Source organism: Alcanivorax sp. S6407, from assembly GCF_023016115.1.
Classification (GTDB): Bacteria; Pseudomonadota; Gammaproteobacteria; order Pseudomonadales; family Alcanivoracaceae; genus Alcanivorax.
The window spans coordinates 1,144,904-1,202,574 of sequence record NZ_JALKBH010000002.1 but is presented as its reverse complement, the minus strand read 5'-3'; the positions used below and the strand labels follow the sequence as shown (position 1 = coordinate 1,202,574).

Genomic DNA, 57,671 nt, shown 5'->3' with positions numbered 1-57,671 from the left:
GCCTATCCTTCCCTACAAATGCCCCACCTTCACATAAATCAACGCCCCATCTTCCTTTGTAAACGGCGTGTGTTGGCTCAGGTGGGGGCTGCGGAGCCAGGTGCCTTTGGGGTAGCTTCCGTGCTCGTCGTAAAAGGTGCCTTCCAGTACGAAGATCTCTTCTCCGCCCCAATGCTGGTGTGGCTGGAATTGGGTATTAGGGGCCCATTTGACCAGCGCCACGTGCTCACCTTCGAAATCGTGCAGGGGCATCACCGTCAGCCCTTCGACAAGCCCTTGCCGCCAGGGCTGGGAGTGCGTGTCGATGACTTTTTGCTCGGTGTCGTCCTGGCTGAATTGATGTAGCTTGACCAGTATCGTGGCGCCTTCCTTGCCTATTCTCGGGGTGTGAGAGGTGCCGATGGGGTTGCGCACATAGCTCCCTGCCGGGTAGTGCTGATGCTCATCCGAAAACACCCCTTCCAGGACCAGGAATTCTTCTCCGCCATCATGGGTGTGGGATGAGAATTCGCTGTGCGGCGCATAGCGCACGATCGAGGTGGCTCGGGCCACTTCGTCGCCGATACGGTCCAGCATCATGCGTTCAACCCCCGGCATGGGAGAGGCGACCCAGCGATAATCGCTGGGCCGAATAACGATACGTTGCTCAAAATCAGCGTTGAGTAATGTGGCCATAGTCATCTCTGGATAAATGCCATTCTGGCGGGTGGTGGTTGCCTGAATCCATCGGTGAAGTACCGGCTTAGTAAACGATGTTATCTGTAGAAAAAGAGTGAAGCGAGCAAGGGATGGCGGTTATTGCTAGTGACATCCTGAAACCGCAAGTGGTAACCGCCTCAGCGTCAGTGGTTGGGGCGAGCGACAAGATGACAAAAAGGTTCATCGCAGGTTTGCGGGAATCCGCTGCTGCGCTTTGCTCCACCCTGAGTGAAATTGATGCCATGGGGCAGCTTGCGGAACGAAGGGGGGATGATCCTGGATTTTGTTCGCCCCTCCAATGGGGCTCCTAAAACAAGAACAGCAACACGTCGCAATTCGCCCTCAGTAAACTCTGTGACCTCTGTGGTAAATCTGATTTTGATCTTTGCGTGATGCATGAAGCGTGCTGCGGCCGCAGAGCGGCAAAAAAAACCGCCTGGAAGGCGGTTTTTTTATTTCAAACGCAGACTCAGGATCGGTTGCGACGCAAGCCGAGCAGGCCCAGCAGGGAGAGCCACAGCCAGGACGCTGATCCGCCACCGCCGCCACTGCTGATAATGGGCATAGTCGCGGGTGCGGTTTCCGTAATCACGGCTTTGCCGGTAAAGACACGGCTCATCACCGGGTCGCCATTGTCGCTCACGATCACCGTGACCAGGAAGGTGCCCGGGGTTGTCGGCGTGCCACTGATGATGCCGGTTTCCTTGTTGGCGCCCATGCCGGGCGGTAGCCCTGTGATCTGGCCAATGGTCAGATCATCGCCATCGGCATCGGTAATAAAGTCAAAGAGCTGGATGTCGGGAATCGGCACATTCACCACGCCGGATACTTCGCTGCCAATGTTGATGGCAAGTTCCGGTGGCGTGTTGGTGTTGTATTCCACCGCGCCGATGTCGGATTCGGCATCCGTGTTGAGGGCGCCACGTTGATCCCGGTTACCATTGGGCCGGGTACCGGTGGCAGCCAATGCCACGGTATTGCTGGTATCACTGAGCGGGGCGTGGGTGAGCGTATAGCCCCCGTTGTCGGCCAGCGGTGCCAGGCCGGGATCAAGTTCTGTCAGGCCGGTGGTGTTGTCCGCCGAGGCGGCCACCAGATCAATGCCGTTCTGGATGATGTTGTTGCTGCCTTCCAGATTGAGCGCATCGGTGCCGCTGGGGAAATAGGCGCTGCCCCCCACGAGAATGTCACGGCTGTTGGTTGATGCCATTGCAGTGAAGCTCATGCTCATCGCTTCTGCGCCAGACTCATAACTGGCTGGCGCGTGTATCTGGACAGAGTTTTCACTGTCGCCGCTGTTATTCACGAAGGTGGAGTGCGTTATTGCCGTATCGGTAAATGGCCCAAAGATAATGCCGGCTGTGGCGTTACTGGCTGTGTTGTTCGAGAAAGTGGAATTCTCAACCAGTACTGAGAGATCGGCAGAGTACTCACCTGCGTCGAAGATGATGGCGGCTTTGTCCGCACCCTGGTTATCACTGAATGTAGAGTCGCTTACGCTTAGCGTTGTGTCGAGTTTGCTGAGATCAAAGTGAATGGCGGGGCCGGCAGTTCCCACGTTTTGGGAAAACGTGGTGTCATCAAACAGAATGCTGGACTCTGGAGACGCATCATAAACCGTGACGGCTCCAGCGGTAGAAGCGTTGCCCTCGCCAGTGTTAGCGATGAACCGTGATCGCATCACGGTGAGATTACCCCCGGAGACATTCAGGAAGGCTCCGCCTGAATCTTTTGCACTGTTCTGGCTGATTTCAGTGCCCATAACGGTGACCGCGGGTGATGACAAACTGACCCCGCCGCCATAGCCGGCAGCGGTGTTTCCCGAGATCAGCGAATCGGAAATAGAGACGCTGCCGCCGGTGGCTTCAATGCCGCCGCCTTCGTATCCGCCCAGGTTATCCGGATCGGCTGCGTTGTTGGTGATTTGACTGAAATTGATGGCGAAAGCGCTTTGGCTGGATCGGATGCCGCCGCCCCGGCTGGCAGAGGTATTCTGGCTCACGGTAGAGCCGGTAAGCTCCATGGTGCTGTCATTTTCAAGGTTGATGGCGCCACCGCTGCCCATGCTGGCGGTGTTCTTGTTCAGCGTACTATTGGTGACGATCAGGTTGCTGAGGTTGGCACTGATAGCACCGCCATGCTGATCGGTGACGGTATTGTTGGTGAAGGTGGAGCCGGTAATGGAGGCCTCGTTGACACCAGTCAGTTTGAGCACGCCAGCACCGTAGCCGGAATTGTTATCAAAGCGGCTGTTTTCCACCACCAGATCGGCACCGTTCACCAGGATGGGCTGACTCTCTGTGCTGTTGTCCGTGAACTGGGTGTTGCTTAGCGTCAGGCCATTGCTGCCCTGGTTTTGATGGATGATAGCGCTGTTGCTGAACATGGTGATGTTATGCAGCTTGCTGTTTTCAATGGTCAGGTCTGCACCTTCAGTGAGAAAGATAAGATCGGGAAAGGATGTGCTGCTGTCCCTGATGGTGACGTTATCAAGCGTCACATCTGTACCGGCATCGGCATGTAAGACCCCATTGTCGGCATTGGTAATAGTGAGTCCGGAGAGAGACAAACTGTTGGCAAGGTTGGTGCCGAACAGTGTGCCCTCTGCACCGCCTTCGCCGGCGTCAATGATCAAACTGTCCTGGCCTGGCCCGATGATGCTGAGATCTTCCTTGATTCTGGGAAGATATGAGCTGTTCGTGTAGAGGGTGCCGGTTACCGAAAAGGTGATGGTGTCAGCCCCGGGGTTGTTATTGGCAGCAATAATCTGGGCTGACAGGCTGCCTTCACTAAGGCTGGCATCGAGGTTGGTCACGATAAACTCGTCGGCGCGGGCTGCGCTGACCGTGAAGCTGATCGCTGCGGCCAGCGCCGTGCGTGAAAATGAAGGTGGCAGGAGTGCGTTCATAATATGATCCCTTTTATGGTTATACGGATTCCTGCGGTCATCCCCCACAAGAGCGCCTGGGCCGCTGACAAAAAGCGCGACGTTCGTCGACGCTAGCAAAGTTGCTTTTCCTGCTCTATGCATCCGGGCGAAATTCATACTAATGAGGGAGGGGAGGGGCCAGCCTGGATGTTATTAATGGGTTCATTGCGGATTTCACCTAGTGGTTGATGCGGTGAAAGCAGGTCCCTGCGGCCTGAGAAATGCTTGCCGAAATCGCCAAGGGCGTCTTTTTGAGCGTCGGGCATCCGGCGTCTGGCAGCGTTGGGGGCCTGCAAGGAGTTATTCTGAGGCGCTTTAATACCTTTTAGCGGTCATGACGAACCGTGTTATCTGACTGGAGAAAAGCATGGGGAGCACTTCCGGCGATCCATCGTCAATTCAGGGGCGATGGCATTTCGGTATACCGATTTACGACAAGCATCTGCCGGCATTTTCCGAACATCAGGCTGCGCTGATCACCTGTTTGCACCGCCTTCGTGAGGAAGATCGTGGCAGTGTGCGCAGTAACCAAGGCGGCTGGCATTCCAGTGATGATCTGCATCTCAAGGAAGAGCCGTTGCTCAACGGCATCATGGTCAGCCTGCTGCAGGTGGCCAGTGCCTGTATCAAGGATTTCGAAGCGGAGCGTGAGTTCAAGGACATCCGCATGGTGGCGGCGTGGGCCAATATGAATGAGAAAGGGGACTGGAATGCCCCCCATGAACACATGCCTTGCACCTGGTCCGGGGTGTTTTATGTGGATGCCGGGGATGCGGCCAGATCCGACAAGGGCGATCTGGGTGGTCAGATCCTGTTTTTCGATCCCCTGCCCATGGGGAAGGAATGGAAGCGGCCCCCCAACGTGTCGTACCAGCCAGTGACCGGAACCCTGCTGTTGTTCCCCTCCTTCCTGACCCACATGGTGGCGCCTTACAAGGGCGAGCGCCCGCGCATTTCCATTGCTTTCAATCTGGTGGTGGATCGTTAAGGAGCCTCTGAATAACTCCTTGCGTACTCAGCGTGGCCTGGAGCGTGCAACTGTTGTGTCTTGTCTCGATGGTCAGGGTGGTGCCCTTTCCGAGAGGCAAGGCGCAGCAGATGGGCGCTCCAGGCCACGCCCTCCGGGTCTTTCAGGCTGATCCACACTCGTTGTTGCACTTTCTCGACAGGCAACCAGCATGCCTTCAAAAGTGCGCCTAGATTGTGAATCAGCCTGAAAGACTGAGCATGCAAGGAGTTATTCAGAGGCTCCTTAATCACTCGGCACGCAGCAACGCCAGTGAGTAGCGCATCAGGCTTTTGGGGCCAATGCATGTGACGCCTTGGTGATTCAAGGTGTTATCCAACCCGACAATTGGCTCCTCGCGACCTGTTTTCGCAGGCGCAGATAGCGAGACTGGAGTCTGATCCCGATTGCGTTGCCAGAGGAACAAACATGAAAGCAGTGGTCTGTCATCACGGTGAGTTTGAAGTGCAGGATGTGGCCGAGCCGCAGCCTGAGAAAGGGCAGATACTGCTGAACGTGTTGCGTTGCGGGATTTGTGGATCGGATCTGCATGCCCGTCATCATGCCGATGAACTGGCGGAAGCTACCGAACGTGTCGGTTATCCGCATATCATGCGCAGCCATGAGCATGTGGTGCTGGGCCATGAGTTTGTGGGCGAAATTGCCGACTACGGGCCGCGCACGCATCGCCGCTGGAAGCCCGGCAAGCGGGTGGTGGCCATGCCCATGCGCCGTAACAACGGGGTGGCGCACCTGACCGGCTTGTCGACCCAGGCGCCGGGGGCTTATGCCGAGCGCGTGCTGGTGGAAGAGTCGCTGGCGTTCCCGGTCACCAACGGCATTTCCGATGATCATGCGGCGCTGACCGAGCCCATGGCGGTGTCGCTCCATGCGGTAAATCGCTCCGGCATCAGTCGCCGTGACACCGCCATCGTGATTGGCTGTGGCCCCATTGGTCTGGGGGTGATCGCCATGCTCAAGGCCAAGGGCGTGAAGCATATCGTGGCCAGTGATTTTTCTCCGACACGCCGCAAGCTGGCCAAGGCCATGGGCGCCCATGTGGTGGTGGACCCGACCCAGGGCAGCCCCTATGACGGGCTGGAAAAGCGGGGCTTTGTGGTGAACGCTCCGCAGCTGTTCGAGATGGCGCTGGACGGCATGGCCATGCTGCGCATGACGCCACTGCCCTGGGAGCCGTTGTGGCGGGCCGCCGAAGTGGCGGGGGTGACCAATCCCAAACGCCCGGTAATTTTTGAGTGTGTAGGTGTGCCGGGGATGATCGACAGCATCATCGCCGAAGCGCCGCTGCGCTCCTGTATCGTGGTGGCCGGGGTGTGCATGAAACAGGATCAGATCTACCCGGTGAATGCCATCAACAAGGAAATCGATTTGCGCTTCACGCTGGGCTACATGCCCATCGAGTTCCGCGATGCGTTACACATGATTGCCGAAGGCAAGGTGAACGTGGATCCGTTGATTACCGGCACGGTGGGGTTGTCCGGTGTGGACGATGCCTTTGCCGCACTGGGGAATCCCGAGCAGCACGCCAAGATTCTGATTGATCCGGGCAAGGCCTGAAGGTTGAGCAGGGGAGGTCCGGCCTCCTCTGCGCTTCTTCTTTGATTAGCCTTGCTGTCGATTGATGACTTCTCTGGCCGCGCGGATGCCTGACTGCAGCGCCCCATCCAGATAGCCGCACCATTCGGTGGCGGTTTCCGTTCCTGCCCAATGAATGCGGCCACAGGGTTCTCGCAAGGTATCTCCAAACGAGGTGATGACGCCGGGCGCGGTGTGGGCCACATAGCAACCGCGGCTCCACGGCTCCGCCGTCCAGTCCTGTTCCACGTAGGCAATGGGATTGGCTGCTTCCGGACCGAAGTAATGAACCAGATCGGTGATCGCCTGCTGACGACGGGTGGCTTCATCCTTGCCGCTCATGGCGATTGCGTGGTCTGCATCCATAAAGCCCACCAGCACGCCCATGCCGTCATCATCCAGTGACTGGTCAAAGACGACATTGAATGCCCGGTCGTTGCTGACCACGGCGCCGTTGAGGCCGCGATGTCGCCAGAAGGGTTTCTCGTAGGCCATATGGATCTTGATCACCGAGCCCATGGGCATGCGCTCCAGCAATGCGCTGCGTTTGCTGGGCAGTGGTTGGTTGAACTGGATCTTGGCTGCCAGTACGGGGGGCACGGCCATGATCAGGTGGTAGGCGTGATAGCGCACGCCGTTGCTGATCACGGTCACGCTGTCGTGGTGTTGCTCCACGGCCTGAACCGGGGAATTGAGAAGAACCGCATCGCCGAGTTGTTCTGCCATGCGTTGCGGGATCTGCCAAGCCCCGCCCACGAATTTGTCCTGCTGTGCACCGCCTTCGGTGGCGATCAATGTTTCCAGGCTCTTTCCCTGACGCAGGTATTCGAGAAAGCACAAGTAGGAGACCTGACGGGGTTCGGCGCAGAGCACGGCGCGGGTGATGGTGCGGGCGAACTCCCGGGCTCCACGGGTATGCACGTGGCTGAGGATCCAGCTTTCCAGAGTCTGTGAATCCCACTGTTCTGCCTTGGCGGCCAGCCAGGGCTCTGCCGTAGTGGGCAGGCTCTGCATTTCCTTGTTCCAGCGCCGTTCCAGCAGGGCCAGCTCCATGAGCGACAGGAACGGCAGCTTGGGGATGTCGGAAGTGTAGGTGCTGCGTTTGCCATCCATGGACAGGATGCTGGCTCCGGCGGTGTACTGCGGCATGGTTTTCACCCCAAGGGTGGCTGCCTGCTCCAGCAACAGGGTTTGTTGCGGTCCCACCCACTGGCCACCCAGATCAATGGTTTGCCCGGCAATCTCGCCTGGCATGGAGCGCCCGCCGACGCGGTCGCGGGCTTCCAGTACGAGCACCCGTTTGCCGGACTTTTGGAGCTCAAGGGCAGCTTTCAGCCCGGCCAGGCCGGCGCCAACAATAATGACATCTTGCTCCAGATCGGTATGGTTCATGGTGTTCTCGCACATTGCTGTTTGATTTGTGAGGTGCAGGACATATAATTTAGTAAACGCGTTCACTAAAAGTCAAGCCATGATCTCAAACCCGTCCAAACCGACTCGTCGGGGCCGCCCGCCCCGCAGCCAGAAACAGGCGGCCGACAGCCGCGAAAGGATTATCAATGCAGCGCGTACCTTGTTTGCCGAGGAGGGCTATCACGGCGTATCCATGCGCAAGATTGCGGCGTTGGCGGACTGCTCGCCGGCAGCGCTGTACAAGTTGTTTCCCGGCAAGCGGCAGCTGCTACTGCATATCTGGGGGGAGATCTTTGCCGAGTTGATCGCGGGTCTGCAGCATTGCGCCGATAGCACCGAACCGGCTGATCGTCTGGAGGCCATGTGTCTGACTTATCTGGATTTCTGGTTGTCACGTCCCGACGATTACCGCGCTATTTTCCTGATTGAGGATCAGCCCCAGTCAGAGGACGAAAGCTACTTCGTGGACAGCTCCGGTATTCAGGAAGGCTTTCAGGTATTACGGCAGGCGGTGGTGGATGCACAGGCGCTGGGTGTACTTGGCGATGGTGATCCGGATGAAAAACAGAGTGTACTGATGTGCGGCATGCAGGGAGTGGCGATGAATCTGATCACCATTCCCGAGTATCCCTGGGGAGACCCGGAAATGATCAAGCGGGCTACGGTGCGGGCTCTGATTGCGGGTTTGTAGTGCCTCTTCAGGGCCCGGGTTCGTGTATTGGGTGGTCCGGAGGCGTCTCAGTAACTTAATGCCATTGAAGCCAGTGGGATCGTCAGACTGCACTGACAGCCGATAGTGCGTTTCCGGCTCCATTCCACAGTAGCGCCTATTTCCTCTGCCCGATGACGGATGTTAGCCAGGCCCATGCCGCGCTGTTCCACGTCTTCCGGGAGCCCGGGGCCTTCGTCACTGATGACCAGGCTGAGAGTGTTGTTCGCAATTTCGCAGCGCAGTCGTGCCTGCCCTGTACCGGCATGCTTGATGATGTTGGAGGTCAGCTCGCGAAGAATACGGCTGAGGTGATAGGCCTTGGCGGGATCTGCGGGTGTATCGGGGATATCGTCACAAGTGTCGTACTGGAAAGCGATTCCGGCATGGCTCAGCCGGTTCTCGGTTTCGGTGACGGCGTTGGCGATCAGCTCATTGAGCGGAATGATATCCCGTTTGCTCTGATTCACGGTTTCCCGTAGCGAGGACAGCGCCTCCCTGGCGAGCAGGGATTTTTCATCCGGGGCACGGGAATGGAGGATGGAGAGCAGCTTGGCGCCCACGTCATCGTGCAGGTCCCGGTAGACTTTCTGGCGTTCCTGCTGGGCGTGGTTGAAGAGGGCCAGGGCATGGTTTTCCGCATAGCTTTGTTCCAGTGATGCGGAAATTTCGGCGACACGCGTTTCCAGCTGGCTGTTGAGGGTTTCGCTGTGATTCAGGGCGCGTACAAAGGTGCGAACCAGGTGGGCGAATATCAGTATCAGCAATACGGCAAACCCGTACTGCATATAGGTACCTTCCGGTAATCGGCCAGGTTGTTGTGCCGCAACCTGAAAGGCGTAGATGTCGTGCAGCACCAGCAGGGCGATCATCAGGAACCCGGGGATCAACAGCATTAATTCCTTACTGCGCTTGCGCAGGGCGATGCGCGTGCCAATGACCAGCAGATAAACCACCAGCGCCAGATGCAGGCCATGTACCAGGGTGATGATCAGGGTATGAAGGTGCATGGGCATGATGGCCAGGATTACACCGGAAAGCATAATGGTGGCGATGGCGGTGTTTCTCAGTAATGGCCTGTCCAGTGCCATCAGCTTGTACAGGAACATGAAAAGAAAAAAGCCGGACAGATCCACGCAGTAGAAGACAAAACGTAACCATGTTCCGTGATCGATGGGGGCAAACGGAACGGCCAGGTAGAACATTACTATCGACCAGCTGAAGCAGAGCAGGGAGAAGTACAGATACAGCCTGTCGCTACGTCTCAGCACCCAGATGAACAGGGTGAAGCTGCCCATGACCAGGCAGGTGATCATGCTCCATTCGGCGATGCTGATTTTCTGTAACACCGCCCGTTGATAGTGGGACAGCAGCACGTCCTGATCGCCGATGATCAGCGGTGATAACACGGCATTGGGTTCGCCGCTGCGAATCCGGATGACCAGTTCATTGCCGGAGTCCTGCCAGTGGGCTGCGGGCAATCGGGTGTAGAAGGGGTGATTCCAGCCGGTGGACTCCCTGCCATCGAGGCGCTGGGTATCGCCGGAGGGATGGCCGTTCAGAAAAATACTGATATCAAAGACGTGATTACTGACGAAAAGACTGTCTCGATGCTCTTCGGGCAGCGAATCAAGCTGGAATCGAAACCAGAAAGTGCCCTTTGTCTGGGAGTAGGAGCCCGAGAACGGCAGTGTGGTGTTTTGCCAATTGCCATCAGGTATCTGGGTGGTTGAATGTTCGGTATAGAGAAACTGTGCCTGAGTGATGCGGGTAAAGGCGGTTTCAGCAGCAGCTTGTCCGGAACAGGGAAGGGCGAAAAGAAAGATCCACAGCCAGATTATGCGCATTGATGTTGTTCAGTTGTCGTCCATGATGCTGCAAATTTAGCACGCTTGTGCGTGAGGAAGGGATAAATAATGGTGCGTCGCGGATTTAGGGAAAGGGCCGTTGGGGTGAGGGTTGGTATCTGGGTTCACATGGAGATTGCTGGACGCCAGAAACCCAACGCCTGACGTTGAAGAAGCAATAACCCTCTGACGGCTTGGCTGGTAAATGGGTATCCAGATGTCGTTCTGTTGGCGGATACGGAAAATCTGTTGGCTCAAAAGAAAGCAGGCTCCCCCATGGGCGAGCCTGCTCAGGCCTTGCGGGTATGATCAGGGCGTTCCCTGGATATGGTCCATCACAAAGTCATAGGCAAGTGCGCCAATCTCGTGGCCGATGGCCTGCCCGGCAGGCACGGCATCCGGGAAATGCACACCGCCCCATACCCGTGACTCACCGCAATCCTGTTCAAACTCGGTCCAGGTATTGAAGACGATTTCGGTGTCGGCGGCCGGGGTGAGGCCTGGCTCCACCACCGAATGGCCAGCGGGAATCGGGATATGCCAGAGCAGGTTGTCGTTGCCCAGAAACTCGCGGGCGGCCAGCGCATGGGCGGCACAGAAGCTGGCGGAAGCGGACGGGTATTCCGGGTGGTCGGCCACGTTCATGTAGCTCTTCCACTGGTTGGCGGGCATGTCGTTGACGGTGCCCATGCCCGGGCCGCCCCAGCTGGTGACGGGACTGTCGCCCCAGATATGCGCGATGGCGCTGAACGGGCGCACCGCATCATGGCGGTATTTTTCCTGCCAGATGGCGATGGCGGTATCAAAAGCGGCCAGGTTGACGAGAAAGTCCAGATGCACAAAGTCCATCAGTGACAGCTGGTTGACGCCGGCGGCCTGCAAGGCGGAGAAGCCCAGGCTGCGAAACTTGTTATCGAAAAATTCCGCTTTCAGTTTTTGTTGCTCAGTGAGATTGGCAGAGGCATCCAGCACTGCCTGGGCCTGCCCCACGTAACCGCCCCAGTTCTGCACGAAGCTGTTCCAGGGTTTCGGTGCATGGAACTTCTGCGGGTTGTTATAGGAGTAGGGGGTGACGTTTTTCAGCTGCGGCGTCACAAACTGCTGCACCTTGAACAGGCCGTTGCCGCTGGACACGATGGCCGGTTGCCAGCGGCTCGGGTGTTTCAGGTCGTAGGCTGTGTTCTTGGGCTTGTAGCCGGTGTAGTCCCGGTAGGGCACCCGGTGATAGGTGGCGGTGGATCCATCTGCGGCAATATTGCCGAGCTGGTTCATGCCGTCGTTTTCCCGATTCATGACTACGTTCATGCCAGCCAGATTGCCGAGGCCCACGGGGGTGTTCGGGTCGGTGCTGTTATCTGCGGGGTCGAGTCCCACGCTGTTCATCATGGCATCCCAGGTGGCCATGCGGTTGGGGTGCAGGCTCTTCATGACCTGGTAGCTGGCATAGAAGATGGCGGTGTTCTTCTCGCTGTCGGTGGGTTCGCTGAGGCGGTGAGCATGTTGGGTGTACACCCCGACAGCGGTGGGGTGGTAGGGCGCGATGGCATCAAACCAGGCGTTGGTCACCAGGGTGGTATTGCGTAGGACCAGGGTGGCATCGCTGGCACCCGGGGAAACGTCTTCGAGGATCACCGGGATGATGGTGGGGATGATGACTTCTGCCGGTGCGTTACCGGTATCGAAATCAAAGCTGTGGGCCTGGCCCATGGCAAGAGTGCTGACCAGGGCGATAGCGGCCTGTCTGGTCCGACGGAGGATGTGCATATTGGTCCCTCAATATTCTGTTGTGATATCCGTTCATGGATGCATAGCCCGTCAGGGCAGAGGGAGTGTAGGTGAGTGTCGGGCGAAATCCGGGATGCGGTTTGCACAATGAAAAGCCTGTGGCCCGGGCGGGATGGCGTCGATGCAGAAAGGGAAAAGCGGTTAGGGAGATGCGGTGAGTGACTTGATACTTTCGGGCGGGTTTGTCGGTAAGGTGCCTCTCCTCTGGCTGACGTAGCGATGAACTGGCCGAATCGCCAAGGCTTGCCTGGCCGTTGATCGGCTAGGCGTGACAGTCTTGTTGTGAGACAAAAGAATAAATGTGTATCATTGATTCCTTTGGGTTGAGGGCTGGAGGCCGTAATGTTCATTATGTCGTGGTTGCCACAGGGACGCACACCCCGAACGGGTGGCGCATTTTTCCTTTCTTTGGGGTTCAAGTCTTACCTGGCCGGTTTCCTGTTGCTGCTCGGGGCCGAAGGGCTGGCGCAGTCGGTGATGAGCGATGAGGTCAAGGCGGGTGAGAAGCTGTTCTGGGACCGCTGTCATCAATGCCATGAATCCGGGCTGCGCAATGCACCCCTGATCGGCAACAAGAAGATGTGGAAGCCCCGTATCGCCAAAGGAGAAGAGGTGCTGTTACAGCACGCCATTGATGGCTTCAACAAGATGCCGCCACGGGGTAACAACCCGGATCTCAGCGATGAGGATCTGCACAATATCATCCGCTATATGATCTTTGTGGTGGAAGACGCGTAGGCGCCGATGCATAAAAACCGCCGAGCAGGCGGTTTTCTTTTGGCCGCTCTGCGGCTGCAACATGCTTCATGCATCACGCAACACGCAAAGATAAAAAGCGGATTTACCACAGAGGCCACAGAGTTCACTGAGCGCGAATTGCTGAGTGCTGCTGTTCTTGTTGTTCTTGTTTTAGGAGCCCCACTGGAGGGGCGAACAAAACCCGGGATCCCCCCCTCTGCTGTCCCACAGTTTGATTTAGCGAAGTCCGAAACCCGCCAGGCTGGCAAGCCGGCGGGTTTCTCTGGTTAGGGAAACAGGATTTCACCGGCGCATTTTGACACTCGCAGATGCCTGTCTCGTGGGAGCCTGCTTGCAGGCGAATGTTGGTGCGGAAAGGACTATTCGCTTGCAAGCAAGCTCCCACAGGAGAAGGCGCCTCCATTTCCTCAGGATCTTCATGAAACTGTGGGACAGCAGTGGGATCCCCGCTCTTTCGTTGCCCCATGGCATCAATCTCACTCGGGGCGGAGTAAAGCGCTGGAGCAGCAGATTCCCGCAAACCCGCGATGAACCTTTCTTTTTTCATGCAGACGGCAGGCTAGCTGTCCTGGCCCAGCATCAGAAAAGGCACCAGGGTGACCAGCAGCAGCCCCGTTACCGCGATCAATACGGCCAGGGAGCGCAACGGTTGCTCAGCGATGCGTTGTATTAAGGTGGGGGCGGTGCCGTCGCGCTGCTCCTGCTGGTAGCGTTGCCGCTCCTGAAGGGCTAGTTCCTCCTGATAATCAGCCAACAGTGTCTTGGCTCTTTCCTTGTCATCCGGGTTGCTCAGCCAGATGCCGCCGAATGAAATGCCCCACAGGCTTGGCTCGGTCTCATAGAAGGGGATCTGGTGTTCATCCAGCAGGGCGCGAACCTCTTCCGCTTCATCATCAGGCACCTGGCGCAGATTGAGCAGTAATGTGGTCATGAGGCTTCCAGGATCATCCAGAGTTCAAGGTGGTGGCATTATGCCATTTGTGGGTGAGGCATGTTTGCTGCTGTGCGGCGAACGTTGCCGCCCGGTGCGACGTTATTCACGCTTCTTGCATTTTTTACCCTTTACACACTCCTGATGGGGTTACGTGCAGAAACATTAATCTTGCCATTGTGGACGGTGGCAGCCGCGCTTGCTGTGCTAGGCTGCTGACAACACCCCTCCGACAGGTGTGGCCAGGGAGAGAATAATGAAAAAGCGCATCAACGTAGAACGGGAAATTGCACGGCTGGATCCGCAGAAGGATTGTCAGCGGATTGCCTTTCTCACCTCTTATCTGGAATTCCCCTGGGACATGACCCGGGCACTGGAGCTGGCCCTGTTTCGTACCTTTGCGGTACCGAGCATTGCCGAGCTGCTGGACAAGACCGGGGAATTCACCGTTGCTACCCAGCGCCGCTATGACGACACCGCGGTGATCGTTAACGAGATTCTTGAGAACGGCCACGAATCCGAGCGTGGCGAGACGTTCATCAAGCGCATGAATCGTATCCACGGCAACTACAACATCAGCAACGACGATTTTCTCTATACGCTTTCCACCTTTATCTATGAGCCGGTGCGCTGGCTGGACAAGTTCGGTTGGCGCAAGCTGTATCCCAACGAGCGGCTGGGACTGTTCTATTTCTGGCGTGCGGTGGGCGAGCGCATGCGGATCGAGAATATTCCGGAAACCTATGAGGCGTTTGAAGCCTGGAGTCTGGAGTATGAGGAAAAGACCTTCGCCAATACCGATGCCACGGTGCGGGTGGCCAATTCCACCCGGGATTTGCTGCTGAGTTTTTATCTGCCCAGGCCGCTATGGAAAAGCGCCGAGCCGCTGGTGTATGCGCTGATGGATACGCCGCTATTGAAGGCGATGAATTATCCGTTGCCCAGTGAGCGTATGCGCAGTGTGGTGGAAACTATCATGCGCCTTCGAGCCCGAGTGATGCGTATGCTGCCGCATCGCAAGACGCCGAAGCTGCTCACTCTGGAAGAGTTTCCAAGTCACCCGGGTGGCTATAGCGTGGACGATATCGGGCCGAAAACATTGCGGGAAAAATGGTCCCGCTAGCCGCCTGTGTCATGCTGCGGAAGTGCCATTTCTTGCGTTTAGGCTGTCCGCCACACCTGGGATCTTAAAGGGATTATAGGAATTAAATCTAAGAATATGTTGTTAAAGTCTTTTTGGTATAAGCATGAGTTGGTCGCATAAAATCAAAGGGTTACCCGGCTATGCGTTTTATCTTGAAGCATTTATTCACCTTTTGTCGAGGTTGGCCTGAGGCAATATAAGGCGCACATTATTAGGAACTGAAAACGGGTTTGTCCCGGCTTGCTCCCAAGGAAGGGGAGGTTATGAGTACGTTATCGCTGGACTCCGTCACGCATTCTCTGGGCGTCAGTTACGAGCGCATGGTGGAGATGGCTGATGAAGGTATCTGGGCACTGGATCATGTGGCCCGGATCCAGTTTGTGAATCCCCGTCTGGCCGCCATGCTCGGCCATACCCAGGAAGCAATGCTTGGCCGTTCGGCCATGGATTTCCTTGATCCTCGAGAGTCCCGGGCACTGGCCCATATCACCCTGACTAACCGCAAGCGTCAGAATGACGAGCACCAGGAGCTCAGGTTCTGTCACAAGGACGGTCGCAGCTTGCTGGTGAAAGTGGGCAGTACGCCGCTGTTCGACAAAGGGGGTAACTACACCGGTTCGTTGGGCGTGCTGACTGACATGACCCGGCGCGCGCAGATCGAGGTACGTGAAGCGGCTCGTGCCCGGGCGCTGTATCTGATCGCCACCGGTGCGGATATTCATGCGGTGCTGGATGCCATTGTGCTGGGGGTTGAAGCCCAGCACCCCGAGGCCCTGTGCAGTATTCTGCTGCTGGATGATTCCGGCGAGCATGTCCTGCTGGGCTCTGCTCCCCATCTACCGTCTTTCTACAATGATGCGATTCATGGCGCGCCCATCGGGCCCAAGGCGGGCTCCTGCGGCACCGCAGCCTACACTGGCAAGCGAGTGATCGTGGAAGACATCATGTCCGACCCCCTGTGGGAGGATTATCGGCCGCTGGCGGCCCAGGCGGAGCTGGGCTCATGTTGGTCGGAGCCCATCCGCGACAGTCATGGCAAGGTGCTGGGTACCTTTGCCATTTATCATCGCAAGGCCCATCGCCCGGATGATGTGGATATCGAAACCATTTCGGCGTCTGCCAGCCTGGCAGCGATTGCTCTTGAGCGGAATCGTGACCAGAAAAGTGTGCTCGAATCGAATATGGATCTGGAGCAGAAGGTCCGCTTGCGCACCCTGGAGCTGAACCGGGAGAAGGAAAGGGCGGAGGCTGCGAGCCTGGCCAAGAGCGAATTTGTGTCCAACATCAGCCATGAAATTCGCACGCCCATGCACAGTATCCAGGGATTGCTGGAGTTGCTGGGGAATACGGCAGTGGATGCGACCCAGCAGGACTATCTGGGCAAGATAGATCTGGCGGTGCAACATCTGCTGGGCATCATCAACAGCGTGCTGGATTTTTCCCGCATTGAAACCGGGAAATTCCAGCTGGATCGCCAGCACTACTCCCTGCGGGCCGTGCTCAACAATGTGGAAAGCCAGCTGGCCAACAGTGCTACCAGCAAGGGGCTCAAGTTGAGTTTTAGTGTGGCGGATGATGTGCCGGATAACCTCTACGGCGACCCGTTGAGGTTGGGCCAGGTACTTATCAACTACATCGGTAATGCCATCAAGTTCAGTGACCATGGCGAAATCCGGGTGACGGCAAAACTGATCAGCCGGGATGGTCGCACCTGCAAGTTGCGGTTTCTGGTGCGGGATCAGGGCATCGGCATTCGCCAGGATGTGCAAAAGAAACTCTTTCAACCCTTTGAGCAGGCGGACAGTTCCACCACCCGGGCTTATGGTGGCACGGGGCTGGGGCTGGCGATCTGTCGCAAGATTGTGGAAGAAACCGGTGGCCAGGTGGGTGTCGAGAGCGAGCCCGGCAAGGGCAGCGAGTTCTGGTTTACCACCCGGATGGGCATCACCGACGGCAAGGCAAAAGTTCAAAAGGATCAACTGGATCCGGAGGAAGCCGAACAGCTCAAGGGCCGACATGTGTTGCTGGTAGAAGACAACGAAGTGAACCAGATGGTGGCGAAGGAGTTGCTGTCCCGCGTCGGGGTCGATGTGTCGGTGGCCAGCAATGGCCGGCAGGCGTTGCAGATGCTGGCGGATCAGCGTTTCGATGTGGTGCTGATGGATGTGCAGATGCCGATCATGGATGGTTACGAAGCCACTCGGCAGATTCGGGAAAATCCCGGGCTCAAGGACAATGTGGTCATCGCCATGACCGCCAATGCGGGCCGGGAAGACAAGCAAGCGGCCTTCGCCGCCGGGGTGGATGACTTCGTCAGCAAACCAATTAGGGCGGTGCGTCTGTATCAGGCGCTGTTGAAGAATATGAAGGCTGCCGGACGCCCGACGCCAGGCGCCTGATGCCAACATCCTTTGATCGCGATGATGTCTGCTGAGGGTTAGACAAGGACAGATCGCGAGTTTCGAGTAGCGAGTTGCGAATATCAAAAGCGTTAAAGAAAACCTTTAGCTTTTTAGCGGAGCAGGCTTTTCTTTTCGAAACTCGAAACTCGAAACTCGAAACTCGAAACTCGAAACTCGAAACTCGAAACTCGCCGCTTGCGTCAGGCATCCGGCATCTGGCGTTCAGCGTCTTCTTTTATCCATCGATCCATCAGCTTCGCTGCCACCAGGTCGCCGGTCACGTTGATGGCGGTGCGGCTCATGTCGAGGATGCGATCCACGCCCATGATCAGGGCCACCCCAGTGGCCGGCACGCCGATGGTAGCCAGGGTGGTGGCCAGAATCACGATGCCGACACCCGGGGTACCCGGTGAACCAATCGACGCGCCCACTGCCATGATGACCACCAGCGCCATGCCTCCCAAACCAATATCGATGTTGAACACCTGGGCAAGGAATACGGCGGCAATGGCCTGGTAAAGGGCGGTGCCGTTCATGTTGATGGTGGCGCCCAGCGGGATGACAAACTGGGAAATCGCCGGCCTCACATGCAATTTGTCTTCCGCTGTCTTGATCGACAGGGGCATCACTGCCGCAGAGCTGGAAGTGGAGAACGCCAGCAGCATCACTTCGCGGATCGATGCCATGAACGGGCCGATGCGGATCTTGCCCAGTACCGCCACCAGCACCAGATAGCTGATCAACAAGAGAAGTAGCCCGGCCAGTACCGTGGCCACATAGATGGCCATACCAATCAGGGCATCCAGGCCGGTCTGGCTGGTCAGTCTGGCCATCAGACCAAACACGGCCAGCGGCGCCAGCCGCATGGCCCAGCGCACCACCGTCATGCACACCTGCTGCAGGGAACCGAGCAAATCCAGCATGGGACGGGCCTGTTGTTGCGTCATGGAGATCAGTGCCACGCCCACCATGACGGCAAAAATCACTACCTGCAGCATCTGCCCTTCCACCATGGATTCCAGCGGATTCCCCGGCAGGATGCCGAGCAGGTGATCCGGGATGGATGACAGGGACGGTTTTTCCAGAGTGGTGACGGCGTCGGGCAGGGCATCAGTACTGGCGGTGATCTGGCTGGGGTCGAGAAAGCGGCCGGGCTTGATCAGGTTGGCAATCCAGAGCCCGATGCCAGCGGCAAACAGGGTGGTGGCCACGAAGTAACCCACCACCAGCAGGCCCATGCGACGCAACTGTTCGAGATTTTCCCCGGCCGCCAGCCCGCGAATAATGGAAGCGAAGACCAGCGGGATCACGATCATCTGGATCACCGCGAGGAACAGGTGCCCCGGGAAAGCCAGCCAGCTACCGATCACCGCGCCGGTTTCCGGAGTAAACCAGCCCACCGAGGGGCCGAGCAACATGCCGGTGCCCATGCCCGCCACCATGGCAATGACCACCTTCAGCCACAGATGGCTCTGCACCAGTTTGTACAGGTTGTCGCTCAGTTGCTTGAGGGGGCGATTGGTCCGGGCCATGACCGGAAACAGGCGCGTCTTTTCTTCCATGAATTCACCGCAGGCAAGGCAATGGGAACGGGCTGAATGCAGGGGCCAGTATAGTCAGATACAGGCCATCGGTCTGCCGGCCTGGCAGGACAAACGCAAGGGATGGTGCGACTGATGTACTTGCCTGGCGACGAGTTCCCGACAACACTGTGCCATCGTATAACAATGCCGGGCCGGTGCAGGCCGGGCCAGTGAGTGTTCTGCTAGTGCAGGAAGCACTGCCGCAGAATGCTGCCATGAAATGGGGTGTGTGGTGTTGAATCTGTTCCGGGCCGCCAGCGCGGCTGAAGGGTTGTCCTTTCTCGTTATTCTGAGTGTGTCACTGGGGATCATCAGTCGCGATTACGTGTTCATGATCGGCATGACCCATGGTGTTCTGTTCCTGGTTTATATGGTGCTGTCCCTCTGGGTGAGCAACAGCCGCAACTGGTCAGTACTGGTATGGCTGATGATTTTCCTGGCGGCGGTGGTGCCCTTTGCGTTTATAGCCGTGGAAATGTTCCTGCGCCGCGATGAGCAGAAAGCGGAAGCCCGGACGGAACCTGCCTGACTGTGATGCGGGTCGGTGGCACGACCGTCTAAGATTTTAGTATGATGGGGCTGCTTCCCGATCCATATCGGCTGGAGTACTCTGCAAAAAACGGCCTTGTTCAAGGGTCTTAAAAAAAACAGCAACAGCAGGCATCGGCAAGCAGCATGAATTCTGTCGACATCATCTATCGCATCAAGTTGGGGCCGGACAGGCTGGAAACCTTCAATTTCCGCCTTGATGAGGAAAGCTTTGACCTGATTGGCGATGAGGTGCCGGATCCGCCTCGCTGGACGGAGCTGGAGTACAGCCAGTGCGCCCACTGTCCGCTGTCCTCTGAAGAGCACAGTCATTGTCCGCTGGCGCTGCAGATGCACAGCATCGTCGATCGCTTTCATGACACCCGCTCCATTGATGAGGTGGTGGTGGAGGTGGTCACTGAAGAACGCCGGGTACGCCAGAAAACCGGCTTGCAGCGGGTGGTGGCCTCCATGCTGGATCTGATCTATCCGATCTGTGGCTGCCCCAAGACGGCGTTCATGAAGCCGCTGGCCCGTTTCCATCTGCCGCTGTGCTCGGAAGAAGAAACCATCTTCCGGGTCACCGGCATGTATCTGCTGGCGCAATACTTTCTCAGCCGTACTGCTACCGGCAAGGGCCGCATCGAGTTTGATGGCCTGACCGAAATCTATAACGAACTGCATACTCTCAACACGGCGGTGGCCCGGCGTCTGCAGTCTGCCACCAGCTCCGATTCCACCAAGAACGCCATCACCCTGATGGATATGTATTCCACTCTGGTGCCGTTGCTGCTGGAAGATGAGCTGGTGGAGATGCGCGGGTTCTTTCAGGCCTACCTGCCGGAAAGCGATGAAAAGCCGCAGGCCGTCACCAACTATCTGGAAAAAGCCAAGGCCTTCTCGCTGGACCTGGACAAGGTCGGGCTGACCCCCACGGAAGAAGAAAAGCGTCAGGATGATCTTCCCGAATGGCTCAAGGAAGCCAAGGGCATCATGGGGCCCTATCTGCCTGAGGATCTGGAGAAACAGGCAGAGGCCGCAGGGCCAGGTGAAGCGAAGAAACCGGCCGCCTTTGTGACCTCGGATGGGCTCAAACTGGAACTCACACCGATGGATGAAGACAAGGACAAACCCTCCTCCTGAGCCTCCCCTTTTGCAGACAGCGATGGTCTGCGCGCTCTACCTGAAACCGTTTCTCCCGTGAGGGGGAGGGTTTCTGACCCCGCTTTTACCGTTCCTGCCGCGTTTGCTACCGCTTGTCGGCGATCTTGCGCCGTTTGTTGGTGCTGTGTAACCGAGTCATTCGAGTTCACATTAATCTTGTGACAGGGGTCACATTGGTTGGCAAGGGTCTGATTAAAAAGCGGTTTTGTACCGGAAAACAAAGGACTGACAGATTTGCCGCGTCGAATCATGAAACGGATAGCGCTCCGGGGGAACACAATGACATCGCATACACACCGCCTGATCTGGTCCAGCGTGGCCAGAATTCGGGGTTCTTTTCGTGAGCGCCACAGTCTCTTGGGGCTGGGGTTGCTGGTCGTAGCGGGGACGGCTCCTGCGGCGGTTACACCTATTGATCTGACCGGGCCGGTGTCCAGCTGGGACATCATCATGCAGGGCACCGCCTTTGACCCGGGCAACGATCAGCAGGCCAGCTCCAACCCCGGGGTGGATATCGTAGGTACGGATCTCGATGCCACCATGCTCACCATCTACGATGACAAGGGTACTCCCGGTGATACCAGTGATGATGAACTGGCGTTTCGGGTTCGTGTCGGTGGCGCCAATTCCCAGGGAGGATTCGGGGGTAATCTGTGGATCGGTATGGATGTGGATCTGGATGGTGATCTGGATGCGTTCATCGGCATGGATGGCGATGGCAAGACCGGTGCTTCCTTTGATGGTCAGGTGCGCGTCTATGAGGCGGGGAATGATCTTAACACCTCGCCCAGCACCAGCTCTGCCATCAACCCGGTGTGGGTGGCAGACTTGCTCGATAACGGCACCAACTTCTCTTTCGATACCGTTGATAACATCACCGATCCGCTGCGCAGTACCGACGATATCAATCTGGACGGCAACACCGATCGATTCATCAGCTTCAAGATCAACTGGGATGCGCTCAAGGCAGTGTTGAATGCCAAGCCACTGACTGACCCGTCCGGCAATCTGATTGGCAGCCTGAACGGCGGGCTGGGTGTCACCAAGGACACCGCCATCGCTTACACATTGTCCACCTCCACCAACAGCAACAACGTCAATGCGGACGTGGGCGGTTACGACAACAAGAACGACGACATGTCGGTCAGCTTTGAGGATCAGGATGCGTTTTCCCCGCCGCTGAGTGCCTCCAACATTTTTCCGGTAATCAACAGCGATGGTGGTGGCGATACGGCCACCATTCATATCTATGAAGGCGCCACATCGGTCACCACCGTGGCGGCATCCGATGCCAATGGTGATACCGTCATCTATGCCATTACCGGTGGTGCCGACGCCGGGCTGTTTGTCCTCAATGGCGATCAACTGTCCTTCATCAGCGCGCCGGTATTTGGTGTGGACAATGAATATCTGGTGATTGTCACGGCCGATGACCAGCGTGGCGGCACCGACAGCCAGATCCTCACTGTGATCGTGGATGAGGTGACGGGCGATGTGGTCGCTCCCACCGTCACCAGCATTATGCGCAGCAACCCGGCCAGTGAGCTGACCAATGCCGATAGTGTCACGTTCGCCGTGACCTTTGATGAACCCGTGCAGAACGTCAGTGCGGATGACTTTGTTGTCAGCGGCACGGTGGCGGGTGGCAGTGTGTCCGGTGTGCTGGATCTGGGTGGCGGCAGTTATGGTGTGACAGTGACCGGTATCGCCGCGGCTAACGGTACCCTGGGACTGGCCTTTGCGCCGACTCAGGACATTGCTGATGCCAGCGGGAATGCACTCGGCAATACAGCGCCTTCTGGCGCCAGTGAAACTTATACCCTCGACAATCAGGCGCCGACGCTGTCCAGCGCTGAAGTGATCGGCAATACACTGACGCTGACCTACGATGAAACCCTGGATGGCACTTCAGTGCCGTCCATCGCGGATTTTGCTGTGCAGTTGAATGGCGGCGCCAGCGTCACGATTTCAGCTGTTGCTGTGACTGGCAATACGGTGGTGTTGACGCTTTCTGCCACCGTTGCAGATACCGACACAGTGACCGTTAGCTACACGGGCGCTGGCTCGCCGATTCAGGATGCGGCGGCTAATCCGGTAGCCGATCTGAGTGGTGCAGCCGTTCTGAACAACACCAACGATACCCTGGCGCCCTCTGTGGTCAGTGTGGTGCGACTGAACCCGCTTACTGAACTGACCAACGCGGACAGCGTCACTTTCCAGGTGGTTTTCAGTGAGCAGGTGGACAACGTGAGTGCGGACGACTTTGTCGCCTCCGGCGCGGCGGCAGGCACCGCCATGATCAGCGCCGTGTCTGCCCAATCACTCAATACCTTCGCAGTGACCGTCACCGGCATCAGCGATGCCAATGGCATCCTTTCGCTGGGTTTTGCTGGCGGTCAAAACATTACCGATACCAGTGCCAACCCGTTGAGCAATACCAGCCCCAGTGGCGCCAACGAAAGCTACACTCTGGATAACCTGGCGCCCGGCGATGCACTGGTTACCGCCATCAGTGGCGACTCCGGTGTGAGCAGCAGCGACGGGGTCACCAACGACCAGACCCTGATCATCTCCGGTAGCGCCGATGCCGGTGCCACCGTCGAAGTGTTGCTCAACGGCAGCGTGATCGGCAGCATCATTGCCAATGGCAGTGGTGAATGGACCCTGGATTACACTGGCGCCGTGCTGGCGGAAGGCGCTTACACGCTCAAGGCGCAGGCCTCCGACGCGGCGGGTAACACCGGTACGGTGGCGGCGCCGTTCTTCAATGTGCTGGTGGATATCACTGACCCGCAGATGGCGACTTTCGCTGAAGATGGCGACACCCTGGTGGACAGTACCCCGACACTCAGCGGTACCGCTGAGCCCAATGTGGCCGTGGTGGTGAGTATCGATGGCCAGCAGTACAGCACCAGTGCAGACGGTGCCGGTAACTGGTCTGTCACCGTCACTAATACCCTGGCAGACAGCAGCTATGCAGTGCTGGTCACCAGCACGGATCTGGCCGGGAATAGTTCGCAGACGAATGGCTCCGTCACCATCGACAGCACTCTGGATTCCGACAATGACGGCATTCCCGATGCGGTGGAAGGCACGGTCGATACCGACGATGACAATACCCCCGACTACCTGGATACCGACAGCGACAACGATGGTATCCCGGATAGCGTGGAAGGTGTGGTGGATACCGATAACGACACGACTCCCAACTACCGTGATCTGGACAGTGACAATGACGGCAAACCGGATGCGGATGAAGGCACCGGGGATGTGGACGGCGATGGTATTGCCAACTACATCGATGCCGATGACACGGACGGCCCCAATGGCGATCCGGACGGCGATGGCCTGACCAACCAGCAGGAAGACGATCTCGGCTCCAACGGGAATGAGCAGGACACCGACGGTGACGGCAAGAACGACGGTGATGAAGTCGGTGGCGATACCGGCAATCCAAATGATACCGACGGTGATGGCATCCCCGACTATGTGGATCCGGATGACGTATCCGACGATGCCAATGGCAATGACAGCGACAACGATGGCATTGCCGATGACATCGAGTGTCCGGATTATTCCGCCGGTTGCCCGGATAGCGACAACGATGGCCTGCCGGACTACCTGGACGATGACGACGACAACGACGGCATTCCCACTGCTACCGAAGGGGCCACTCGCGACACTGACGGCAATGGCATTCCGGACTATCTGGATGAAGATGACGACGGCGATGGCCTGCTGACCCGTAACGAAGACAGCAACAGCGACATGGATGACGACGCCTCCACCAATCCGGGGCCGGATGCAGACAGCGATGGCATTCCTGCCTATCTGGATCCCAACGACGGCATTGCCGGCGTGGGGGATGCGGATGGCGATGGTCTCACCGATGATCAGGAGTGTGGTTCCCTTCCCTGTCAGGACAGCGATGACGATGGCGTACCGGACTACATGGATGCGGATGATGACAACGATGGCATCAATACCGCTGACGAAGATGTCAATGGTAATGGTGATCCTCGCGATGACGACACCGATGGTGACGGTACCCCGGACTATCTCGACACCGATGATGACGGTGACGGTACTGACACCAGTGCGGAGAGCCCGGCTAACGATGATGACGGCGACAACATTCCCAATCATCTCGACAAGGACAGCAACAACAGCGCCGGTACCGCCGACAACAGCGGTGACTCCGACGGCGATGGCCTGAGCGATGCCGAGGAGTGCCCCACCGGTGTTCCCTGTCAGGACAGCGACAATGACGGCACCCCGGACTACATGGACGAGGATGATGACGGCGACGGCATCAACACCCGTGATGAAGACCTGGACGGCAACGGTGATCCCACCGATGACGACAGCGACAACGATGGAACCCCGGACTATCTCGACAGTGACGATGACGACGACGGTGTCGACACCAGCAACGAAGGTGGTCCGGAAACCGATACCGATGGTGATGGCATTCCCGACTACCTGGATCCGGATACCGGCGACAGTGATGGCGACGGTCTGGGTGATGGTATCGAATGCCCGGATGGTGTGCCGTGCCCGGACAGCGATGGCGATGGTTTCAGCGACTTTATCGACCCCGATGATGACAACGATGGCATCAACACTGCCGACGAAGACATCAACGGCAACGGTGATCCCCGTGATGATGACACCGACGGTGACGGCACCCCGGATTACCTGGATACCGACGACGATAACGATGGCGTGCCAAGCAAGGATGAAGGCTCCGGCGATGACGACGGTGACGGCATCCCCAATTATGTGGATCCGGACAGTGACGACAGCGATGGCAATGACAGCGACAACGATGGATTGACGGACAGTGAAGAATGTCCTGACTTTACCGGCGCCGGTTGCCCGGACACGGATGGTGATGGCATTCCGGATTACCTGGATCCCTTGGCCAGCAAGGCCGCGTCCACTAATCGTGGTGCCATTGGTACCGGCCTGAACGGAGCCGGCAGCACGCCGCTGCTGTCAGTGCTGATGCTGTTGCTGGCGGGGCTGGTGCGTGCGCGCAACAAGGGGGCTCGTACCGTGTTGGCGCTGGCATCCCTGTTGCCGGGGCTGGCGTTGGCAGGGCAAGCCTACCTGGGCGCGGGCGCAGGCATGTCCTGGCTGCAGCCGGATGCCGATGAGGCGGGTTACCACCTTGATGACAAGAACGATCTCAGCCTGCTGGTGTTGGGTGGCTACCAGTGGCACCCCCACTGGGCGGCCGAAGCCCTGTATGTGGATCTGGGCGATGCCGGCCTGGAAGCGCGTCAGGCGGTGACTCCGGCATCACTGGATGTGGCCTATCGTTTTGCTGGTGTGTCTGCCATGTATTTTCTGAAAGGGCTTGAGCCTGGTGAGAAAGGTTGGGACTTCTTCGCCCGCCTGGGCGGTGGTGAACTGGAAGGCAATGCCGGCAGCACGGAAGAGGATGCCGAGCACAGCAGCCAGATCTACTTCGGCGCCGGTGCCGAGCATCGCTGGAGTAGTGGCTGGGCGCTACGTGCCGAGGCACAAAGTTTTGATACCGATGCCAGTCTGGTTTCTCTGGCAGTGCTGAAGCGATTTGGTGGCAGCGGTGCGGCAGAGCCTGAGCATGCAGAAGAACCGGTGCCGGCAGACGATACCATGGCTGTGGTCAGTGCGCCGCAGGACAGCGACAGTGACGGCGTGGTGGATGGGGATGATCAGTGTCCCGACTCCCAGGCCAATGTTGCTGTGGATGCTGCCGGTTGCGAAATATCACAGGAAGCCGTTCCCCTTGATAGTGACGGCGATGGGGTCAGTGACGACAAGGATGCCTGCCCGGGCAGTGAGCAGGGCGAGCCGGTGGATGCGTTGGGCTGCAGCAAAAGCTTTGCTCTTGATACCCGCAATATTCTTTTTGCCAGTGGTTCTGCTGCTCTCACCGAGAAGGGCAAGCAGGCGGTGGCAAATCTGGCTGCCGCTTTGGGTGACAGCAGCGTGGCGATTGAAGTGCTGGCCTACACCGACAGCGTCGGTCCAGCGGCAGCCAACCTTGCCTTGTCTGAAAAGCGCGCCGCCACGGTGGTGGAAGAACTGGTCACGCTGGGCGTGGATCGTCAACGACTTACTGCTGTGGGTAAAGGTGAAACCGATCCGGTCGCCGACAACGCTACTGCAGAAGGGCGCGAAGCCAACCGCCGGGTGGAGTTCAAACTCGGAGACGCTTCACTGTAAGGAATTTGCCGAAAGGCATCACGATCACGGTGGCCTGCAACCCCTGCAACCACCGTCTTACCCCCGGCCCTTTATGGGCCGTTTTTTTTGCCGCTCTGCGGCTGTATCACGCAACACGCAATAGCGAAGAGCAAAGACGAAGCCTTCCCTCTGTGGGAGCGTGCTTGCACGCGAAATGGTTTTGGTCGAGGCTGGGCAAAGCTTCGTTTGCAAGCAAATTATTCGCTTCGCTCACCCTTCAGGCTTCAGGCCGCACTCTGTGCGTTACTCCGCTACGCTACGTTCCCACATCAAGATGGAAAATTGCCTTCGGCTTCTCAGCGAAGCTGCTGTGGGAGCCTGCCTGCAGGCGATCCGAGCCTGAGCGAGGTAAGGATTCCAGAAGCGCTGTTCGTATCGCAGGAGAGCCAACAGGTTGGCTCTCCTGCGGTGCTCCCGGTTTTGCGTGCCGCGTGATGCGTGGAGCATGTTGCAGCCGCGAAGCGGCCAAAAAAAACGCCCCCGCACTTTCGTACGGGGGCGTTCGGGGTAGTGCCTATGCTTAAACGTCGAAGCGGTCGGCGTTCATCACCTTGGTCCAGGCCGCCACGAAGTCGTTGGCGAACTTTTCCTGGTTGTCGTCCTGGGCGTATACCTCGGCGTAGGCGCGCAGGATGGAGTTGGAACCGAACACCAGGTCAACCCGGGTGGCGGTCCACTTCACCTTGCCGCTGCTGCGATCGACGATTTCATACTTGTTGCCTGCCGGCTTCCAGCTGTTGCTCATGTCGGTCAGGTTGACGAAGAAATCGTTGCTCAGCTGGCCTTCGCGGTCGGTGAAGACACCGTCCTTGCTGCCACCATGGTTGGTGCCGAGCACGCGCATGCCACCGACCAGCGCGGTCATCTCCGGTGCTGTCAGGCCCATGAGCTGGGCGCGATCCACCATCAGTTTTTCCGCCGGTACCGAGTAATCCTTCTTCAGCCAGTTGCGGAACGCATCATGGATGGGCTCCAGCGGCTCGAAGGATTCCGCATCGGTTTGCTCGTCCGTGGCGTCACCACGACCCGGGGTGAACGGTACGCTGATGTTCAGGCCGGCGGCTTTGGCTGCCTGCTCCACGCCTACGTTACCTGCCAGCACAATCATGTCGGCCACACTGGCGCCCACTTCACCGGCAATGCCTTCGAGTACGCCCAGTACCTTGCTGAGGCGGGCTGGCTCATTACCTTCCCAGTCCTTCTGTGGTGCCAGGCGAATGCGCGCCCCGTTGGCGCCACCGCGCATGTCAGAGCCGCGGTAGGTGCGGGCACTGTCCCAGGCGGTGCTGACCATCTCGCTGATACTCAGGCCGCTGGCCGCAATCTTCGCCTTGGCTGCATCCACATCGTAGCTGCTGTTGCCGGCGGGCACCGGGTCCTGCCAGATCAGATCTTCACTGGGCACTTCCGGGCCGATATAACGGGCTTTCGGTCCCATGTCACGGTGCGTCAGCTTGAACCAGGCGCGGGCAAATACGTCATCGAAGTAGGCCGGGTCCTGATGGAATTTTTCGGAAATCTTGCGGTATTCCGGATCCACCTTCATGGCCATGTCGGCGTCAGTCATGATCGGGTTGTGGCGTACTGACGGATCTTCCGCGTCCACCGGCTTGTGTTCGTCCGGCATGTCCACCGGTTCCCACTGCCAGGCGCCGGCGGGGCTCTTCTTCAGTTCCCACTCGTAGTTGAGCAGCAAGTCGAAGTAGCCGTGATCCCACTGGGTCGGGTTGGTGGTCCAGGCACCTTCAAGGCCACTGGTTACCGCCTGGTTGCCCACCCCGCGAGTGGCGGTGATGTTCCAGCCCAGGCCCTGCTCGTGCACATCGGCCGCTTCCGGTTCCGGGCCCACGTTGTCGGCATTGCCGTTACCGTGGGCTTTACCCACGGTGTGGCCACCGGCCGTCAATGCCACGGTTTCTTCATCATCCATGGCCATGCGCTTGAAGGTTTCGCGCACGTCATGGGCGGTCTTGAGCGGATCCGGGTTACCGTCCACGCCTTCCGGGTTCACGTAAATCAAACCCATCATTACCGCGGCCAGCGGGTTTTCCAGATCACGATCCCCGGAGTAGCGGCTCTTGTCGTTATCGCTGGTGGCCAGCCACTCATCTTCCGCACCCCAGTAGATGTCTTCTTCCGGTGCCCAGATGTCTTCACGGCCAAAACCGAAGCCGAAGGTCTTGAAGCCCATGGACTCGTAGGCCACGTTGCCGGCGAGGATAATCAGGTCGGCCCAGCTGATCTTGTTGCCGTATTTTTTCTTGATCGGCCACAGCAGACGACGGGCCTTGTCCAGGTTGCCGTTGTCCGGCCAGGAGTTCAGTGGCGCAAAGCGCTGGTTGCCGGTGCCGGCACCGCCACGGCCGTCGGCCATGCGGTAGGAGCCGGCCGCGTGCCAGGCCATGCGGATCATCAGGCCGCCATAGTGACCCCAGTCTGCCGGCCACCAGTCCTGGCTGTCAGTCATCAGAGCGGTGAGGTCGCGCTTGAGGGCGGCGGTGTCGAGTTTTTTCAGTTCTTCACGATAGTTGAAACCGGCTGACATGGGGTCGGTCTTGCTGTCGTGCTGGTGAAGGATGTTGAGGTTCAGTGCCTGCGGCCACCACTTGGTCGCCTCACTCCCTGCTGAAGTATTGGCGCCGTGCATGACCGGGCATTTCCCTGCGTTTGCATTACCCATTGGTTACTCTCCCTTGGATCAAGTCATGAATGTTATGGACTCAATCTAAAGAGAAAAATGGGCCCCGGCTAGCGCTGGGAGCGATAAACAGGGGTTTTCTTTTCTATGAAAAGGATAGGTTATTTCAATGGGTTTCGGGAGGAAGAACTACGGCACTCAATGCATCGCAGATTGCGCTGCGCACCGTCTGCGATTCAGACGATGCGCACCAGGTTTAACGCCGGGGTTTTTGATGGCTCTCGGACTTCGCCTGAGCGTCGTCATTCTCTTCGTTTGCCGATGCCCGTGCCCGCACTTTTGCAGACACATAATTTTCAGGCGGCTGTTCGTAAACGCTTTGATAACTGAAGTTCACGATGGATTCAGACGTCTTCGGCAGCAGGTAATACATGCCCAGGGCGCCCTTGCCGAAGATGCCCAGCTTGCGTTTGTTCTGAGTGATGATCACATCCAGCATCCACTTCACCGCCCTGTCCACGGACATGACCGGCATGTACTTGTAGATTTTTGTTGGCGCGATCATGGGAGTGCGCACCAGCGGATAGTTCAGCGATGAAAAGCGGATGTTGGTGTGTGCAAACTCATTGGCGGCCACCCAGGTCCAGCCTTCCAGCGCCCACTTGGAACCCAGGTAAGCGGAGAAGCGGGCGGGATTTGCCTGCACCCCAACAGTGGAGACATTGATAATGTGCCCTTCGTTTCTGGCTTCCATGCCGGGCAGTACATTCATGGCCATGCGGATGGATGCCAGATAGTTGAGCTGCATGGTGCGCTCGTAATCATGGAAGCGGTCGTAGGTGAACTTGATGGAGCGGCGAATGGAGCGGCCGGCGTTGTTGATCAGAATGTCCACCCGGCCATGCTCCTGTTCGATGGCCCGGCAGACACGATCACACTCGTCGAAATTGGTCAGGTCCGCCGGATAGACGAATGCCTTGCCGCCCTGTTCCTGAATGCTGCTGGCAAGGTCATCCAGCTTGTCCCGGTTACGTGCTATCAGTGCCAGGGTGGCGCCTGCCCGGGCCAGTTCAGTGGCCACCTCGGCACCGATACCCGAGCTGGCGCCGGTGAGGATGATCACCTTGCCATTCACCCGTTGACGCAGCGCATCGCCGGGGGCCAGCAGGCTTTTTACGTTCCAGCGCCAGTGCTGGCCGAAGCGGGTGACGTAGGGAAGGACTTTGGGGATACGGAATTTCAGTTCACTGGACACGGAAGCTCAAACCTTTTCGGAGAACGAATGCATAAAGTCTAATCTGAGTATATGCTCGGAAAAACTCGGATTTCAGGATCGCTCACAGGACCCCGTCGATGGCTACGGAAAAGCTTCAACCCGCTGATTTTAAAATGAAAAAAGAGCCCAGGCAGGTCAGGTCGAGGGCGACGGTTCAGGCCATGGTGGAAGCCTGCGCTCGGATTCTGGAGGAGAGGGGGTATGCCGGGCTGACCACCAATGCGGTGGCGGAGGTCGCTGGAGTGAGTATCGGCTCTGTCTATGAATTCTTTCCCGGCAAGGAAGCGATTGTGGCACGGGTGGCGGATACCTTGCTGGCGGATGTGTCGAGCACCCTCAATGCCAGGCTTGAACGTACCGACCGACGACAGGACGTGCATCGGGCGATGCGTCATCTGATCGGCGCGCTGTACGCCCTGATGTTTCAGCATCGACGATTACTTCAGGTGCTGATATTCCAGGTGCCCTTTGTGCAGCAGCTGCCGTCGGCTCGGCAGTTGCAGCAGGAATTGCTGCAGGTGGTGGTCAATGGGCTGCAGAAATCCCGTGAGCATTATCAGCTGACAGTGCCGCCGAGCACCCTCTACCTGATGGCGACTTCCACGGCGGGCAGTCTGCTGCACCTGGTGTTGATGAAGCCGCCCGGGCTGGACACCGACACGGTGCTGGATGATCTGGCTACGCGAATGGCTGACTGGCTGGAGCAGGGGTAGGGCTACGAGCTACAAGCTACAAGCTACAAGCTACAAGCTACAAGCTACAAGCTACAAGCTACAAGCTACAAGCTACAAGCTACACTCGATTTGATGAGAAGACCCGGAAAAGTTCCCGGGTTTTTCAGGCTATCTACGGAGCCGCTGTAGGAGCTTGCCTGCAAGCGATCCGAGCCTCGGCGAGGTAAGGATCCCAGAAGCGAGTTTCGAGTACCGAGTTTCGAAAACCAAAAAAAAGGCAGGTAGTTACGGGGGTTGGGGTTTTGCCCTTCGAAACTCGGTACTCGAAACTATTACCTCGCTTAGGCTCGGATCGCTTGCAGGCAAGCTCCTACAGCAGCCACTAGTTAGTGTTTACCGACGCAAAAAGGCCCGCCCGGTTACGGGCGGGCCTTTTTGCGTCAGGCGTCAGGCGTCATGCGTCCTACTCCATCATTTCCTCACGCAATTTTTCCACTTCTTCGGTGAGGGATTCCGACAGTTCCTGCCACTGCTTCTTCTGCTTCTCCAGGGCTTCGTTGTCCAGCTTCTCCAGACTGCTGCGGATCTCTGCCAGCGCCTTGCTGTTCTCCAGTGCGGACTGGATGGAGTCAGGGTCAATGGACTCCAGACGTTGTTCCAGTTCGCTGGCGGCATCCTCGAGCGCCTCTATGTCAGCCTCGCTGAGGCGGCTGGATTGTTCCTGCAGGGTTTGCTGGATGGATTCATCCATGCTTTTCAGGGATTGCTGCAGTTGCGCGCTATAGGTTTGTAGTGCCTGGTCGGCCTGGCGGGTGAAGGCTTCCTGATTGGCTTCCAGTTCGTTGAGGAGCTTGTCGAGCTTGCGGTTGGCTTCATCGGCGGACTGATTGAGGCTCTCTTCCAGGTCCCGCCCCAAATTCGTCATGCGATTGAACAGGTCGCCAAACACGCCGCCGCGAACGCTGCGTTGGGTGCGTTCATAATCGACCTTCCACTCTTGATCCCGTTGTACCAGCCAGGTGATCACCTCTCGGTCGCTGCCGTCGGGTTTGCTGAGGACGGTGTCAATCTGGGCCTTGTTGCCCTCTACGACCAGTTTGCCCAGCTCGACCTGGTAGCCATTCCAGTTCTTGTCGAAGCCATCGAAGCGGGCCGGATCGGTAAGGGTCGAAGTATCGACTGCAGCATCGGCATCATTGTCGATGACCGCGCTCCAGAATTCTGCCGTGACCTCTTCCGGCGTTTCCGGTCCGAAGCAGCCGGCAAGCAGGGTGGCAAGCAACAAGGGGAGCAAGGCCGTAAAGCGGCGGAGTGAGCAGCGAAAAGTGCGGTTGAGCCTGCGGTTGAAAATGTTGGACGTCATGGGCATGTCGTTCTCTTTATTCATCTCGGTGATCGGTTTTTCCTGCATGCCTGCATAATAGTGCAGCAGGACGGGCTGGCAAGGAACCGGTACGAGCAATCTCCTCCCAGCCGCTGATAAAGTGACCTGTTGCCGGGAATTATGTGGGCAATGACCTATCATGTCCTCTGATGCAGCCGCGATAATCAAGGAGAAGAAAATGTGGCGATATGTGCGTTTCCCTTTTTTGCTTGCCGTATTAATGCTGTCTGCTGGTCAGACTTTTGCCCTGTGTAACTGCTATCTTCCGGACAAACCGGCCATCCCTGATGGCGAGACCGCGACTAACGAGCAGATCCAGTTTGCCCGCAACAACCTGGTGACCTATCAGGGCAAGATGCAGAGCTACAAGCAGTGTCTGGAGCAGTGTATTGCCGATGCGGCGGATACTGAAAACGAGGTAGTGGATAAGTGGAACCGGACCGTGGAATCTTTTAACGCCCGGATGGTCAATCCCTGAACCGGACTGAATAGCAGGACAGTACAATGAAAGAACTGGAACAGGCAGAAGACGACTTCGCCTTTGCGCGGCTTGTGGAAGCGATTGAGAACCAGATTGCCGATGGTCACCCCCGTGAAGCCGGGCTGGTGATGATGGCGCTGACCGCCAAGGGAGAAGAGCACGATATGGTGCTGGAAAAAATGGCCGATGTGCTGGCCGAGCACGTGGCAATCAGCGCGGAAAAAAACGAGCCCTTCGATGTGAATGCCTACGCGGCAGGTTTGCTGAAACTGGCCGGGGAATGATTACCAGGGGATGGGTTTGCCGTCCCAGGCAATAAAGCGACCATGCTGTGCTTCGCCGGCATGATCAATGATTTCTGCCAGCTGTCGGGCCGCCCGCTGCGGCGAAAACAGTTTTCCCTCCGGTACATTGCGTTGAAACGGCGCTGACAGCGGCGTGTCTGTGGTGCCGGGGTGCAATGCCAGCACGCACAGTTGCGGATAGCGTCGACGGGTTTCAACCGACAATGTACGCAGCAGCTGGTTCTGCGCAGCCTTGCTGGCCCGGTAGCTGTACCAGCCGCCCAGATGATTGTCTTCAATGCTCCCTACCCTTGCGCTGATGCTGGCAAAGATGCCGGGTTGTCGTCGCGGCATCAGGGGTAACAACGCCCGGGCAAGCAGTATCGGTGCGAAGGTGTTGATGGCGAAACTTTGCTGCAGGCGTTGCAGGTTGATGTCCTCCAGGCGTTTTTCTGGTGCCTGGCCGGTTGTCGCATCATGCAGCAGGCCGACGCAATTGATGATCTGTTGAGGCGCGGCTTCCCATTCCTTTAAGCGTTTTGTCAGCGCTTCCAGTTGATCAGGGTCTGCAATATCTGTGTCGATGCAGCGCAGCGGTAATCCTTTCTGCTGCAGGCTTTGCAGTGTTTCGCATTGGCTGGCATGCCGTGACACAGCAATGACCGGGTGCTGGCGTGACAGCCAGTATTCCACCAGCGCCAGTCCGATTCCCGAACTGGCGCCGGTGATCAGTCGGGTGGTCGGGGTTAGGTCATCACGAAGCATTGGGCCCCCCGGTTGAGGAAATGGAGCAGCATGCGGTAACTGTCCAGATCAAAGAATCCGTCCCCGAGATCGATCAGGTCGTCAGTGGATGGTGGATGGGGCAGGGTGGCGAGGTGGCACCATTGCCGAATCAGGTGAAAGTCTTCCCGGCCTTCCCCGGGTTCGTGAATTACCAGGATGCCGTCGTAAGGCCAGGCCTGAATCTGATGCTCCTGAAGGGCTTCCAGCAACCGCTGGTTATGCATGTGGGCCGATTCTTCCCCGCAGCAGGCTCCCTGACAGCGGCCCAGTTGAAAGGAGAAGCAGGGCCCTTTTCCGCCTTCCAGAGCACACACTTTCGGGCACAACCCATGGGCCTTTACCCAATGCTCCATGGCCTGTTGTGCCTGACGTGGGCTGCGGAACAGGCCATAACAGTCCTGCTGCCAGAGCGGGCTTTCAGGGTTCGGCTGGTATCGTGTGGGAGTGAGTAAACCGTTGCTGTCTGTGGATAGCGTCCAGGTCTGCAATTGCCGGTAACGCCGCTGGCGCCGGTTGAAGATCGGTTGGCGTTGCTTGATCTCCCGGTTCTCCAACAGCAGGGCGCCCAGTTCACCGGCGGTTTCGCTGAACTCGATACGGCGGGTCTGTTGGCACATGCGGCGTGCACGGGGTGCCGTGTTCTGAAAGTGGCTTCGCACCCGCTGGCGGATATTGATGCTCTTGCCGATATACAGCAGCGACTCTCCTTCACCCCAGAAGCGATAGATGCCCGGGCTGGCAGGCAGGGCGGCGATGTCGGTGTCGAGGGACGCGGCAATGGCAGAAGTCATTGCCTGATAATGCGTTCAGACAGGTCTACAGCGGGTGAAGGTGAGGTGTGCCAGATGCCGGAAGCCTGACGCATCACGCGGATCAGGCGTCAGTCAAATTGTACGGGCGCCACGCCGACGGTGACGGCGCCGATGGCCTGGCCGTTCCTGTCGGTGATGGTGCGACTGACCTGGATCTGGAAGCTGCCGGTAGAGTCGTCCTGCTTCATTTCGCCCACGTGCTCAGCTCCTGGCCCGAGCTGGAAGGTCTGTTGCCATTTGGCTTCATCCCCTTGCCAGTAGTCACTGGTAATGCTGCTCTGGGCCACATTGAGGCCGCGATTATCCATGATGATGATTTCGGTGATCAGTTCGTTGCTGCTCAGCTGCATCGTGCGCAGGGCATCGGACAGCGGATTGTTGGTCAGCCGATGAATCAATGGGGAGTCGGAACTGCCAAATTCCTGCTGCCAACGGCTGTCCAGCAACGCGATGTCATCCTCGGACAACATGGCGCTGATCTGATTCTGAATTTCAACCTGTGCAATCACATCCGCCCGGGCGGCGATATGGGCTGCCTGGGTGCGACCGAAGTTGACCAGCTCATTGCTGGCGTCATCAGCCTGGGCTGAGCCACACATGCACAGGGCAAGCACTGCTGTCCTGATCCATTTCAAGGTGTTCGGGTCCCTTTGCCTTTTCTGGTTATCTTCCGCGCCGGCGATAGCGGCGGGGCAAGAGCCGGGTGGCGCCATTCTAGGACAAGCGAGGAGCGGGTGGCATGACCCGTTTGGCTAAGTGTGACACTTCTGTGTTATGCGTCAGGAAGGCAGGGGAGTGGGGCGTAAGGGCGCGATGAGGGGGGCTGGCGCCCCGTGTGCAGGGGCGCCAGGCAGGCGGGGCTCAGCCGGTTTCACCCAGCCAGCGCTGTTTGGCCTTTTCCACCAGGTCACGGGCATCATGATCCCAGGGATGGAAGCTGGGTTTGTAGAAGCTGAAGTAGCCCGGCAGCAACTTGCGGAACACGCCGGGTTTGCCCCACATGTAGTTGAGGGTTTCCCGCCAGGCTTTCCAGTTACCCAGCTGGCCTTCATCGCGCACCAGTTGGTAAAGATGCATGGAGGTGAAGAACGGGAACAGCACGCTGACCAGCATCATTTCAGTAATGCGGGTGAACTCGCTGCCGCCGATGGCCTTGTAGACATCGAAGGCCACTGCCTTGTGCTCGGATTCCTCAATGGCGTGCCAGGCCCAGACCTTTGCCATGCGCGGGTCCATTTCATCCAGGGCGTCGAACTTGAGGAGAAACTCTTCGGCCATCAGCGCGGTGAAGTGCTCTACGGCCACGGTGTGGGCCAGCTGGCGCTCCGGGCTGAGGTTGCGGCGCATCCAGTTCATGAAGCCGAGGATTTCCTTCTCCAGCCGAGCGAGGTCTACGCCTTGCTCTTGCAGATAGCCGTTGAGGGCATCGTGCTCGCGGGAGTGGTGGGCTTCCTGGCCGATGAAGCCCTTGATCGCCTTCTTCAGCTCCGGATCGGTAATCTGCCCCTCGAAGTGTCGCACCGAGTCGATAAAGAAGCGCTCACCGGGCGGGAAACCTGAGGACATGGCGGCCAGCAGCAGGGTCTTTACCGGGTTGTCGCCCCACCAGTAGCGCGGCACGTCGCCTTCCTTGAAGGCAAAGTCAGGGCGGCGGACTTTGGGGATCATGCCTTTCGGGGTCTTGCTCAGGGTTTTCAGTGTGCCACTGACACGCTGGCGCAGCTTGCCGGGCTTGATCGGTACGATGGCGTTCATTGTTGTGCTCCTGATCGGGCTCATCGGGCCAATAGGCTTAACATGGGTTTAATGTACTGGTGTCAGGTCAAGGAGCGTGAGACGCTGCGAGGACATAATAATTATCATTGGTGGCCAAATGTCTGCAGCGTCTATCCTCGCGCAAATGACAGCAAAGCGCGACTCCCTGCCGGGCTGGGTGCACCAGCCCAGCCAGGCGGTGACTTATCCGCGGGCCTTTATGGACGTGGCACAGGCGCGCGGGGTCGAGCGCGAAGCACTGTTGTCACTGGCCGGGCTGCCGGCCCGGGCGCTGGAAGACCCCTCTGGCAAGCTGTCGTTATTTGAGGTTGCCCAGGTGGTGGCTGCGGCCCATCAGTTGACCGGCGATGAGTGTCTGGGCTTCTCCACCGGCGACCGCATGCTGCTGACTGCCCACGGGAATCTCGGTTATGCGCTGATGTGTGCGCCCACCGTGCGTGAGGCCATCGTCATTCTGGAGCGTTACTGGCATCTGCGCGGTCGCGGGGTGCAGTTACAGGTGCACAGCGAAGAGGATGCGCTGTTCCTGGAGCTGAGTGTGGAAATTTCGCTGTCGCCCACCCTGACCCGATTGATGCTCAGTTCCATCCTGACCAGCATGTTGAGGGGGATCGAGTTTCTGGTGCCGGTATTGCCGGGTGGGCTGGAGATGTGGCTGCCCGGCGAGCGCCCGGAGGGATTCGAAACCTGGCAAGACCGCTTGCCGCCGGTGCGCTTTGCCCAGCATCGCGTTGGCCTGTCCCTGTGGGGAGATATGGCGCTGCTCGACCAGCCCTTGCCCACCGCCAATCCGGAGGCGCTGGGTAGTGCACTGGAGCAATGTGAACGTGAGAGCATGCTCACCGAGAGGGATGATGACATCGTGCGGCAGGTGCGCGCGGCGTTGGTCCCGGGTAGTGACGGCTACCCTTCACCGGAACAGCTTGCTGACACCCTGCACCTGACGCCGCGGACACTGCGGCGGCGATTACAGGAGCGCGGTTGTCACTATCAGAAATTGCTGGAAGAGGCGCGCCTGCGTGACAGCCGACGGCTGTTGCAGCAGAAAGATCTGGAGATCCGACGGATCGGGGAAATGCTGGGCTATCTGAACCCGGCCAATTTTACCCGGGCCTTCAAAAACTGGACCGGCATGACGCCGCGGGAATGGCGTCAACAGCAGGGCTAGGGAAAGCTAGCGCCTCGCGACCTTGCCCAGCAAGGTGCCTTCCAGATAATCCGCCCAGTCCTGCAGCATTTCCCGGCGCTTTTCCGCGTAGCCTTCCCGGTCGGGTTGTTCGGCATCCTGATCCAGTAGCTGTGCCTGAATCTGCTCTGCCTGATAGCCCAGCTCGCCCAGGGCGGTGGCGGCCAGAGTGCGCAGGTTGTCGGTGTTGACCAGGTCGCCGCGGGTGACCTTTTTCAGGGTCTTGCTGATGCTGCTGGAACCAAGGTGTTTGTGCCTGTCATTGCTGCCGGGGAATACGTATTCCTGGCGCCCGGTGAGCGGCTCCAGTTCGCGCAACAGTTCCACCGCCTGGCGAGGCAGGGGCACAGTGATGATGCGTTCCTCTCCCGTGTCCGGCTGGGTGCGGCGAATCCGCCATTCACCGGCATCCAGATCCATGTCCGACCACTTGGCGTTAACGATTTCACTTGGCTTGGCCAGCAGCCAGACGGTGAGTTTGAGTGCCGCACTGCTGGTGCTGCGGCCCCACTGGCCCAGCACATCGCTGGCCAGCCGGGTGAGTTTTTCGCGGGTGCTGATCAGGAACTCCGGCTCGGTACCGGAACCGGTCAGGCGTTTGTGCAGGGCGGCGGTGTGCTGATAACCGGCCACCCCGGTGTCCCGGGCATGCTGGTAGACCCGTTTGGCAATACCCAGCACCCGCTTGCCCTTTTCCACGTGGCCTTCGGCGCCCAGGGCGGTGGCCAGGGATTTGAGGTCTTCCGGGGTCACTTCGCTGACCACCCGTTTGCCGACACTGGCAATCAGGTAGTTTTCCAGCTGTCGTTTGGTGCGACGGAACTGTTCTTCCGACACTTCCAGCCGGTAGACCCGCTCCAGCCAATCGTTGGCGACGGTTTCAAAGGTGGCCAGAGAAGGACGAAAAATTTCCCGCTTCTCGCAGCGGCTGATCGGATCGATGCCGTCGGCAATCAGCTCGCGGACTTCCTTGCGCAGGTGGCGCGCGGATTCCAGCGATACTTCCGGGTAGGGGCCGAAGGTAATCACCTTGTCCCGGTCATTGAACCGGTAGGCCAGCTTCCAGGTGCGCTGTCCGTCGGTTTCCACCAGCAGGTAAAGCCCCTTGCTGTCGTTCAGCTTGTAGGGCTTTTTCAGGGCGGTGGCATTGCGTACATCCGCAGCAGTCAGGGCCATAGGCAATCTGTTGTCAGTATGTAATGTGTCAGTCGTTACTTAAAACTATCCCACAGTCGCCACATTTCGCAACGCGGCCGGGCCGAATTACGGTTGTTTTTGTGTATGTCTTTCCGTCCCAGGGCTTTTGACTTCCCTTTCAAATTTCAACTCACAGCTCGCTTCTAGGCCCCGCCGGGCAGGAACTCATGAAAGTCATGCACGTCCTGCTGGTCGGCACTGAGGTGCTGGCGGGCATAGTCTTCGACGACGCCGCTCAGCAACATCAAACGTAGCACGTCACCATCCAGGTGCCCCTCTGCCACCATGTGATTCATGATGCGCAGGGATTCGCTGACGGTCTTGGCATGTTTGTAGGGGCGATCGGATGCGGTCAGCGCCTCAAACACATCGGCCACGGCCAGAATCCGGTCGGGGATTTCCAGTTGCTCCCGATTGAGTCCACGTGGATAACCCTTGCCGTCCAGTCGTTCGTGATGGGTAGAGGCATACTGGGGTACCTTGGCCAGCTCTTCCGGGAACGGCAGTTTGTCGAGCATGCGGATGGTGTTGATGATGTGCTCGTTGATCTTGAAGCGGTCTTCGGCGGTGAGGGTGCCGTAATCGATCAACAGGTTGTAGAGCTCGCCCAGATTGGCCTGGAAGTGTGGTGGCGTGAGGGTAATACCCAGATGCTCCGGGTAATGGGGGGGATGCTCGTGGGGGATCAGATGCTCCGGTTTGTCGGCCAGCAATGTCTCCATCGCAGGGAGCGGGGTGGAGTCCGGGCCGAGTCGGCGGGCATCCAGCGGCGATAGACCGAGCCGGTCATCAAAGTGGCGTTGCCAGGTCTGGGCGCCGATCCTGCGCAGGGCATCCTTGGCGTCCTCATCGAGAAACTCACCGCCCACGTTGGCTTCTGCCACGATCCGGAATTGCTCCTGAAGCTCCTGTCTCCGGTCCTGCCAGCGCTTGTCGTGCCCGGCCTGCTTTTCCGGATCGGCCAGCGTGGCTTTCAGATACTCAATATCCGCATCGCGCCACAGTACTTCAAAGCGGGTACGGATCTCGTGGATGCGATTGTAGTTGGCTTCCAGTTTGGCGCCCTTGTCGACGATGTGTTCCGGCGTGGTGATCTTGCCGCAATCATGCAGCCAGGCGGCGATGCGGAATTCGCGTCGCTTGCGTTCATCATCCAGGCTGAAGTTCTGGAAAACCTTGTCGTCACTGCGTGAGGCGGCTTCCGCCAACATCATGCCCAGCTCCGGTACCCGGGCGCAGTGGGCGCCGGTATAGGCGGACTTCTCATCAATGGCCTGGGCAATCAGTTCAATAAAGGATTCCATCAGCGCTTCCTGGTTCTTCTCATGCTGACGGATGGCCTGGGCCATGGCATAGAGAGAAGCGGCCAGCCTTTCGGTTTCGATGATGCTGGTGCGGATGCGCTTTACCTGATGGTAATCGCGATTCTTTACCTTGAGCGTTTCGGCTTCCAGGCGCTTGATCGGATTGACAATGGGAGCCGCAAACAGGCCTGCCAGGGGGAGAAGGGCGAGCAGGCAAAGGGCGGTGATGCCCGCAGCCCAGAGTGCATTCTGGCGCGCCGGTCCGGTAATCAGGGACGCCGGAGCCACCGCGGAAAAAGACAGATCGGTGCCGCTGGAGAAGGGGCGGGAGAATGAAAAGTAGTGCTCTGCGCCATCGTCGAATTCCTGAAGCGCGGTATGGCTTCCCGGTCTGGTCTTGAGCAGGTCCGGGTACGGTACCGTGCCGCTGAAGCGGCTGAAGACCTGGTTGTCATTCAGCCATTTGTTTTTCAGTTGAGTCTGCGCCGCAGGGGGAATGGCCGCCAGTGCCCGATTCAGCAATGCCCGCAGGGGTTGCTGGTCGGGATGCACAAGCAGGAAAAGCTGCCCCATGTCTGTCGGCAGCCCGGTATCGCTGCTGTCGCGGATCCGCAGGCCATCGAGGAAAAACTGTCGTTGGATGAAACGCAGAATGGCAGCGTTGTCGATGACGGCGTCGGCCTCACGATTTCGCACTGCTCGCAGTGCGTCCAGAGTGCTTGGGTACTGTCGCAGGGTGATCTCCGGGAATTCCCGTTCAATCACCGGGATGATGGACCAGTCTTCACCCACCGCCAGGGTCCTGCCATTCAGTTGGGAAAGGTGACTAAAGGCGGCCTGCTCATCGCGGCTGGCAAAGGCAAATGGCAGGTCCAGAAAGGGCGCGGTGAACAGGCCCAGGCTGGCATTGCTTTCGTTGCGCAGAATCGGTTGCAGGATCTCGATACTGCCTTCCTGGTAGAGGCTGACAAGGGCGGGCCAGGTGTGTCCATTCACATACTGGAAACCCAGTCCGGTCATCTGGCTGATCAGGTTGAGTACATCAATGGCATAGCCATGGGGCTCGCCGCTGATGGCAAAGTCCACCGGCGCCCAGTCCAGTTCATTGGAGACACGCAGCGGAGACAGGGCTTTGACCAGCGCCTGCTCCTCTTCGCTCAGTGACAGGGGCGTGACCTCCGGCAGCTGGCTGTTCAGGGGCGGGGCATTGCTGGCAATGATGCGGCCCTGTTGATCATGCAGGTAGAGCTCGGTACCACTGGCCACCGGCAGGGTCAGCAGGTGTTCGGTGATGGCGTCCAGGGTGATGTCCAGCCCGAGTACGGCGGCGTTCTTGTCCAGCCGCAAGGAATAGGTGCGACCGGGGGCTTCCAGGCTGTCGAAAATATAGGGGGCGGTCTGGAAAACCTTGCCGGTCTGCGCCTGCTCGAACCAGGGGCGGGTGCGTGGATCGTAGCTACTGGGTTCGCGGGTCTTGGTGAGGATCTCGAGTCGGGCGTCCAGGTAATAAAGGTTCTTGTGATCCGCATCGCTGTCGCGGGTGGCCATCAGCCAGCTGGCCTCCGGGCCGGCGCCCAATCGGTTGCGTACTTGCGGATGGGCCTGCAGGTTGATCAGTTCGTAGAAACGTCCGTTATCAAAGCCCAGATAGATCGCATACAGGCCGGGGTTCAGAGACAGGGTCTGGGCAAACAGGCGCAGGGTGGAGGCCGGCACCTGGCCGTTGTCCCTTGCCAGGCGGGGGTAGCGAGCCAGTGACAGAGCCACATTGCGCGCCTTGCGATCGCGGCTTTCCAGAAAATCGGCAGTCTGTTCGGCGGTCTGGCGATACAGGGTCTTGGTGGCGGAGAGGGATTGCTGGTAATTGAAGTAGTACTGCAGGCCGATGGCAATGCTGGCAGTGAGGGCGGTGGCAGTAACGAAAATAGCAACCACACCAATGCGTATGCTGTACCGCCATTGCTTCCCTGCCATAAGGCGCTCCTTGCCTGAGGTCATCGTTTGCCGGGTTGTTCTCTCCAGCTTACCCTCGCTTGGCAAACTACGCTAAATTGATTGCTGCCGCCCTCTGATCGCCTCACCGACAAGGAATCCTGATGTCCACAAGCCAGCCCAACAACCCGTTGCACGGGATCACCCTGGAGCGCATGGTTACCGAGCTCGCCGATCACTATGGCTGGGCGGCGCTGGGAGACGAGATCCGCATCAACTGTTTCCGCAAGGATCCTTCGGTGAAATCCAGCCTCAAGTTCCTGCGCAAGACCCCCTGGGCCCGGGAGAAGGTGGAAGCGTTATACGTGGAAACCTTTAGCTGACGTTTTTGCATCAGGGGCAAAGGCGTTTTTTACCACAGAGCGCACAGAGTTCACTGAGAAAAGACGGGGGCTTTCTGGAATCGCACCGGCTTGTCTGTCTACGCTCCTGCCTTACTGCCCCCACGAATCCATGATGTTTTAGCTCAGTGAACTCAGTGACCTCTGTGGTAAATCCTCTTTTCAGTTTTTGATTCCGCTTTTTGCGTGGTGCATGAAGCGTGTTGCGTGCAGCGTCTCCTTAACAGAAATATCTCGTCATCAAGGTCACCACTTCCTCAACGATTTCCTCGTCCTTGTAATACGGCACCGGCTCGAGAAGATGCCGTGACAGGATGGCGGTGCAGGCGTGCAGCGACACATAAATCGCCCTGTCCAGGTTCTCGACCCGCAGCCGGTCTCGCTGGCGGGACAGAAAGCGGTGCATGGCGTCGAGCAGGCGGCGTTCGAACTCCTTGCCTTCCGGTAGCGTGGTGAGGGCGTGCTGGCTCTGGATCAGCATGCTGAGCAGGCTGTCGTTCTGTCGGAAATACTGAATCCCCAGGGTGGCCCAGAGGCGGGTGGATTCGGCCACCGACACGTCTCCTAGCCCTTCCAGCAGGGTATTCAGGCTGCGGGTCAGGTCGTGCATGTGGGTCTGCACCAGGGCGCTGAGCAAGGCCTGTTTGTGGGGGAAATACTGGTACAGGGTGGCGATATTCACGTTGGCCTGCTCGGCCACCCGGTTGGTGGTCAGCGCCTCCAGCCCCTGCTCCATGACCAGTTCGCCGGTAGCGGTGATGATGCGCTCCACCGTGCGCCGGGCGCGGGGTTGGGAGGGCTGTTTCTTGAGCGATGTCAGATTACGGGGCAGGTCGGCCATAAAACCAAGTATTAACCAAGTAATTGCTTGGATTATGGTCGGATGATAGCAAACTGCAAGAGATAACCACCATGAATGCACCTGCCGCTATCCTCGCGCCTTCCGCCAATCCGGCCTGGCAAGCCAAATATGCTGACAGTGTCATGGACCGCATGCGCTACACCTGCGACCCGCTGGCGGATGCGGTGGCGGCACAGCTCAAGCGGGCGCGTCCGGCGCAAATGCTGGACGAGGTTTATGCGCGGGCGAAAAGCGAAGGCGGTGTGTTCTCGGACTACGTGGATCACTGTCACACCATTCCCGCCTGGGTGGATTGGGAGCAGGTGGAGCATGCGGCGCGCGTGAATCTGGGGTTCGCTAATGTGCGCTCCATTGCCCTGCTGGTCAGCAGCCTGGTAGAGGGCTATTCCCTGAGCAAGGCAACCCATGTGTTGGTGGCGACGGGGCGCCTGCATCAGGACGTGTTGCGTCGGGTGTATGAAACCTCACAGATGACCCACAACATGAATGTGCCCGGGGGGCTGCGACCTGGGGCGGAAGGGCATCGCACGGTGATGGAGGTGCGGCTGCTGCATGCCATGGTGCGCAAGTACCTGCGTGAGCAGGGTTGGGAAACCGAAAAATACGATGAGCCCATCAATCAGGAAGACATGGCCTTCACCATTATCGAGTTCGACTACCTGGCCCAGCGCGGCATGGAGCGCATGGGTGCGTCGCTCAGTGATGACGACAAGGCGGCCAGCCATCACCTGTGGCGTTTCATGGCGCGGCAGAACGGTCTCTGTGACGAGATGCTTACCGATTCGCTGGATGAGGAAATCTACCAATACCAGCGCATTCGCGAACGTCAGTACGATCCCAACCATGAAGGCCGCATGCTGGCCCAGGCGGTGATTACTGCGCTGGCACGACAGCCGCCGTTTAACCTGTCCGAAGAACTGCTGTTCGAGCTGAGCCGGATTTGTCTGGGCGATGAGCTGGCGGATGTCTATGAGCTGCCGCGCAGTGCCTTCTGGTGGCGGGCGGTGATGGCTTACAAGGGGATGAACAAGGTGTCCACCTACTCCCATTACCACGTGCCAGGCATGGCCAAGCTCAGCGAAGCCATGAATGTGCGAATGCTCCGCAAGGCCTTGCATAAAAACCTGCCGGCGGATCCTCAAAAACGGGCATTTCGCCATATTTCGTGAAGGTTGCGTCAAAAAAGGCAGGATTTTCGGCGAAGTTCTGGCTTTTTTCATGAAGTCGCAATCATTTTGGCCAGTGCGGCGTATTTCCGGTCATGCACAGCTCGCAATCCTTTATTTACTCCCGGGGACAAGGTGAGACGGAGCAGGTAGCGTTGTCTCATCGGAAAAATGGCTAAGAGTGCTATTGGACTCTGGAGTAGACGCAATGACACAGGAACAGGCTGTACTGGGACCGGATTCCCTGATGTGGAAATACTTTGGTGATGCGCGGGTGATATTCCTGCTGCCCAGCACCACCACCGTGCAAGTGGCGCATCCGGGTATCGGTGCCGGGGTAGAGGAACATTCCGCGTATAAGGAAGATCCCTGGGGCCGTGCCGAGCGCTCCCTCGCCCTGCTGTGGCCAGTGCTCTACAACACCGAAGAAGGAGTGCGCGATTTTGGTACCCGCCTGCGCGAGATGCATCGCGATATCAAGGGTACCGACTTCAACGGCAAGAAGTACCATGCCCTCAACCCGGAGCTGTACACCTGGGTTCATATCACCACCTACTACGGCATGATCTACCTTGCCGAGTTCAATGGCGACCATCTGAGCGAAGCTGACAAGCAGCAGCTGTTCCAGGAATGGCTGCAGTTTGGTCGGCAGATGGGCATCCGCGACAAGGACATGCCGGCCACCACCGACGAATACTGGGCGTATCTGGATGACACCATCCGCAACAGCCTGCAGGTGAACCCGGCCACCGAGTATGTGGAGCATCGCGGCCACTACACAGGCCAGCCCAAGCATCCCAGGACCACCATGACCGATCGCCAGTGGCGCATCTACCAGTACTTTATGGGCTCGCTGACCTGGCACCTGAAGAAGGGCTTCTATCCGCCCGCCTATCGGGAAGTGTTCGGCATCCGCTGGACCTGGCTGGACCAGATTGGCTTCAAGCTTATTGGCGGCGTCATGCGTATGCTGTGGCCCACACTGGAAGAAAAGAAACGCTGGGTCCCGGAAGCCTGGCGTGCCATCAAGGATGCCCGCGAGCATCCGGAGAATTACGGTGGTGCTGTCGGCGAAGGCCTGGCCAAAGCTAGTTAGGCCGCAGCACGCATCATGCAACACGCTTCACGCAGAAGCCCAACCCCGGGCGTCCGTGGGGCGTGCTTGTTGAGTTGAAAGTTCAAAGTTGAAAGTTTAAAAGCGCGGGCAAGGCCCACTGCTGTCCCACAGTTTGATTTAGAGAAGTCCGAAACCCGCCAGGCTGGCAAGCCGGCGGGTTTCTCTGTTTAGGGAAACAGGATTTCACCGGCGCATTTTGACACTCGCAGATGCTTGTCTCGTGGGAGCCTGCTTGCAGGCGAATGTTGGTGCGGAAAGGACTCTTCGCTTGCAAGCAAGCTCCCACAGGAGAAGGCGCCTCCACCTCCTCAGGATCTTCATGAAACTGTGGGACAGCAGTGGGGCAAGGCCTCACTGTTTTGCAGGGTCGTGCCCGCGCCCTTACCCGCGTCCGCGGGCACTACCTTGCAAGCCCCGACAACCTGATCCGCGTTTCAACTTTTAACTTTGAACTTTCAACTCGCCCCCCTGCTTCCTCGCTGATCTCCCCGACGCGCTTCGGGCGGCGCTGTTTTCGTCATGGCGGGCAGTGCGGTAGTCTTGAGGCTGTTGCTGGATTCAGGGAAGGGAAGCCGATGAGAAGGTTTTTACTGGCAGGTCTGATTGCCTTGATCAGTGTGTCTGGCCACGCGGAGTGGTCGCTGGGTAACTATCATGGTCACCCCTATGCTGGTGAACACGGCATGCATGACGGTGCGGCGAAGTTTGCGGTGGGGATGCTGTGCCGACAGGACAATGGCGAACCCGTTTACGTGCTGGCCCATCGTCGCTTCGTGACCGCGGGTGGACCGTCGACCACGCTGGCGGAACAGTTTGCCGCCGGTGAGGTATCCCGGGAATTTTTCGTTGATGGTGTGCCCTTTGGGGATGTGGGGCCGCGCTATGGCGAGCATGACAGTGACAATCATCTGTTGATTTTCGCCAGCACGGCATCGCTGGGCTCACCAATCATCAAGGCAATCCGTCAGGGCAAGACACTGGATGTGCTCTACCTGAATGGGGAGGGGGAGCCCGTCTACCGTTCCGACTTTTCCCTCAAGGGATCCGCTGCGGCTATCAATCAGGTGGTCTGCCCGGACTGAGCCGGCCGGTTCCACTTTGGTCGCCTGTGGCGTTGATCCGGGCGCAGGTTATAGTGGTGACCCCGCTGTTGTCCGGAGTCACCCCATGCCTTTCCAGGAATATCATCCGCTGCCATTCGGCATCACTCGCATTGATACTGCCATGGTCCATGAGGAGCTGGCGGCCTGCTATCTGATGGAGGCGGGGGATGAGTGCGCCATCATTGAAACCGGTACCCACAACACCGTGCCGATCATCCTGGCCCTGCTGGAACAGAAAGGTATCGCACCCTCCGCCGTGAAGTATGTGATCCCCACCCATGTGCATCTCGATCATGCCGGGGGCGTGGGTGGCTTGATGCAGGCGCTGCCCGGGGCGACCCTGCTGATTCACCCCCGCGGTGCCCGGCACATGATTGACCCATCCAAACTCAAGGCCGGTGCTACGGCGGTGTACGGTGAAGCGAAGTTCGTCGAGATCTACGGGGATGTGATCCCGGTGGATGAGGGCCGGGTGCGGGTTATGCAGGACGGCGACAGCGTGTTGCTGGCTGACCGGGAGCTGCGCTTCTACGACACCCCCGGCCACGCCCGCCACCACTTCTGCGTTTACGACCCATTGTCGAAGGGTATCTTCACTGGCGATACCTTTGGTCTGTCCTATCCGGTCCTGACCACCGACAAGGGACCTTTCATCCTGCCGACCACCACGCCGGTACAGTTTGAGCCGGAGGCACTGAAGACATCGATCCAGCGCTTGCTGGATCTGCAGCCGGAGCGAATCTATCTCGCACACTATGACATGGTGGAGAACCCGCAGCCGCTGGGGGAGCGCCTGATTCCCATGGTCGATGACTATGTGGCGTTGGCGAAACAGGTGGCGGCGAACAACGATCCGGATGATCTGCAGGAGGCGCTGGAAGTGGCCATGGGTGAGTATCTGTTCGGCAAGGCCCGTGAGCACGGTGTCACCCTGAGCGAGGCTGAACTCGGGAAGATCCTGGGGATGGATATCCGTCTCAATTGCCAGGGGCTGGCCTTCTGGTTGCAACACGCCTGATGTCAGGCGTGGAGCAAGAATGGGCTGCTATACTGCGCAGCCCATTCTTGTGAAACAGGTGCACCTATGCGCGGCATGAGCCAGGACGTGACCCCCAGGCCCATCGACTGGTCGGTACTGAAAACCCTGTTTCCCTATCTGCTGGAATTCCGTGCGCGCATTGCCCTGGCGGTGGCCTGTCTGGTGCTGGCCAAGCTGGCCAGTGTTGGCCTGCCGTTCATTCTCAAGCACATCGTCGATGACCTGGATGCGGACGGCGCCAGCCAGCTGATCACCCTGCCGTTGGGCTTGTTGCTGGCTTACGGTGTGGTGCGTTTTTCCAATGTGCTGTTTGGCGAGTTGCGCGACACCCTGTTTGGTCGCGTTACCGAGCGGGCCATGCGCCGGGTAGGACTGAAGGTGTTCCGTCATCTGCATGCCCTGGACCTGGAGTTCCATCTCAACCGCCGCACCGGTGGCCTGTCCCGGGATATCGAGCGGGGCACCAATGGCATCAGCTTCCTGTTGCGCTTCATGGTGTTCAATATTCTGCCTACCTTGCTGGAAATCGGCATGGTGATAGGCCTGTTGCTGTGGAATTACGATGTCTGGTTTGCCTTGATCGTGGCGTTGTCGGTGGTCGCCTATGTGGGCTTTTCGGTGTATGCCACGGAATGGCGGCTGGCCTTCATTCGCGAGGCCAATCAGGCAGAATCATCCAGCAGTACTCGCGCCATCGACAGTCTGCTCAACTACGAGACGGTGAAATATTTCACCAACGAAAATTTCGAAGCAGAAAATTACGACGAGAACCTGGCCCGCTGGGAGCAGGCCAGGCGCAAGAATCGTCTGTCCCTGTTTGCCCTCAATGGCGGGCAATCCCTGATCATCGCGGCGGCCATGACGGTGGCCATGGTGCTGGCGGCGGTGGAAGTGACAAACCAGTCGATGACCCTGGGGGATTTCGTTCTGATCAATGCCTTCATGATGCAGGTGTTCATGCCGCTGAATTTTCTCGGCTTCGTGTATCGGGAAATGAAAGGCGCGATGACCAATATCGAAAACATGTTTGCGATTCTGGAGGTGACTCCGGGGGTGGTGGACCAGCCCGATGCCGTTGAGCTGCAGGTGAGTCGTGGTGAGATTGCGTTTCGCGATGTGCATTTCAGCTACGGAGAGGGGCGCGAGATCATTAAGGGCATCAACTTTACCGTGCCGGCAAAACAGAAGGTGGCCATTGTGGGCAGCAGCGGGGCCGGCAAGTCCACCCTGTTCAAATTGCTGTTCCGCTTTTATGACCCGGTCCGCGGGGAAATCTGCATTGATGGTCAGCCAATACATTCAGTGAGCCAACAGTCGCTGCGGCAACAGATCGGTGTGGTGCCTCAGGACACCGTCTTGTTCAACACCAGCATCTTCGAGAACGTGCGTTACGGTCGTATCGACGCCAGCGATGAGGAAGTCCGTGAGGCCATTCGGCTGGCCTACCTGTCCGACTTCATTGCCTCGCTGCCCAAGGGCGAAGCCACCATGGTGGGCGAGCGTGGGCTGAAACTGTCCGGCGGCGAAAAGCAGCGGGTGTCCATTGCCCGGGCGTTGCTCAAGCATCCGCCTATCATGGTGTTTGATGAGGCCACGTCTTCGCTGGACAGTCATTCCGAGAAAATCATTCTCAAGGCGATCCGGGATATTTCCCACCAGCAGACCACCCTGGTGATTGCCCATCGCCTGTCCACCATCATGGATGCGGACCGCATCATCGTACTCGACAAGGGCCAGGTGGCCGAGCAGGGCAGTCATGGGGAGCTGCTGGCCCGGGGGGGGCTCTATGCCCACCTCTGGGAAGTCCAGCAGCATGATCAGGCGGCCCCGGCCGGGAAAACGGATTGAATCAGTTGAAGAGTCTGTTCTGATTTTTCAACTTGTTTCAGCGCCATGCGGTATCCATAGTGGGTATCCACATTGATCAGGGCCCGGAGCGCTTCATGACTGACGATACCTATACCCCGCCGAAAGTCTGGACATGGGATCAGGAAAGCGGCGGCAAGTTTGCCAATATCAACCGCCCCATTGCCGGCCCGACTCATGACAAGGCGCTGCAGGTGGGTAAGCATCCCTTGCAGCTTTACTCACTGGCGACTCCCAATGGCGTGAAAGTCACGGTGATGCTTGAGGAGCTGCTGGAGAAGGGCCATCAGGATGCCGAATACGATGCCTGGCTAATCAACATTCAGAATGGCGACCAGTTCGGCAGCGGCTTTGTGGAAGTGAACCCCAACTCCAAGATTCCGGCGCTGATGGACCACAGTGTTGATCCGCCGCAACGGGTATTCGAGTCCGGCAGCATTCTGCTGTATCTGGCGGAAAAGTTTGGCGAGTTTCTGCCCGCGGAACCGGCGGCACGCACGGAAGTGATGAACTGGCTGTTCTGGCAGATGGGCAGCGCGCCCATGCTGGGGGGCGGCTTTGGGCACTTCTACGCCTATGCCCCGGAAAAGTATGAGTACCCGATCAACCGCTACACCATGGAAATCAAGCGGCAGCTGGACGTGCTGGATCGTCAGCTGGCGGACAACGAGTACATTGCCGGCAGCGAATACAGCATCGCCGACATGGCCATCTGGCCCTGGTACGGCGCACTGGTCACCAACAAGGTATATGAGGCAGCAGAATTCATTGAGGCGCACACCTACAAGAATGTGCTGCGCTGGAATGATCTGATTGCCCAGCGGCCTGCGGTGCAGCGAGGCCGCAAGGTCAATCGCGCCTGGGGTGAGCCTTCCAGCCAGTTGTGGGAGCGTCACGACGCGGCCGATTTCGACACCCGGACGCTGGATAAACTTCAGTCGTCCTGATGATGCTCTGCCAGGCAGTGGCCGTGATCACTCAGGGTTTCGATGACCCGGCACTCACCGCCCTGTCCATGGCTGCAGTCCGCGATCATCCGGTCCAGTTCATCACGAAGGGCCGTGAGTGAGCGAATCCGTGCCTGCACGGCGTCCCGGTGGCGCCGTGCAATGCTGTCGGCATGCTGGTGCGATGCGCTCAGTGCCAGTAATTCACGAATATCATCCAGGGTGAACCCCAGTTCCCGTCCGTGACGGATAAACTGCAGCCGCTCCCGGTGGCGCTGATGATAGCGGCGCTGTCCTCCCTCGCTGCGTGCCGGTTCCGGCATCAGCCCGATTTTTTCGTAGTAACGAATGGTCTCCACCTTGCATCCGGTGGCCCGGCTCAGGGTGCCGATGGAAAACAGGGTGCTCATGATTTTTCTCCCGGGGCTTGAATCTATAGTGACTATAGCTTTTTTAATGGAGGCATGGCACAACAGCACAGGGAGAGCAGTATGAATGACACACAGCGACAGGCGTTTCGGCAGCGTATGGCGTTAGCCCAACAGGCTTATCACCAACGGCGATGGCAGCAGGCCTTCACCTTTCTCGAGCAGGCGCATATTCTCGGCCAGCGCAGCACCCGGGCGCATACCCTCAGTCACTGGTGGATGCTCAAGGTGGGCTGGCGGCAGCGTGACTGGCGGGAAGTTCGCGGCCAATGGTTGCGCCTGCCGGCGGCGCTGCTGATGTCCCGGCTGTGGGTGCCGGAGGGCAACACTGGCGGCGCCAATGTGAGCCCGCTGCAGCCCATGGCTATTCCCGAGCCACTGAAAACCCTCATGGAGGTACGCTGATGCATGGGCATTCCCATGGCCACGACCACGCTCACCATCATCATGGCGATGAAGAAGGCAAGGCCATTGCGGTGGCGTTCTGGCTGAATTTCACCTTCACCATCATCGAGTTCGTGGGCGGCCTGATGGTCAATTCGGTGGCGATTCTTACCGACGCCGTGCATGACCTGGGGGATACCCTGGCGATTGGTATGGGCTGGGTGCTGGGCAAGACCAGCAAGCGCAAGGCCGATGCCCATTTCAGTTACGGTTACCAGCGTTTGTCGGTGTTGGCGGCGGTGATTAATGCGGTGGTGTTGATTGTCGGTTCCGTGTTCATTATCAGTGAGGCGGTGCCGCGCCTGTGGGCCCCGGAAATGCCGGATGCCACTGGCATGCTGTGGCTGGCGGTGCTGGGTGTGGTGGTCAACGGTCTTGGTGCCTGGCGGCTGCTGCGCCAGTCCTCCATGAATGCCAGCATGATTCGCTGGCACCTGCTGGAGGATGTGCTGGGCTGGGTGGCTGTGCTGATCGTGTCTGTGGTGCTGATGTTCTGGGAGGTGCCGATTCTCGACCCGATCCTGTCCATCGGCTTTACCCTGTTTATCCTCTTTAACGTGGCGCGAAACCTGTGGGCGTCATTGAAGGTGTTTCTGCAGGCGGTGCCTTCCGATGTGGATGTGCAGCAGCTGGTCAGCCAGCTGTGTGAGCCGGCGCAGGTGGGTGGCGTGCATCACGTTCATGTCTGGAGTCTGGATGGCGAGCATCATGTGTTCAGCGCCCATGTGGAATTGCAGGGGGCACTCGATGTGGATCAGGTGCTGGAACTGAAACAGCAGTTCCGGGCACTGGTGCTGGATTTCGGCTTTGCCCACTCCACCATCGAGGTGGAATGGCCCGGTGAAGGCTGCCGGCATGAAGACGTCGACGGCTGAGGGTGTGCGGGGTAGGCTGTGGGGCGAGTTGAAAGTTCAAAATTGAAAGTTCAAACGCGGAGAAAGTGATCGGTTTTGCAATGCTGTGCCCGCGTTCACCGGTAAGGGCGCGGGTTCAGAGTTTCAAATACGAGGCCCTTGCCCGCGCTTTTCAACTTTGAACTTTCAACTTTAAACTGATTCCCGCTTTCGCCAGCAGGCTGGCACCTACAAAAGATATCAGGCAGTAATGGATTTCAAACAGGAAGACCTCAAGGCACTGGTGGAACGCACCATCCCCTTCGGTAAATATCAGGGACGGGTGCTGATCGATCTGCCCGAGGAATATTTGTTGTGGTTTGCCGACAAGGGCTTTCCGAAAGGGGAGTTGGGCAGACTGATGGCGCTGGCGCTGATGCTGAAAATGGATGGCACGGAAAAACTGCTCGATCCTCTCAGGGCCAACTAAAAGGAGAAACTGATGTCACGTCTTCAACCGCTTGCCGATGCCGTCTGGCATGTGTCCGTGCCACATACCTTTGTGGGGTTGCATGTGGGGACGCGCATGACCGTGGTGAAACTGTCCTCAGGTGGCTTGCTGCTGCATTCTCCGATCCCGGTGGACGATGTGCTGGCTGCCGAGCTGGATGCGCTGGGTGAAGTCAGACATATCGTTTGCCCCAACCTGTTCCACCATGTGTTTGCGGGGGAAGTGAAAGCACGCTATCCCCAGGCGTTACTGCACGGGCCGGCGAAGCTGGTCAAAAAGCGCAAGGATCTTCAGTTTGATGCACAGTTGTCGGAGACGCCGCATCCGGATTGGGGTAACGACTTCGAGCTGGTGTTCATCGAAGGCTCCATGCTCAACGAAACCGTGTTCTATCATGTCGCCAGCAAAACCCTGATCGCGGCTGACCTGATCGAGAATTTCAACCAGTGCGATCATGGTTTTACCCGCTGGTACCTGAAAATCGGCGGGCTGTGGAAGAAGCCGGGCTGGCACCCGATCCTGCGCCTGGTCTATCTGAGCCGTCGTAAGGCACGCTTCAGTGTCACCCGTATCCTGGAAAGACCTGTCGAGAATCTGAGTCTCGCCCACGGGGATGTGATCATCGGCAATGCTCGTAACCAGATCTATCTTGGGTTGAAGTGGTTATTGTAGCTACAAGCTACAAGCTACAAGCTACAAGCTACAAGCTACAAGCTACAAGCTACCCTTGATTGGAAAGGAAAACCCCAAATAGTTCCCGGGTTTATTGGTTAATGGAAAAGCCTTCCAAATCGTCGAGTTCGGCGACCAGCAGGATCTGATGCCTCGTGTAGGAGCTATGCTTGCATGGCGATCCGAGTCTCAGCGGGGTAGAGATTCCAGAGCGCCGTTCGGCCGCGAACCTGCGCAGTGAGGAATCGACCGCAGGGCGATCAGGCATCTTCGGCTCGCCCGTTGCCCCGTGACACCTTGCCAGCCACAATGCCCGTAAACCCGAAACCGGGAATCCCATGCTTCCCCTCGTCTACCATCCTGATTACAGCTTCCCCTTTCCCGGCGAACATCGCTTCCCTATGGAGAAGTTTTCGTTGCTGCATCAGCATCTGCGCAGTTCGGGTATTGCTCAACGGAATAACGAGTTTCGCCCCGGACGGGCCAGACCGTCGTTGCTGGGGCTGGCTCACTGTCCTGAGTATGTGGAGGCCATTGTCAGTGGCTCCCTGGATCAGAAGGCCTTGCGCAGGATGGGGTTGCCCTGGAGCGAGGGGCTGATGCGGCGTACCTGTATCGCGCCCATGGGCACGCTACTCACCGCGCAGTTGGCGCTCAAGCATGGCCTGGCCTGCCATCTGGCGGGCGGTACCCATCATGCTCACTATGATTTTGGTTCTGGCTTCTGCATCTTCAACGATCTGGCCTTTGCCGCGAAGCATTTGCTGGCCAGTGGGGCTGTCGAAAAGATCCTGATCTTCGACTGCGATGTCCACCAGGGTGACGGTACAGCCGCTATGCTGGCGGAAGAGCCACGAGTCTTTACCTGCTCGATTCACTGCGAAAAGAATTTCCCGGTGCGCAAGATGGAGAGTGACCTGGATGTGGGGCTGCCGTTGGGGATGACCGACCGGGATTATCTCGATACGGTCTTCGAGACGCTGGAGGGGCTGCTGGAACGCGTTCAGCCAGACCTGGTGCTCTATGATGCCGGTGTTGATATCTATGAGCAGGATCCATTGGGGCTTCTGGCTATTTCCCTGCAAGGGATCGCCGACCGGGATCGCGGTGTGATCCAGCGTTGTCGCAATAAAGGCATTCCGGTGGCCACGGTGATCGGTGGTGGCTACGATGATGATCGGTACGCACTGGCGCGCCGTCACGCTCTGGTGATCGAGGAAGCAGCTAGAATAGGAACATTAGCGAGTTGCGAGTAACGAGTTTCGAAAAGCAATGCTCATGAAAGCCCGATTTCGACCATGGGTTTTGACCTTCGTAACTCGAAATTCGTCACTCGCATGCCCACTATGCATCTATAAGCGTTAGCAAAAACTCGAAAATCTAAATATCGTCACAAAGGTTTTATTCAGGAGATATCATGTCCAAAGCCCTGCTGATCATGGCCCATGGCAGCCGCAGTGAGACGGCTAATGATGAGTTCCGCGCTCTGGTAGAGAGAGTATCGGAAGCGGCCCATGCCAATGGGCAGGAATATGCGGCCGTGATTCCCTGTTTTCTGGAGCTGGCCAGGCCGTCGCTGATCGAAGCGATCCAGCAGATCGAGCATCAGCCGGTGGAGACCGTTCAGCTGTATCCACTATTCTTCAACAAGGGAAAGCATGTGGGGCGCGACATTCCTGCACAGATTGAGGAGGCGCGTGAGCGGTTTCCTGATCTGGACATCACGTTGCTGGATTACTTTGGGAATTCAGAGGGGCTGGCAGAGCTGGTGTTGGCGCATGTTGGAAGTCAGGGCGAATAGAGTTAACAGTGAATAGTGAATAGTTAACAGCGAAAAACCCGTGTCTCTTCGGGGGGAGGCGGGATTGGCCGACGGGGTTTTTGATATGGATGTGGGAGTTTGCTTGCAAACGAAGTTATTCCCAGCCTCTCCCAAAACCGCTCCACGTGAAAGCAGGTTATTCGCTTCGCTCACCCTGCGGGCAGCCTCCGTGCGTTACTCCGCTGCGCTACGTACTCAAAGTGCGATTCCGGATTTGCGTGTCGCGTGATGCGTGAAGCGTTTTGCAGCCGCAGAGCGGCCATAAAAATGCCCTTGCTTCTCGCGAAGACAGGGGCATTCTTTTTTCTCGTAGCTCGTAGCTCGTAGCTCGTAGCTTTTAGCTTTCGATCGCTGCGGTCATGAACGGCGGCAGTACCAGTGCGCCCTTGTGGATGGCGGCGGAGTAGTACTGGGTGTCGAAGCCTTTGCCGGTGGCATCGGTTTCGCGGAACTCGCCCACATTGGTGTTCTTGCCGGCCATGGTGCAGCTCCACCAGCCGCTCGGGTAAACCGGTTGCGGGAACGGCAGGGTCTGGGTGCTGGTGAACCCGGCTTCACGCATATTGGCGTGCAGGTCCTTGATGATGGTGTCACTGTGCAGCAGCGGCGATTCGGACTGCTGCACGATGATGCCGCCTTCGGCCAGCACACGGTGACAGTCACGGAAGAAGTCTGCCTTGAACAGGCCTTCCGCAGGGCCCACCGGGTCGGTGGAGTCCACAATGATCACGTCCACGCTGCCATCTTCACAGTTCTGCATGTACTGCACGCCGTCTTCAAACAGCAGTTCCGCGCGGGGGTCGTCATTGGACTCGCACAGCTCCGGGAAGTATTTCTCGGAGTAACGGGTGACCATCTCGTCGATGTCGATCTGGGTGGCCTTGACCACACCGGGGTGACGCAGCACTTCGCGCAGGGTACCGCAGTCGCCGCCACCAATAATGACCACGCGCTGGGGGTTGGCGTGGCTGAACAGCACCGGGTGCGACATCATCTCGTGGTAGAGGAAATTGTCGCGGGTAGTGAGCATGGTGGCGCCATCGATGGTCATCAGGTAACCGAAGCTGTCGGTTTCCCACATCTCGATGTGCTGATACTCGGTCTGTACCTCTTCCAGCTTCTGCTTGAGACGCAGGCCGAAGGCGGTGCCAGCGGTGTCAAAGTGCTCGTAAAACCAGTTATCTTGGGTGCTGCTCATGGGCCTTTCCAGTGGGTGGGAGCATAACTGCCCCCGGGGTGGTTAATAGTCGCGATTGTAAGACCTCTGCCCCCCCTGTCAAAGGTTGAATCCCGGCCCCAAAAAGGGATGCGACGGACGGCGGCGGGCAGGCATAATGGCGGCCATGAGCGCGCCACGGTGGTGCGTCTTGCATGTCAGCGTTAACAGGACAGGTAATGACCGATTCAAGCTCCGTACCGGCCAGCGATATCTACAATGTAGACCGCTGGGGTGACAGCTACTTCCGCATCGATCAGGGCGGTGAGTTGTGTGTGCGACCCAATGGTGAACAGGGCGGCGAAGCTACCCTGGAAGCCGTGTTGGAGGCCTGCCGGGCGGCCGGGTTGCGGGCGCCGGTGCTGGCACGTTTTTCCGGTATCCTGCGCCAGCGGGTCAAGCAGCTGGCGGGGGCCTTTCGTGAGGCCATCGATGGCCAGAGCTACCAGGGGCAGTACACTCCGGTCTATCCGATCAAGGTGAATCAGCAACGCCGTGTGGTACACGAGATCATTCGTGCCCGAGAGGATGGCGAACGCATCGGTCTGGAAGCCGGCTCCAAGCCGGAGCTATTGGCGGTGCTGGCGTTGTCCCGGCCCGGCGATACCATCGTCTGCAATGGCTACAAGGATGCCGAATACCTGCGCCTGGCGCTGATGGGCGAGAAACTGGGCTGCCATGTGCATATCGTGGTGGAGAAGATGTCCGAGCTGCCGGCCTTGCTAAGCATTGCCGATGAGCTGGGTGTGTCCCCGCGTATCGGTCTGCGCGTGCGGTTGATG

Annotated in this window: 46 protein-coding genes (1 of these 46 cut by a window edge); 27 read left to right on the top strand and 19 right to left on the bottom strand. The window is 58.2% G+C overall.

The window, feature by feature from the left end; translation table 11 throughout:
- Positions 1-12 precede the first annotated feature (12 nt).
- Entirely contained in the window at positions 13-675 is a 663-nt protein-coding gene (locus tag MWU49_RS08705; RefSeq protein WP_246970673.1) for a cupin domain-containing protein, read from the bottom strand.
- A gap of 493 nt (positions 676-1,168) precedes the next feature.
- On the bottom strand, positions 1,169-3,607 hold the full coding sequence (locus MWU49_RS08700) for a right-handed parallel beta-helix repeat-containing protein (RefSeq protein ID WP_246970671.1): 2,439 nt from the start codon (positions 3,605-3,607) through the stop codon (positions 1,169-1,171).
- Positions 3,608-3,995: 388 nt separating this feature from the next.
- Between MWU49_RS08700 and MWU49_RS08695 the strand changes: the two genes are divergently transcribed.
- Entirely contained in the window at positions 3,996-4,616 is a 621-nt protein-coding gene (locus MWU49_RS08695; protein ID WP_246970669.1) for a TIGR02466 family protein, read from the top strand.
- A 447-nt stretch (positions 4,617-5,063) separates the two neighbouring features.
- The gene (locus tag MWU49_RS08690; RefSeq protein WP_246970667.1) at positions 5,064-6,212 is read left to right on the top strand and encodes a zinc-binding dehydrogenase; all 1,149 of its coding nucleotides are present in this window, start codon (positions 5,064-5,066) and stop codon (positions 6,210-6,212) included.
- Positions 6,213-6,257: 45 nt separating this feature from the next.
- On the opposite strand, the gene MWU49_RS08685 is transcribed toward MWU49_RS08690, so the two are convergent.
- Entirely contained in the window at positions 6,258-7,622 is a 1,365-nt protein-coding gene (locus MWU49_RS08685) for a flavin monoamine oxidase family protein (protein WP_246970665.1), read from the bottom strand.
- Between the two features lie 79 nt (positions 7,623-7,701).
- On the opposite strand from MWU49_RS08685, the gene MWU49_RS08680 reads away from it, so the two are divergent.
- Entirely contained in the window at positions 7,702-8,334 is a 633-nt protein-coding gene (locus tag MWU49_RS08680) for a TetR/AcrR family transcriptional regulator (RefSeq protein WP_246970662.1), read from the top strand.
- 47 nt (positions 8,335-8,381) lie between these two features.
- Here MWU49_RS08680 and MWU49_RS08675 read toward each other — a convergent pair whose 3' ends face one another.
- Positions 8,382-10,199, bottom strand: a complete 1,818-nt coding sequence (locus tag MWU49_RS08675) for an ATP-binding protein (RefSeq protein ID WP_246970659.1) — start codon at positions 10,197-10,199, stop codon at positions 8,382-8,384.
- Between the two features lie 309 nt (positions 10,200-10,508).
- Positions 10,509-11,963 carry a vanadium-dependent haloperoxidase gene (locus MWU49_RS08670; protein WP_246970656.1) on the bottom strand — a complete coding sequence of 485 codons (1,455 nt, stop codon included), beginning with the start codon at positions 11,961-11,963 and terminating at the stop codon, positions 10,509-10,511.
- A 363-nt stretch (positions 11,964-12,326) separates the two neighbouring features.
- Between MWU49_RS08670 and MWU49_RS08665 the strand changes: the two genes are divergently transcribed.
- On the top strand, positions 12,327-12,722 hold the full coding sequence (locus tag MWU49_RS08665) for a c-type cytochrome (RefSeq protein WP_246970654.1): 396 nt from the start codon (positions 12,327-12,329) through the stop codon (positions 12,720-12,722).
- A 580-nt stretch (positions 12,723-13,302) separates the two neighbouring features.
- On the opposite strand, the gene MWU49_RS08660 is transcribed toward MWU49_RS08665, so the two are convergent.
- Entirely contained in the window at positions 13,303-13,674 is a 372-nt protein-coding gene (locus MWU49_RS08660; RefSeq protein ID WP_246970652.1) for a DUF6164 family protein, read from the bottom strand.
- Between the two features lie 256 nt (positions 13,675-13,930).
- Here MWU49_RS08660 and MWU49_RS08655 point away from each other — a divergent pair, with 256 nt between their 5' ends.
- Positions 13,931-14,797 (top strand): oxygenase MpaB family protein, encoded by an 867-nt coding sequence (locus MWU49_RS08655; RefSeq protein ID WP_246970649.1) that lies wholly within the window; start codon positions 13,931-13,933, stop codon positions 14,795-14,797.
- A gap of 284 nt (positions 14,798-15,081) precedes the next feature.
- Positions 15,082-17,217 carry an ATP-binding protein gene (locus MWU49_RS08650; protein ID WP_246970646.1) on the top strand — a complete coding sequence of 712 codons (2,136 nt, stop codon included), beginning with the start codon at positions 15,082-15,084 and terminating at the stop codon, positions 17,215-17,217.
- Positions 17,218-17,420: 203 nt separating this feature from the next.
- On the opposite strand, the gene MWU49_RS08645 is transcribed toward MWU49_RS08650, so the two are convergent.
- Positions 17,421-18,782 carry a dicarboxylate/amino acid:cation symporter gene (locus tag MWU49_RS08645; protein ID WP_246970642.1) on the bottom strand — a complete coding sequence of 454 codons (1,362 nt, stop codon included), beginning with the start codon at positions 18,780-18,782 and terminating at the stop codon, positions 17,421-17,423.
- A gap of 253 nt (positions 18,783-19,035) precedes the next feature.
- Here MWU49_RS08645 and MWU49_RS08640 point away from each other — a divergent pair, with 253 nt between their 5' ends.
- The 3 genes from MWU49_RS08640 to MWU49_RS08630 all read left to right on the top strand — a co-directional run bounded on the left by MWU49_RS08640 (position 19,036) and on the right by MWU49_RS08630 (position 26,711).
- A complete protein-coding gene (locus MWU49_RS08640) occupies positions 19,036-19,332 on the top strand; it encodes a DUF3817 domain-containing protein (RefSeq protein WP_246970640.1) in 297 nt (98 codons plus the stop codon).
- A gap of 146 nt (positions 19,333-19,478) precedes the next feature.
- A complete protein-coding gene (locus tag MWU49_RS08635) occupies positions 19,479-20,474 on the top strand; it encodes a hypothetical protein (RefSeq protein ID WP_246970637.1) in 996 nt (331 codons plus the stop codon).
- A 300-nt stretch (positions 20,475-20,774) separates the two neighbouring features.
- A complete protein-coding gene (locus tag MWU49_RS08630) occupies positions 20,775-26,711 on the top strand; it encodes an Ig-like domain-containing protein (RefSeq protein WP_246970634.1) in 5,937 nt (1,978 codons plus the stop codon).
- A gap of 541 nt (positions 26,712-27,252) precedes the next feature.
- On the opposite strand, the gene katG is transcribed toward MWU49_RS08630, so the two are convergent.
- Positions 27,253-29,412 carry a catalase/peroxidase HPI gene (gene katG, locus MWU49_RS08625; protein ID WP_246970631.1) on the bottom strand — a complete coding sequence of 720 codons (2,160 nt, stop codon included), beginning with the start codon at positions 29,410-29,412 and terminating at the stop codon, positions 27,253-27,255.
- A gap of 214 nt (positions 29,413-29,626) precedes the next feature.
- Positions 29,627-30,625 carry an SDR family NAD(P)-dependent oxidoreductase gene (locus tag MWU49_RS08620; RefSeq protein ID WP_246970628.1) on the bottom strand — a complete coding sequence of 333 codons (999 nt, stop codon included), beginning with the start codon at positions 30,623-30,625 and terminating at the stop codon, positions 29,627-29,629.
- Positions 30,626-30,807: 182 nt separating this feature from the next.
- Between MWU49_RS08620 and MWU49_RS08615 the strand changes: the two genes are divergently transcribed.
- On the top strand, positions 30,808-31,359 hold the full coding sequence (locus MWU49_RS08615) for a TetR/AcrR family transcriptional regulator (protein ID WP_246970627.1): 552 nt from the start codon (positions 30,808-30,810) through the stop codon (positions 31,357-31,359).
- Between the two features lie 424 nt (positions 31,360-31,783).
- Here MWU49_RS08615 and MWU49_RS08610 read toward each other — a convergent pair whose 3' ends face one another.
- Positions 31,784-32,683, bottom strand: a complete 900-nt coding sequence (locus MWU49_RS08610; RefSeq protein WP_246970625.1) for a hypothetical protein — start codon at positions 32,681-32,683, stop codon at positions 31,784-31,786.
- Positions 32,684-32,882: 199 nt separating this feature from the next.
- Between MWU49_RS08610 and MWU49_RS08605 the strand changes: the two genes are divergently transcribed.
- Positions 32,883-33,182, top strand: coding sequence for a hypothetical protein (locus MWU49_RS08605; RefSeq protein WP_246970623.1), 300 nt, complete (start codon positions 32,883-32,885; stop codon positions 33,180-33,182).
- Between the two features lie 26 nt (positions 33,183-33,208).
- Positions 33,209-33,469: a hypothetical protein gene (locus MWU49_RS08600; RefSeq protein ID WP_246970621.1), complete on the top strand. Its 261-nt coding sequence runs from the start codon at positions 33,209-33,211 to the stop codon at positions 33,467-33,469.
- Here MWU49_RS08600 and MWU49_RS08595 read toward each other — a convergent pair whose 3' ends face one another.
- The 4 genes from MWU49_RS08595 to MWU49_RS08580 all read right to left on the bottom strand — a co-directional run bounded on the left by MWU49_RS08595 (position 33,470) and on the right by MWU49_RS08580 (position 36,822).
- Complete coding sequence (locus MWU49_RS08595) at positions 33,470-34,234, bottom strand: SDR family NAD(P)-dependent oxidoreductase (protein ID WP_246970619.1); 765 nt, start codon at positions 34,232-34,234, stop codon at positions 33,470-33,472. It abuts the gene before it with no gap.
- Positions 34,216-35,046, bottom strand: a complete 831-nt coding sequence (locus MWU49_RS08590) for a GIY-YIG nuclease family protein (RefSeq protein WP_246970617.1) — start codon at positions 35,044-35,046, stop codon at positions 34,216-34,218. Before MWU49_RS08590 ends, MWU49_RS08595 begins: the two co-directional genes overlap by 19 nt.
- An 89-nt stretch (positions 35,047-35,135) precedes the next feature.
- A complete protein-coding gene (locus MWU49_RS08585) occupies positions 35,136-35,702 on the bottom strand; it encodes a PDC sensor domain-containing protein (protein ID WP_246970614.1) in 567 nt (188 codons plus the stop codon).
- A 226-nt stretch (positions 35,703-35,928) separates the two neighbouring features.
- The gene (locus tag MWU49_RS08580) at positions 35,929-36,822 is read right to left on the bottom strand and encodes a metal-dependent hydrolase (RefSeq protein ID WP_246970612.1); all 894 of its coding nucleotides are present in this window, start codon (positions 36,820-36,822) and stop codon (positions 35,929-35,931) included.
- Between the two features lie 118 nt (positions 36,823-36,940).
- Between MWU49_RS08580 and MWU49_RS08575 the strand changes: the two genes are divergently transcribed.
- Entirely contained in the window at positions 36,941-38,011 is a 1,071-nt protein-coding gene (locus MWU49_RS08575) for an AraC family transcriptional regulator (protein ID WP_246970610.1), read from the top strand.
- Positions 38,012-38,017: 6 nt separating this feature from the next.
- Here the strand turns inward: MWU49_RS08575 and MWU49_RS08570 are convergent, their stop codons facing one another.
- Positions 38,018-39,205 (bottom strand): integrase arm-type DNA-binding domain-containing protein, encoded by a 1,188-nt coding sequence (locus MWU49_RS08570; RefSeq protein ID WP_246970608.1) that lies wholly within the window; start codon positions 39,203-39,205, stop codon positions 38,018-38,020.
- 164 nt (positions 39,206-39,369) lie between these two features.
- Positions 39,370-42,504 carry an HD domain-containing phosphohydrolase gene (locus tag MWU49_RS08565; protein ID WP_246970606.1) on the bottom strand — a complete coding sequence of 1,045 codons (3,135 nt, stop codon included), beginning with the start codon at positions 42,502-42,504 and terminating at the stop codon, positions 39,370-39,372.
- 122 nt (positions 42,505-42,626) lie between these two features.
- Between MWU49_RS08565 and MWU49_RS08560 the strand changes: the two genes are divergently transcribed.
- On the top strand, positions 42,627-42,845 hold the full coding sequence (locus MWU49_RS08560) for a VF530 family protein (protein WP_246970604.1): 219 nt from the start codon (positions 42,627-42,629) through the stop codon (positions 42,843-42,845).
- Positions 42,846-43,083: 238 nt separating this feature from the next.
- On the opposite strand, the gene MWU49_RS08555 is transcribed toward MWU49_RS08560, so the two are convergent.
- On the bottom strand, positions 43,084-43,704 hold the full coding sequence (locus tag MWU49_RS08555) for a TetR/AcrR family transcriptional regulator (protein WP_246970602.1): 621 nt from the start codon (positions 43,702-43,704) through the stop codon (positions 43,084-43,086).
- Between the two features lie 71 nt (positions 43,705-43,775).
- On the opposite strand from MWU49_RS08555, the gene MWU49_RS08550 reads away from it, so the two are divergent.
- The 6 genes from MWU49_RS08550 (at position 43,776) to yghU (ending at position 50,963) form a co-directional block, all read left to right on the top strand.
- Complete coding sequence (locus MWU49_RS08550; RefSeq protein WP_246970600.1) at positions 43,776-44,894, top strand: oxygenase MpaB family protein; 1,119 nt, start codon at positions 43,776-43,778, stop codon at positions 44,892-44,894.
- Positions 44,895-45,099: 205 nt separating this feature from the next.
- Positions 45,100-45,987 (top strand): oxygenase MpaB family protein, encoded by an 888-nt coding sequence (locus tag MWU49_RS08545; protein ID WP_246970596.1) that lies wholly within the window; start codon positions 45,100-45,102, stop codon positions 45,985-45,987.
- 596 nt (positions 45,988-46,583) lie between these two features.
- The gene (locus MWU49_RS08540) at positions 46,584-47,090 is read left to right on the top strand and encodes a hypothetical protein (RefSeq protein ID WP_246970595.1); all 507 of its coding nucleotides are present in this window, start codon (positions 46,584-46,586) and stop codon (positions 47,088-47,090) included.
- 85 nt (positions 47,091-47,175) lie between these two features.
- The gene (locus MWU49_RS08535) at positions 47,176-48,129 is read left to right on the top strand and encodes an MBL fold metallo-hydrolase (protein WP_246970593.1); all 954 of its coding nucleotides are present in this window, start codon (positions 47,176-47,178) and stop codon (positions 48,127-48,129) included.
- 66 nt (positions 48,130-48,195) lie between these two features.
- Positions 48,196-49,998 (top strand): ABC transporter ATP-binding protein/permease, encoded by a 1,803-nt coding sequence (locus MWU49_RS08530; RefSeq protein ID WP_246970591.1) that lies wholly within the window; start codon positions 48,196-48,198, stop codon positions 49,996-49,998.
- Between the two features lie 95 nt (positions 49,999-50,093).
- The gene (gene yghU / locus MWU49_RS08525) at positions 50,094-50,963 is read left to right on the top strand and encodes a glutathione-dependent disulfide-bond oxidoreductase (protein ID WP_246970589.1); all 870 of its coding nucleotides are present in this window, start codon (positions 50,094-50,096) and stop codon (positions 50,961-50,963) included.
- Here the strand turns inward: yghU and MWU49_RS08520 are convergent.
- Positions 50,951-51,373: a helix-turn-helix domain-containing protein gene (locus MWU49_RS08520; RefSeq protein WP_246970587.1), complete on the bottom strand. Its 423-nt coding sequence runs from the start codon at positions 51,371-51,373 to the stop codon at positions 50,951-50,953. The genes yghU and MWU49_RS08520 overlap by 13 nt on opposite strands.
- A gap of 81 nt (positions 51,374-51,454) precedes the next feature.
- On the opposite strand from MWU49_RS08520, the gene MWU49_RS08515 reads away from it, so the two are divergent.
- From MWU49_RS08515 to MWU49_RS08490, 6 genes are all read left to right on the top strand, one after another.
- On the top strand, positions 51,455-51,796 hold the full coding sequence (locus tag MWU49_RS08515; protein WP_246970585.1) for a DUF3703 domain-containing protein: 342 nt from the start codon (positions 51,455-51,457) through the stop codon (positions 51,794-51,796).
- The gene (locus MWU49_RS08510) at positions 51,796-52,710 is read left to right on the top strand and encodes a cation diffusion facilitator family transporter (protein ID WP_246970582.1); all 915 of its coding nucleotides are present in this window, start codon (positions 51,796-51,798) and stop codon (positions 52,708-52,710) included. Before MWU49_RS08515 ends, MWU49_RS08510 begins: the two co-directional genes overlap by 1 nt.
- A 229-nt stretch (positions 52,711-52,939) precedes the next feature.
- Positions 52,940-53,158: a DUF3820 family protein gene (locus MWU49_RS08505; RefSeq protein WP_246970580.1), complete on the top strand. Its 219-nt coding sequence runs from the start codon at positions 52,940-52,942 to the stop codon at positions 53,156-53,158.
- A 12-nt stretch (positions 53,159-53,170) separates the two neighbouring features.
- Positions 53,171-53,851, top strand: a complete 681-nt coding sequence (locus tag MWU49_RS08500) for a DUF4336 domain-containing protein (RefSeq protein ID WP_246970578.1) — start codon at positions 53,171-53,173, stop codon at positions 53,849-53,851.
- 338 nt (positions 53,852-54,189) lie between these two features.
- Positions 54,190-55,107, top strand: coding sequence for a histone deacetylase (locus MWU49_RS08495; protein ID WP_246970575.1), 918 nt, complete (start codon positions 54,190-54,192; stop codon positions 55,105-55,107).
- A 161-nt stretch (positions 55,108-55,268) separates the two neighbouring features.
- A complete protein-coding gene (locus tag MWU49_RS08490) occupies positions 55,269-55,652 on the top strand; it encodes a CbiX/SirB N-terminal domain-containing protein (protein ID WP_246970572.1) in 384 nt (127 codons plus the stop codon).
- 358 nt (positions 55,653-56,010) lie between these two features.
- On the opposite strand, the gene speE is transcribed toward MWU49_RS08490, so the two are convergent.
- Positions 56,011-56,871, bottom strand: coding sequence for a polyamine aminopropyltransferase (gene speE, locus MWU49_RS08485; RefSeq protein ID WP_246970569.1), 861 nt, complete (start codon positions 56,869-56,871; stop codon positions 56,011-56,013).
- Positions 56,872-57,068: 197 nt separating this feature from the next.
- Here speE and speA point away from each other — a divergent pair, with 197 nt between their 5' ends.
- Positions 57,069-57,671, top strand: the beginning of a protein-coding gene (gene speA / locus MWU49_RS08480; protein WP_246970567.1) for a biosynthetic arginine decarboxylase. Its footprint extends 1,278 nt past the window's final position; 603 of the gene's 1,881 nt are visible here — the first part of the coding sequence; its start codon is at positions 57,069-57,071; its stop codon lies off the right edge, out of view.

Excerpts from the sequence above, each read along its gene's own strand:
- MWU49_RS08705 (WP_246970673.1), bottom strand. The coding sequence starts at position 675 with ATGGCCACATTACTCAACGCTGATTTTGAGCAACGTATCGTTATTCGG.
- MWU49_RS08700 (WP_246970671.1), bottom strand. The coding sequence starts at position 3,607 with ATGAACGCACTCCTGCCACCTTCATTTTCACGCACGGCGCTGGCCGCA.
- MWU49_RS08695 (WP_246970669.1), top strand. The coding sequence starts at position 3,996 with ATGGGGAGCACTTCCGGCGATCCATCGTCAATTCAGGGGCGATGGCAT.
- MWU49_RS08690 (WP_246970667.1), top strand. The coding sequence starts at position 5,064 with ATGAAAGCAGTGGTCTGTCATCACGGTGAGTTTGAAGTGCAGGATGTG.
- MWU49_RS08685 (WP_246970665.1), bottom strand. The coding sequence starts at position 7,622 with ATGAACCATACCGATCTGGAGCAAGATGTCATTATTGTTGGCGCCGGC.
- MWU49_RS08680 (WP_246970662.1), top strand. The coding sequence starts at position 7,702 with ATGATCTCAAACCCGTCCAAACCGACTCGTCGGGGCCGCCCGCCCCGC.
- MWU49_RS08675 (WP_246970659.1), bottom strand. The coding sequence starts at position 10,199 with ATGCGCATAATCTGGCTGTGGATCTTTCTTTTCGCCCTTCCCTGTTCC.
- MWU49_RS08670 (WP_246970656.1), bottom strand. The coding sequence starts at position 11,963 with ATGCACATCCTCCGTCGGACCAGACAGGCCGCTATCGCCCTGGTCAGC.
- MWU49_RS08665 (WP_246970654.1), top strand. The coding sequence starts at position 12,327 with ATGTTCATTATGTCGTGGTTGCCACAGGGACGCACACCCCGAACGGGT.
- MWU49_RS08660 (WP_246970652.1), bottom strand. The coding sequence starts at position 13,674 with ATGACCACATTACTGCTCAATCTGCGCCAGGTGCCTGATGATGAAGCG.
- MWU49_RS08655 (WP_246970649.1), top strand. The coding sequence starts at position 13,931 with ATGAAAAAGCGCATCAACGTAGAACGGGAAATTGCACGGCTGGATCCG.
- MWU49_RS08650 (WP_246970646.1), top strand. The coding sequence starts at position 15,082 with ATGAGTACGTTATCGCTGGACTCCGTCACGCATTCTCTGGGCGTCAGT.
- MWU49_RS08645 (WP_246970642.1), bottom strand. The coding sequence starts at position 18,782 with ATGGAAGAAAAGACGCGCCTGTTTCCGGTCATGGCCCGGACCAATCGC.
- MWU49_RS08635 (WP_246970637.1), top strand. The coding sequence starts at position 19,479 with ATGAATTCTGTCGACATCATCTATCGCATCAAGTTGGGGCCGGACAGG.
- MWU49_RS08630 (WP_246970634.1), top strand. The coding sequence starts at position 20,775 with ATGACATCGCATACACACCGCCTGATCTGGTCCAGCGTGGCCAGAATT.
- katG (WP_246970631.1), bottom strand. The coding sequence starts at position 29,412 with ATGGGTAATGCAAACGCAGGGAAATGCCCGGTCATGCACGGCGCCAAT.
- MWU49_RS08615 (WP_246970627.1), top strand. The coding sequence starts at position 30,808 with ATGGTGGAAGCCTGCGCTCGGATTCTGGAGGAGAGGGGGTATGCCGGG.
- MWU49_RS08610 (WP_246970625.1), bottom strand. The coding sequence starts at position 32,683 with ATGACGTCCAACATTTTCAACCGCAGGCTCAACCGCACTTTTCGCTGC.
- MWU49_RS08605 (WP_246970623.1), top strand. The coding sequence starts at position 32,883 with ATGTGGCGATATGTGCGTTTCCCTTTTTTGCTTGCCGTATTAATGCTG.
- MWU49_RS08600 (WP_246970621.1), top strand. The coding sequence starts at position 33,209 with ATGAAAGAACTGGAACAGGCAGAAGACGACTTCGCCTTTGCGCGGCTT.
- MWU49_RS08595 (WP_246970619.1), bottom strand. The coding sequence starts at position 34,234 with ATGCTTCGTGATGACCTAACCCCGACCACCCGACTGATCACCGGCGCC.
- MWU49_RS08590 (WP_246970617.1), bottom strand. The coding sequence starts at position 35,046 with ATGACTTCTGCCATTGCCGCGTCCCTCGACACCGACATCGCCGCCCTG.
- MWU49_RS08580 (WP_246970612.1), bottom strand. The coding sequence starts at position 36,822 with ATGAACGCCATCGTACCGATCAAGCCCGGCAAGCTGCGCCAGCGTGTC.
- MWU49_RS08575 (WP_246970610.1), top strand. The coding sequence starts at position 36,941 with ATGTCTGCAGCGTCTATCCTCGCGCAAATGACAGCAAAGCGCGACTCC.
- MWU49_RS08570 (WP_246970608.1), bottom strand. The coding sequence starts at position 39,205 with ATGGCCCTGACTGCTGCGGATGTACGCAATGCCACCGCCCTGAAAAAG.
- MWU49_RS08565 (WP_246970606.1), bottom strand. The coding sequence starts at position 42,504 with ATGGCAGGGAAGCAATGGCGGTACAGCATACGCATTGGTGTGGTTGCT.
- MWU49_RS08560 (WP_246970604.1), top strand. The coding sequence starts at position 42,627 with ATGTCCACAAGCCAGCCCAACAACCCGTTGCACGGGATCACCCTGGAG.
- MWU49_RS08555 (WP_246970602.1), bottom strand. The coding sequence starts at position 43,704 with ATGGCCGACCTGCCCCGTAATCTGACATCGCTCAAGAAACAGCCCTCC.
- MWU49_RS08550 (WP_246970600.1), top strand. The coding sequence starts at position 43,776 with ATGAATGCACCTGCCGCTATCCTCGCGCCTTCCGCCAATCCGGCCTGG.
- MWU49_RS08545 (WP_246970596.1), top strand. The coding sequence starts at position 45,100 with ATGACACAGGAACAGGCTGTACTGGGACCGGATTCCCTGATGTGGAAA.
- MWU49_RS08540 (WP_246970595.1), top strand. The coding sequence starts at position 46,584 with ATGAGAAGGTTTTTACTGGCAGGTCTGATTGCCTTGATCAGTGTGTCT.
- MWU49_RS08535 (WP_246970593.1), top strand. The coding sequence starts at position 47,176 with ATGCCTTTCCAGGAATATCATCCGCTGCCATTCGGCATCACTCGCATT.
- MWU49_RS08530 (WP_246970591.1), top strand. The coding sequence starts at position 48,196 with ATGCGCGGCATGAGCCAGGACGTGACCCCCAGGCCCATCGACTGGTCG.
- yghU (WP_246970589.1), top strand. The coding sequence starts at position 50,094 with ATGACTGACGATACCTATACCCCGCCGAAAGTCTGGACATGGGATCAG.
- MWU49_RS08520 (WP_246970587.1), bottom strand. The coding sequence starts at position 51,373 with ATGAGCACCCTGTTTTCCATCGGCACCCTGAGCCGGGCCACCGGATGC.
- MWU49_RS08515 (WP_246970585.1), top strand. The coding sequence starts at position 51,455 with ATGAATGACACACAGCGACAGGCGTTTCGGCAGCGTATGGCGTTAGCC.
- MWU49_RS08510 (WP_246970582.1), top strand. The coding sequence starts at position 51,796 with ATGCATGGGCATTCCCATGGCCACGACCACGCTCACCATCATCATGGC.
- MWU49_RS08505 (WP_246970580.1), top strand. The coding sequence starts at position 52,940 with ATGGATTTCAAACAGGAAGACCTCAAGGCACTGGTGGAACGCACCATC.
- MWU49_RS08500 (WP_246970578.1), top strand. The coding sequence starts at position 53,171 with ATGTCACGTCTTCAACCGCTTGCCGATGCCGTCTGGCATGTGTCCGTG.
- MWU49_RS08495 (WP_246970575.1), top strand. The coding sequence starts at position 54,190 with ATGCTTCCCCTCGTCTACCATCCTGATTACAGCTTCCCCTTTCCCGGC.
- MWU49_RS08490 (WP_246970572.1), top strand. The coding sequence starts at position 55,269 with ATGTCCAAAGCCCTGCTGATCATGGCCCATGGCAGCCGCAGTGAGACG.
- speE (WP_246970569.1), bottom strand. The coding sequence starts at position 56,871 with ATGAGCAGCACCCAAGATAACTGGTTTTACGAGCACTTTGACACCGCT.